Here is a 54,367-nt window from a genome sequence, read left to right on the forward strand (position 1 = left end):
TCTGCCTGATCGGCCTGCATCACCAAGCCGACGCGGAGCTCAAAGCTTTCGCCGAGCGCACTCGCGGCTGGCCGATCGTGCGCGACGCCTGGATGGTCTCGGGCGAATCCGACTTCCTGCTGCATTGCGTGGCGAGTGATCTCGGCACCTTCCAGACCTTCGTCATCGAAGAACTGGCTTCGGCGCCGAATGTCGACACGGTGCGCACCGCGCTGACCATCCGCCGCGTCAAGGACGAAGGGCTGGTGGCGTTCAGCGCCTGATAAGCGAGATTAACTTCGAAAAAGCATGTGCGACGCCGACCAAGACATACCCCAACAGACACACTGCTACCTCTCCGACAACTGGCAAAAGAATGAAGCCGTCCCCAGGGCCGGGGCTCTCACCAGGGGACATCTCCGGCAAAGCTAAAAAGGCTAGCAAAATAGGTGAGCAAGCAAGCCAGACGAATGTGATGACATGCGGCAACCATTTGAGACGGAAAATGTTTTTTGACGCGAGAACGCCGCGCCGATCACAATCATGTTGACGACGAATATGAGCCAGAAAGCGAATTCTGGCGCCGAAATCGTAGGGTATTCCGGGTCAGATTGCGTGAACATGAGCGGCCAAGGTTGAATATGCCATCCGGTTTCAGCTACGGAATCGGGAGTACTTTGACCCACCCTGCCAAGGGCAGGATCTGCTACCTGCGCTCCACCGTGAGAACAACAGGCAATCCCCAGGGCACATCTAGCGGTGCTTGAAGCAGTGAGACGTCGCCATCCGCGACCTGGGCTTCCCACTTGGCATAGTGTTTCAACCGGTAGTTCCCGGAGCGGACGCTGAGGCAGGCAACAGGCCCGCCATCGAGGTTTAGCGCCGTCTTGAGATCGAGGTCGGTCTGCAACAGGAAGTTTGCTAGCCGGTCCAGCGAGAAGAAAGCGTCCTTGGTCGAACCGACGATGATCCAGCCCTGACGATCTTCCGCGATAAAGGTGCGGTTGGCCAACCAGTTGCTCTTGGCGCGTACATTGTTGCGGCCGTCCTCACCGACAAGCAATGGATAGGAAACCATAGCGTTTTCGGCATTCTCCGTGACTGCGCGCCAGTCACGTGAATTGAGATCGACCACATGCGTGCCGGAGGCATTCACGAACCAGGCGCCGGCCTTCGCATCGTATTCATCCGGCCCGAGCCTCGCACCCATGCTGACAAAGGGCGTGTCGGCTTCGCCCTTCAGTCCGAAATAACTGCCATTGACGATCAGAACGGTGCCGCCTGTGCCTTGTGGATTGAGTGCCGCTTCCCACTGGTCGATGTCCTTGGCACCACTGGGCTCGTTACGGGCAACGAAACGGAATTTGGCTGGATCGAAACGGTTGAGATAGAGCCGGTCAATTTCACGGTCGCCCGCCATGACAGGGATTTCTCTGACCTGGAATCCAGGCTCGGTTTCATTCCATGAGCTGGCTCCAGCGGTCACATCAGGAATTTCCGATTTCAACGCAAGCTGCATGGCAGGCGAGAGACGCGCATCGTCGGGTGCAACGGCGATCCAGTAGCTTCCGCCGCGGCGAAGAAGTGCATTGAGCCCATACACGCCGTGTTTTTGCCAGACATACCCCACGGCTGAAAGCACAGCCAATATCAACAAGACAACGGCAACAGAGATTGCTTTCTTCAATGAATTCCCCTCGTTCTTCGATGGAATGACATCTGCAAATTTCTTGCTTGAATGATGTCTGATCTCTGCAGTTTTTCCGCAAAAGAGCGTGGTGCTTTCCTGGGGAATAGCGTCAAAGCAAAGAAATGGATCGGCTCGCCGTTTCTGCGAAACGGTGAAACGCTCAAGCTAACCCATTGAGATTGCGTCGCAACAGATCCGGAAAGCTAAATCAGTCTCGATCCGAGCGACTCGACAGCTCTCAAAAGCCGTTCCAGATCATCGGGGTTGCGCAGCGGCAGAACCTCGAAGCCCGGCTCATTACTTCCCTCGCCATCCACCAGCCAGCCGCGCGGCAGGCCGGCACGTTGTCCGGCCTGCATATCCGCGGCCTTGTCGCCGACTATCAGCGAGCGCTTGAGATCGAGGCCGAGACGCTGCCGGGCCTGTAGCAGCATGCCCGGATTGGGCTTGCGCATTGGATGGTCGGCGACCGCCAGTGGCCCGCTGCCCGCCTCGTGGTAGGCGCAGGCCAGAACCATGTCGACGAAGGCATCGCCGGCGGCAAGCAGCTTGAGAACCCGGCCGTTGACCGCGGCAAATTCCTTCCAGCCGAAATAGCCGCGCGCGATGCCGGACTGGTTGGTGACGATGACCACCGGGATGTTGCCCCGGTTGGCCGCCGCGATGACCGGCACGATGCCGTCGCGCAGCGCCATTTTGGCTGGATCGTCGGGATAGCCGGTGTCGACATTGATGGTGCCGTCGCGGTCGAGGAACAGCGCCGGCGCGTTGGCTGGAAACACCCGCGAACCCACCCGCTCAACCCACAGGCCGGGCTCAGCCAGCGGGTATGGACCGTAGGCCCCGGTGTCAGCCATTCGACAGACGGTCTTCCACCACCTCGCAGAGATAGTGGTAGAGGCAGAGATGTCCCTGCTGGATGATCGGCGTCGAGGTCGAGGGCACGTTGAGCAGTATGTCGGTGAGCGGCTTGAGTTTGCCACCGCTGTCGCCGGTGAGGCTGACCACCGTCATGCCCATCATCCGAGCCTGTTCGGCGGCAGCCAGAATGCTCGGCGAATTGCCGCTGGTCGAGATGGCAAGCAGCACGCCGCCGGGCGCGCCATGCGCCTCGACCTGGCGCGAAAACACGGTGTCGAAGCCATAGTCATTGCCCCAGGCGGTCAGCATGCCCGCGTTGGCCGGCAGCGCAATCACATTGTAGGCCTTGCGCTCCTTAAGGAAGCGGCCGACCAGTTCGGTGGCAATGTGGATGGCGTCGCTGGCCGAGCCGCCATTGCCGCAGACCAGCAGCGCCTTGCCCGAGGAAAGCGCGGCGACGACCGCACTCACAGCACGTTCCATCTCGGCGGTCAGGTCACGCTCGACTGTCGCGGTGATCGCGGCCGCCGAGCGGACCAGATAGTCATTCAGTCCGGACATGAAATCCCTCAGTTGGTACCGCCGCCGGCGCGCAATTTGCCGATCGTGCCGGTGGTGCTCTTGCCGGCGACAAGGTCGACCAGGACGACGCGCCCGCCCGCCTTCTGCACCACATCGGCGCCGACAACGGTTTCGACCGTGTAGTCGGCGCCCTTGACCAGAATGTCGGGCAGAAGCGCCTCGATCAGCGCCAGCGGCGTATCCTCTTCGAACACCACGACCGCATCGACCGAGGCCAGGGCGGCGAGCACGCAGGCACGATCATGCTGATCGTTGACCGGGCGCCCTGCGCCTTTCAGCCGACGCACCGAGGCATCGCTGTTGAGGCCGAGCACCAGCCGGTCGCACTGGCTGCGCGCCGCGTGGAGAAGACTGACATGGCCGGCATGCAATATATCGAAGCAGCCATTGGTGAAGCCGACGCTCAGGCCCTCGTCCTTCCACGCCGCCACCATGCGCGCGGCCGATGCGGCATCGAGGATGGCGTCCTTATGGGCGGTGGGGCCGTGCGAGCGGAACAGCGCGCCGGTGAGTTCCTCCACGGTCAGCCGCGCGGTGCCGCGTTTGCCCACCACCACACCGCCGGCGGCATTGGCGATGGAGGCGGCCATGACGCGATCGGCGCCCGCGGCCAGAGCCAGCGCGAAGCTCGCGATTACCGTATCGCCGGCGCCCGAAACGTCGAACACTTCGCGCGCCTGGGTGGCGATGTGGCGCGCCTCATCCGCGCCGACGACGCTCATGCCCTTTTCGCTGCGGGTGGCGACGACGAAGTCGAAGCCATGTGCCGAAATCAGCTGGCGTGCCGCCGCGACGATCTCGTCGTCGGCGAAAACCGGGCGACCGACAGCTTCGCCAAGCTCCTTGCGGTTGGGCGTGATGGCGGTCGCGCCGGCATAGCGCGCATAGTCGCGGCCCTTGGGATCGACCAGCACCGGTTTTCCCGCCTCGCGGCAGATGGCGATCAGGTCGGCGGCGACGCCGTCGAGCAAGATGCCCTTGCCATAGTCGGACAGAATGACGATGTCGGCGCGCGTGAGTGCGGCGCGAAAATGCCGGACCAGGTCCGCCCGTTCCTTGTCGTCGAGCGGCTTGATCTCTTCCTCATCGAAGCGCAGCACCTGCTGATTGAGCGCGCTGAAGCGGCTCTTCGACGACGTCATGCGACCGCGCTCCTGCGCCAAGCCCACGGTGTCGGCGCCGAACTCGCCAAGCATCCGCACCAGATTGTCGCCGGCCACATCGGTGCCGATCACCGATATGGGAATAGCGCTGGCACCCAGCGAGACGATGTTGGCGACAACGTTGCCTGCGCCGCCCATCGTCGAGGTCTCGCCGCGCCCGTGCAGCACCGGGATCGGCGCTTCCGGCGAGATGCGCTCGATGACGCCGTTGACGAAACGGTCGAGGATGAAGTCGCCGACCACCAGCACGGCAACGTCGCCAAAGCGGGCAATGGCGCGGTGCAAAGGTTCGGGCGAAGGCGGATTGTGCTTGATCATGTCACTGGCAATGCGAGGGAAAGGCCGATCTCAATCACCCTGAAAATTGTCAATTTACGGGCCGGATCGTTCATGGCGAAGCCGATATACCGCAAATCCGCGCAGCGCAACGCCAGGGCGGCCGTCAGCTCTTCTGCAGCGCGACGTGGACGCCCAGTCCGACCAGCACCGCCCCGCCCGCCCGCTGCATGATGCGCTGCGCACGGCTGGAGCGCTTCAGCCGGGCGATCACCATGCCTGCCAGCAACACGCAGACGATATCTGCCGAAGAGAACATTAAATTGACGATGGTGCCCAGCACGACGAATTGCAGCCACACCGGGAACCCCGCCGAGGCATCGATGAACTGTGGCAGGAACGCCATGAAGAAGATCGCCGTCTTCGGATTGAGCACTTCGACGGTGATGCTCTCGAAAAATGCGCGGCGCGCCGATTTGCGCTCGATCGCCGGCAGCGCCCTGTCACCGTCCCCGCGCTTGCGGAACAAGGACACGCCAAGCCAGATCAGATAGAGCGCGCCGATGAGCTTGACCGCCATGTAGAGCGGCGGCACCGCATGGAAGAGCACCGACAGCCCGGCGGCAGCCGCAAAGACATGGAAATAACCGCCAAGATGGATGCCAAGTGCCGCCGTCAGCCCCGACCAGCGCCCGCGCGCCATGGTCTGCGCGGCGGCATAGAGCATGGCCGGTCCTGGAATATAGGCAAAGATCGCCGTGGTGGCGAAAAACGCAATGAGCAGTTCGGTCGACGGCATTTTTTGTCCCCTAGCTTGCGGGCCTCGATAAAGCGGGCGCTTCGCGGTCTCACTATGTCGTCGTGGTGCTTCATCGACAGCCCGGCTGCCCTCCCTTATAAGGACCGGAATCGCAAGCAACCAGAGGCCTTCATGATCATCGTCACGGGCGGGGCCGGCATGATCGGCTCCAACATCGTCGCCGCACTCAATGCCGAAGGCCATGATGACATCCTCGTCGTCGACGACCTCACCGACGGCCACAAGATCGCCAACCTGGCCGATTTGCAGATAGCCGACTATCTCGACAAGGACGAATTCTTGGCCACCTTGGAAGCCGGCGACCTAGGCCGCGTCGAGGCCGTCTTCCACCAGGGCGCCTGCTCGACCACCACGGAATGGAACGGCAAGTTCATGATGGACGTGAACTACGCCTTCTCAAAGCGCTTGCTGCATGGCTGTCTTTCGCTGCGCATACCGTTCCTCTATGCCTCCTCGGCTTCCGTCTACGGCGGCGGTTCGGAGTTTCGCGAGGACTCCGCACTTGAGCGGCCGCTCAACGTCTACGCCTATTCGAAGAAACTATTCGACGACTATGTCAGGCGCACTGTGTTCGACACCGATCATTCGCAGGTCGCCGGCCTGCGCTACTTCAACGTCTATGGCCCGCGCGAGGCGCACAAGGGCGCCATGGCCTCGGTCGCCTTCCATCTGTTCAACCAGGTCGGGCGCGGCGAAAACCCAAAGCTGTTCGGCGCCCATGACGGCTTCGGGCCTGGCGAACAGAGCCGCGACTTCATTCATGTCGGCGATGTCGCCGACGTCAATCTGTGGCTGTGGAAGCGCGGCTCGAGCGGCATCTTCAACTGCGGCACCGGCCGCGCCCAGCCGTTCCGCGCCATTGCCGAGACCGTGATCGATACGCTGGGCAAGGGCGAGATCGAGTTCATTGAATTCCCCGATCACCTCAAGGGCAGCTACCAGAGTTTTACCCAGGCTGATATGTCCCGTTTGCGTGCAGCCGGCTATAATGGGCAATTCCGCAGCGTGGAAACCGGCGTCAGAGACTATGTCGAATGGCTGAAAGCCCAACGATCCTCGTGATCGGCCCACGCTGGGTGGGCGATATGGTCATGGCTCAGTGCCTGTTCTCGGCGTTGAAGGAGCTCCATCCCAACGCCGCCATCGACGTGCTTGCCCCGGCCTGGGCGGCCCCGCTGGTCAAGCGCATGCCCGAGATTCGCCAGCAGATCGATTTCCCGCTGCAACCCGGCGCGCTCGAATTCATCATTCGCCGCCGCTTCGGCCGCCTGCTGCGCGGCCGCTACGATATGGCCTACGTCCTGCCGGGCAGTTGGAAATCGGCGCTGATCCCGTTCTTTGCCCGCATTCCGCGCCGTTTCGGCAATCTCCGGGAAATGCGCTACGGCCTGCTGACCGACATCGTGCCGCTGCCCGATGCCGTCAAACGGCTCACCGCGCAGGCCTATTTCGGTCTTGCCCAGGGTGGCCATTTCCGGGCGCCGCACCTGACCGTCGATGGCGGCAATCAGAAAGAGTTGCTCGCCCGCTTCGACCTGCAGCCGGGAAAATTCGTCGCCATGATGCCCGGCGCCGAATTCGGTCCGGCCAAACGCTGGCCTAGCGAAAGCTATGCCGGCCTCGCCGGAGAGATGATGGCGAAAGGATTCGAGGTCGCGTTGTTCGGCTCGAAGAACGATCGCGACGTCACTGCCGAGATCGCAGCACTCGCGCCCGGTGTCGTCGATCTGGCAGGAAAGACGCGACTGGAGGACGCCATCGACCTGATCGCCGCGGCCAGGCTGGCGGTGTCCAACGACAGCGGGCTGATGCATGTCGCGGCCGCCGTCGGCACGCCGGTCGTTGCCGTCTACGGTTCGACCTCGCCGGAAAACACGCCGCCGTTGGCTGAACAGCGCGAACTGATCTGGTTGCATCTGTCCTGTTCGCCCTGCCACCGGAAGATCTGCCCGCTCGGCCACCTCAACTGCCTGAAGACGCTGGACGTTGCCCGAGTGGCAGCGGCGGCGGACAGGTTGCTGGAACTCCCGGCCGCCGCATGAAGGTGTTGATCGTCAAGACCTCCTCGATGGGCGACGTCATCCACACCTTCCCCGCCGTCGAAGATGCACGCCGCAAGCGCCCCGATATCGCCTTCGACTGGTGCGTCGAAGAGGCCTTTGCCGGCATCGTCGCGCTGCATCCGGCGATAGCAAAGATCCATACCGTCGCCATCCGGCGCTGGCGCAAGCATCTGTTCAACGCCGGCACATGGCGGGAGGCGACAAGCTTGCGCCGCGCTCTGCAAGCAGGCGAGTACGACCTCGTCATCGATGCGCAGGGGCTGCTGAAATCGGCCCTGGTGGCGAAACAGGCAGCGGCACCAATCGCAGGTTTCGACCGCGCAAGCGCGCGGGAGCCCTCGGCAACGTTGTTTTACCAGCGCAAATACGCCGTGCCGCGCAACCTGCACGCCATCGAACGCACGCGCCGGCTGTTCGGGCTGGCGCTGGGCTACGAGCCCGATCTTTCGGCGCTCGCATCCGGGATTGTGCCGCCTCCCGGCGGCCTGGCCGGCATTGACGGCAAGACGGCCTTCCTGCTGCACGGCACCAGCCGCGAGGACAAGAAATGGCCCGCCGAAGACTGGATCGAAACGGCTCGCCTGCTGGTTGGTAGCGGAATGACGCCGGTCACCACCTGGTCGAACGAGCGTGAGAAGGCGGTGGCCAATGCGATCGCAAAAGCCGTGCCGTCAACGATCGTGGTGCCGAGATCGCCGCTGGCAGACATTGCCGCGATCCTTGGCCGCTCGACGCTGGTTATCGGCGCCGACACCGGTCTGACCCACCTCGCCAGCGCCTTTGGCCTGCCGACGGTCGCGGTGTTCCTTGCGACCGAGCCGGGTTTGACCGGCCCGCGCGGGCAGTATGCCTCAACGCTGCTGGCCGCATCGGGGGAGCACCTAACGCCGGCGAAGGTGGTGGCGGAAGCTGAGAAGCAGCTGGCGCTCAAATCACGAGCACCAGCCTAGAGCCTTTCAGAAGGATCTGAGGTGCTAGATAAATTGCACCTGGACGATCTCATAACCCCTGGCGCCGCCGGGGGCGTTGACCTCGATGGCGTCGCCGACTTCCTTGCCGATCAGCGCGCGCGCGATCGGCGAGGAGATCGAAATACGGCCCGATTTCACATCCGCTTCCTGGTCGCCGACAATCTGGTAGGTCTTCTTTTCCTCGGTGTCCTCGTCGACCAGCACCACCGTGGCGCCGAACTTGACCTTGTCGCCGCTAAGCTTGGTGACGTCGATCACCTCGGCCCGAGCAATATAGTCTTCCAGTTCGTTGACACGGCCCTCATTGAGGCTCTGCGCCTCTTTGGCGGCATGATATTCGGCATTTTCGGACAGGTCGCCATGCGAGCGCGCTTCGGAGATCGCCTCGATGATACGCGGCCGCTCTTGCTGCTGGCGCCAGCGCAGCTCTTCCTTCAATGACGCGAACCCCTCGCCTGTCATCGGGACCTTGTTCATGATGCCTGACCTTTCCTGCCGCCACCCCCGCATTTCGGGGAAAGCCTTGTCGATGGGTATAAAAAGAAAACGGGTCCGGCAGCCTCGGGCTAACGGAACCGTTTCACCGCAATTTTCCCCAATATAGCGATCCTCGCGCGTTTTTCACGCTGAAAAAGCAGGCTTTTTGAAAAATCATGAGCCGACTTGCGCAATTGCCGTCACGGCATGTGCAGCGTGTTGCAGTTGCGACAACAAAAACCGGCTGCGATTGCTCGCAGCCGGCCCAGAGAAGCCGTTGGGGTGGGGTCAGCTTCTCATGAAATGGTAGATCTGTTCGGCCAGCATGCCGTATTCGCGCGAATCTTTGCCCGTCCGCTTCTCGATCTCGGCCAGCTGCGCCTGGGCGCCGACCAGATCGCCGATCTGCAGATGGGCCTCGCCGAGATATTCGCGCACCAGCGTGTAATCCGGGTTGATGCGGAGCGCTTCCTCGTAATAGCCGAGGCCGACGGTGACACGGCCGGAATGGCGATGCGAATAGCCGAGATAGTTGAGGATGCGTGGATCCTGCTTGTTGGCGGCAAGGCTGAGCACGGCGATCGCCTCGTCATAACGCCCGGCCATGGCCAGGTCGTGACCAGCATCATAGATGTTGTCGTCGTCCAGCATGCCGTACTTCGGCGCGACGCATTTCTGCTTTTTCTTGTCCCAGACCTGCCCCTTCTTGCACTGGGTGGTGGTCTCGGTACCACCGCCACCGCCGCCGGCCGCAAACACCGGAACCGCAAAGAACTGCAGCGCCACAAGCGCCGCAGCCGCCTGGATCAACACTCTTTTATGCATCGAAGCCTCCTTGAGGGATAATGACGATCTTGAGGGAAAATGACGATAATGAAAAGCTAACGCCGGGATGCAGACTTTTCATCCCGGAAACCCGCAGCCGCCGAAACTATTTGTGCGGCCGTGCCTAACCTGAATTCGGTCAAAGGCGGGAGCCAGGGATCAGAACATGACGTGACGCGCGCTGCAAATCCGCTATCATTCGGGAAATGATCAGCGGGGGTGCCCGAGAGTGCAACAGCGCCGTGAGCGGGAATGGGAGCTATCGATCGGCCCGGACACCGTGCGCCTGTTCATTCTCAAGGCAAAGGGACTGAGTGCTGCCGTCAACGAAGACTATGCCGACGGTGCCGAGCATGAGGTCGAGCTCGATGGTGAATCACATGCCAATCACCACCATGACGGTCTGGCGGAGGAAAGCGCGGAAGACCTCACCGAGGAAGAGCTGCGCGAGCTGATCAACGACCTCAACGTCGACGAAGCGGCCGAGTTGATCGCGCTGGCCTGGGTCGGCCGCGGCGACTATGACGCAGCGGAATGGTCCGATGCGGTTGCCGCCGCGCGCGACCGCGCCAACAAGCGCACGGCGAAATACCTGCTCGGCATGCCGCTTTTGGCCGACTGGCTGGAAGAAGGGCTGGAAGCGATTGGCGCGTAACGACGTCGTTACCGTTCGTGATGGGCCGCAGGCAACCTCCAGGCGTTCGCGCCGTTGAGGACGATGGGGTCGCTTGTACTTTCCCGAACATCCAGGGTTGCACTGGTCATGGTCGTCACGGCTCTGCTGCTGACGCCCCTGCTGACGCAAGCCGACGCCAAACAGCGCAAAAAGCATTACACGCCGCTGTCACAGCGGTTGGAGCAGCTGTTTTCACCGCAGGTCGACTCGCATCCTAAGCCGCGCAGCAAGCACCGCCAGAAGCCCAGTCCAAAGCGGCACATCACGCCAAAGCAGGTGGAACAAAAGACCCCGGATAAAAAGCCCTCGCCCGCCGATGTTCCGGTGCAGCCCTCGCGCGTTGTCCCGCTGCCCGAGGCGCGTCCTTCAGAGGCGCCGAAGACCGGCGCGGCACCGATCGAAAAGCAAAAGGCCGAAGGTCCGAACCCCCTTGGCGCGCCCAACCGGTCCAATGACGATCGATTCAACGAAGAAAAATCCGGTTTTAAAAAGCAGGCGCGGCCCGGACCGTCAGCCCCGAAGCCATCGACCGATAGGCAAAGCGAGCCCGAGCCGCCGGCCGCGGCGCCGATTCCGACACAAAAGCCAGACACTTCGGAACCTGAAGCTCAGCCGCCGGCCGTTGCTCCGCAACCACCTGAAAAACCCGATGCCGGCGACAAGAAGATGCTGCCCGATGCGCGCTCGGCCGATGTGCCCGATGCAAAAATGCCGGCGGCGGAAGTCGCCTGTCGCGAGCGGCTGACGGCCCTTGGTGTCGAATTCGAGGAGCATAAGGCGGAAAGCAATCCCGACATCGGCTGCTCGATCCCCTATCCCCTGGTGCTGAAGTCGCTCGGAAAATCCATCGCCATCGGCCCCGCGACCGAACTCAACTGCCCAATGGCCGAGGCTGCAGCCCGCTTTGCCGCCGAAATCATACAGCCGGCGGCGAAAGCCGAGTTCGGAGCCGACCTGAAATCGATCAACCAGGCATCGGCCTTTGTCTGCCGGCCGCGCAACGGCACGCGCCATCTGTCGGAACATGCCTTCGGCAACGCGCTCGATATTGCCAGCTTCACGTTGTCAGATGGCAGAAAGGTCGAAGTCGGTCCAACGCCGCCCGAGAAGGACGGCAAATTCCTCAATGCGGTGCGCAAGGCCGCCTGCGGACCGTTCAAGACCGTGCTTGGACCGGGCGCGGACCCGGACCATTCCCTGCATTTCCATCTCGATCTCGAACCGCGCCGGAATGGTGGCACTTTCTGCCAGTGATGGCCCTTCAGTGATCGTCATGCCGGTGATGGTCTGGCTGCCGCATTTCGGCCGCAGGCATGAACGGGAACGCTGAGTTTTCCTTTACCCTTGATCGTTAAAATCCCACCGATCAAGGACAGGATTCCGCCCATGGCCGCAATATTTCGCGCCGCGAAGGCAAAAAGCGCAGCGATACTGGCCGCCGGTCTTGCGCTGGCCGCCGTTTCGGCTTGCAACACTGGCAGCGTGCTGTCGCTGCAGCCGGCCGTCGATGTCGGCTCGCAGACCGCGGCCGTGCCGCAATATGAAGGCATGCAGAAGCTCGTCCCGTCCAATCCCTATATGACTGCCGCCTATCCGCACATGGACGAGCCGATGTCGGAGTCGGAGCCGCAGCAGATGCCGGCCAGCGAAACCGATTGCCGTGGCGAGCTGAAGCGGCTTCGCGTCGTCTACACCGATGTCCAGCCGATCCACGAGGGACAGTGCGGCATAGACTGGCCGGTCAAGGTCTCCGCCATCGGCGGCATCCAGATGAAGCCCGCCGCAACATTGACCTGCGACATGGCCGCAAGTTTCGCCGCCTGGACCAGCAACGAACTGGTTCCCTCCGCCCGCTGGCGCTATTTCTCGGGCGTCAAGACCATCCACCAGGGCTCAAGCTATTCCTGCCGCAACATCGCCGGCGAAGGTGTCCTGTCCGAGCACGGCAAGGGCAACGCCCTCGACGTCATGAGCATCGAGCTCAACAACGGCGACGACATCGACGTGCGCAAGCCCGGCCTGTTTGCCTTCCGCACCCGCGGCTTCCTCAACAATGTGCGCGCCGACGGCTGCCAGTATTTCACCACCGTGCTCGGTCCCGGCTACAATTACGATCACCGCAACCATTTCCATTTCGACATCAAGAACCGCAAAAGCGGCTACCGCGCCTGCCGCTAAGGCGTTTCACCGTTCAGAAATCAGTCGGATTGGCGTTCCCTATGGAAGCGATGATTTGCTGGGCCACCAGATCCTGGATGCGCCAAAGGTTCCTGTCGCGGATACCGCTCTCTTCCAACTTGCTGACGGTTCGGAACAGGTATTGAGCCGACGAGCCCCAATGCCCGGCAGCCCGCGCCAGCGTGTCGGCAACCTGCTCCAATGGCAGCCGGCCCGCATAGGCCCTGCCGTCTGGCGCGGCGACGAAAGCCAAGGCCCGCAACGGCCCATCCTTGGTCTTGACCTTGATCCAGCATGGCACGTTAGTCGGCGGATTGGCATCGATCTCGCGGCGCATCAACTGGCCAAGTTGCCCGACATGGTCTTCCGCGGGCAGCCGATAGACGATGCCGTTGCAGCTGCCGCCTCGATCGAGCGCCAGCATCAGCGCCGGCAAATCACGGGTTCCGCGCCAACGGGTCAGCGTCAGGCAGAACGAGCGGTGCCATCCTGGCGCCGTGGCCGGGCGCTGCTCGACATGGGCAAATTCGGGGTTCCAGATCAGCGACCCGTAGGCAAAGACCCATAGCGCTTCAGGCCGATGCTCCGACAGAAGTTGCTCGACAAGACTATCGAACTCCGCGTCTGTATGCTCGGTTGTTCCGGGCTCGGGACCCGGATCCGGTTCGACACGCTCGACCCTTGCGACAAGGTCCGCGGTCAATGCCATCGAGCTGCGACCCACCGGCTTCTTATCCATTCCTGCTCACCCCCCGCAAAAACGATGGCCGACGATAGAACGGCTGCTCGCCGCTGGCCATTGATTTCCAGGGTCCGTCAGGCACAGATACCGCACGGATCGAGCCGCTTTCATGAGCCGACGAAGCCTGCAACGACGCGCATTGACCTGGCTCGCCGCTCTTCTGGCGGTCTGGCTGGCCCTCGCCTATGTCGCTGCGCCGGAATTCTGGACGGTTCGCGACCGCGGCTTTCGCACGCAGACTTTCGAGATGGTGACACACACGCCGCAAGGCATTCCCGGCGACCCGATCAATATCGGCCTTGTCGGTACCGAAAAAGAGATGGTCCATGCCTTCGCCATGACCGGATGGGATACGGCCGATGGCGTGACGCTAAAGACCGCGATCGAAATCGGTGAGAGCGTGCTGTTCGACCATCCCTATCCTGACGCCCCGGTCAGCCGGCTGCTGTTCGAAGGCCGCGCCCAGGATCTCGCCTTCGAAAAGCCGGTCGGCGGCAGCGCCGACCGGCGCCATCATGTCCGCTTCTGGCGCAGCGATGCGACCGGCGACGACGGCCGAACGCTCTGGATGGGCTCGGCCAGCTTCGACCGCGGCGTTGGTCTCAGCCACGATACCGGCGCCATCACCCACCATATCGCCCCTGACATCGACGCCGAGCGCGATCTCGTGATCCACGACCTGTCGGCGGCCGGCATGGTGACCTCGGCGAGCGACATCCCGGGCATCGGCGCCACCAGGACCGGACGCAACGGCGGCGGCGATCCCTATTTCACCGACGGCAAGACTCTTGTCGGGGTGCTCAGGCAATTCCCCTGAACCACCGTCATTTCCCAAAAATCATCGCGGACTATTTTCCTGCGGCCCGCCGCAATGCTATTGAGCCCTGATGCTATACGTCGAAATCACCACCGTGGTCGTCCTCATCTGTGTGAACGGCCTTCTGTCGATGTCCGAGCTCGCCATCGTGTCGTCGCGCCCGGCGCGGCTCAAGGCGATGATCGACCGCGGCGTCAATGGCGCCGGGCGTGCGCTGACGCTCGGCTCCAATCCCGGCAAATTCCTGTCGTCGGTGCAGATCGGCATCACTCTGGTCGGCGTGCTGTCGGGCGCCTTCTCCGGCGCCACGCTGGGCGACAGGCTTTCGGTGTACCTGGCCACGACCGGCATGCGCGAAAACATCGCCGACCCGCTCGGCGTCGGCATTGTCGTTGCGATCATTACCTATTTCTCGCTGATCGTCGGCGAGCTGGTGCCCAAGCAGATCGCGCTGCGCGATCCCGAGCGTGTTGCGGCCCGCGCGGCGCCTGCGATGACCATCCTAGCCACCGTCTCGGCGCCGCTGGTGTTCCTGCTCGACATTTCCGGCCGCGCCATATTGTGGCTGCTTGGCCAGCGCGGCGAGAGCGAGGAGAAAGTCACCGACGAAGAGATCAAGATGCTGGTCGCCGAGGCCGAGCACCACGGCACCATCGAATCCGACGAGCGGCGCATGATCGCCGGCGTCATGCGGCTCGGCGATCGCGCCGTGCGCGCCGTGATGACGCCGCGCACCGAGGTCGACTGGATCAATTTGCAGTCCGATGAGGGTGCCATCCGCAAGCTCTTGATGGAGACCCAGCATTCGCGCCTGCCGGCCGGCGATGGCGGCGTCGACGTCATGGTTGGCGTTGTTCAGACGCGCGACGTGCTGGCCGCCCTGCTCGCCGGCCGCGCACTCGATCCGCGCAAGCATGTGCGCGCCGCCCCCATCGTCTACGATCAGGCCGACGCGCTGGATGTGCTGCAGAAGCTGAAGGAATCCGACGTGCCGATGGCGCTGGTGCATGACGAATACGGCCATTTCGAAGGGATCGTCACACCTGCCGACATTCTCGAGGCCATCACCGGCGTCTTCCGCGCCGACCTTGATGCCGGCGACGAGGAAAACGCCGTCAAGCGCGAGGACGGCTCATGGCTGCTCGCGGGATACATGCAAGCCGACGAGATGGCTGACGTTCTCGGTATCGACCTGCCGGAAAATCGCGATTACGAGACCGTCGCCGGTTATGTGCTGTCGCACATGCACCATCTGCCGGCGACCGGCGAATGCGTCGACGCGCAAGGCTGGCGTTTCGAGGTCGTCGACCTCGACGGCCGCCGCATCGACAAGCTGATCGCCACCCGGCTGCCCAGCGGCCATCGCGAAGTGGTGCGTTGACGCTCTGCCGTCAAAGCGAATAGCGCGCTCAGACCGCGGCTTCGATCGGTTCGGCAAGCTTCGGATTGGAGCGCGAGGCGATCAGGCAACTGGCCACGATCAGGGCCGCTCCAGCCAGCGTGGTCCAGGTCGCCGCCTCGTCGAAGAACAGCCAGCCAAACACGATCGCCCAGATGAAGGCAGAATACTCCGTCGGGATCAGATATTGCGCTTCGGCCCGCGCGTAGGACCAGCTCATCAGGAACTGGCCGGAGAGCGACAGCGCCGTCACCCCGGCCAGCGGAAGCCAGAGATTGCCCGGCAGGGCAACCGCGAGCCAGGGAGCGGCGGGGAGAAGGACGGCGGCAACGCACAGGTTCTGGAACAGCATGATCTCGACTGGCTTGGCCACCAGCGCCTGCCGCCGCGAGAGGATCAGATTGTAGGCGTAGAACACCGTCGATGCGAGCACCGCCACCGTGCCAAGCAGGGCATCCCCGGTATAATTCCCTTGCCCGAACTGTCCGGCCATGATGATGACGACGCCGGCGATGCCCGCCAGCGACGCCCAGATCGCCTGGCGCTGTATGCGTTCGCCCAAAAGCAGCGCCGCCAGCAGGAGAGCGAACAGCGGCGCGACGAAACTAAGCCCGATCCCATCCGCCAGCGGCAATCTGGCAAGGCCCCAGAAGAACGACAGCAGAACGATGCCCACGATCACGGCGCGCAGCGCGTGTAGCCGCAGCACGGAAGGCGTGGGAAGGGAACGCGGCCCCGCCGCCCAGGCCGTGCCCGCGACCACGCTCGCAAGCATGCTTCGCCACAGCACCGTGTTGTAGACACCGACGGCGATGACCAGGATTTTCATCGCCGCATCCATGGCGGACAGAAGGAAGATCGCAAGTGCACAGACCAGCACCGGGGTCATGGGGGAAACGACGCCTGACAGGCTGGGTGACTTCACGGGGCATGCTCATGTGATGGATCGCAGCCGGATATATCAGGGGAGGACGGCCAGGCCAGATGGCAGGGCCGTGCATATGGCGGTCCAACCGATCTTCGCAGCCCCTCGATTTGAATTCGGTGCGTCGGCAGCGCCTTTCGCTATCGGCCCCAGCCTGCCCTCACCCATGATTGATCCGCTGGACGAATGGCAAAAGCAGCCAAAGCCTCTATATCGATTGTCATGGATGCATCGAACGAACACGCGCTAAACGACGAGCTTCTCCAAGATATCCAGCGCCTGTCCTTCGAGTATTTTCTCAACGAGGCCAACCCTGCCAACGGCCTAGTCGCCGACCGCAACACGCAGGCGTCGCCTGCCAGCATAGCCGCCGTCGGGCTCGCTTTGTCGTCCTATCCCGTCGGTGTCGAGCGCGGTTTCATGACGCGCGATGCCGCAATCGAGCGGACGCTCGCCACGCTTCGCTTCTTCTGGAACGCCCCGCACGGGCCGGAGCCCGATGCCACCGGCTACAAAGGTTTCTACTATCATTTCCTCGACATGAAGACCGGCCGCCGCGTCTGGAATTGCGAACTGTCCACGATCGATACCGCCCTTTTGCTTGCCGGTGTTCTGGCCGCCGGCGCTTATTTCGACGAGGACGATGAGCTCGAACTGGAAATCCGCCAGCTTGCCGATGCGCTCTACCGCCGTGCCGACTGGCGCTGGGCGCAGAACGGCGGCGCCACCGTCACCCATGGCTGGCGGCCTGGAAAAGGCTTTCTCCGCTACCGCTGGGAAGGATTTGACGAGGCGCTGATCCTGTACGTCCTGGGTCTCGGTTCGCCGACCCACTCGCTAACTCCCGAGAGCTACGCGGCCTGGCTGTCCACTTACAAATGGAAGACCATCTACGGCCGCGAGGTGGTCTATGCCGGCCCGCTTTTCATCCACCAGTTCTCGCATATCTGGATCGATTTTCGCGACATCCGCGATGCCTTCATGCGCGATCACGACCGGGACTATTTCGAAAACAGCCGCCAGGCGACGTATCTGCAGCGCGATTACGCAATCCGCAATCCGAGGGGGTTCGCGGGCTATGGCGAGAATTGCTGGGGCGTCACCGCCAGCGACGGCCCAGGTCCGATCGCGCGGCGAGCCGATGGACGCCGCTTCTTCGGTTATCTCGCCCGCGGCGCACCGTTTGGCCCCGATGACGGCACGCTGTCGCCATGGGCGGCAATCGCCTCCTTGCCTTTTGCGCCGGAAATCGTGCTGCCGGCGCTGCGCCATTTCCACGAGATGGACCTGCGCGACGGCAACCCTTACGGCTTCACCGCGAGCTTCAACCCGACGATCGCTGCCGACGACGGCCGCGCCTGCGGTTGGGTATCGCCGGACCATGTCGGCATCAACCAGGGGCCGATCGCCCTGATGATCGAGAACTACCGGTCCGACTTCCTGTGGCGATTGATGCGCCGCGTGCCGGCCATCACCACAGGACTGCGCCGGGCCGGGTTTTCCGGCGGTTGGCTGTGACAGGCGGCGATCCTTCGCGCGGGATCGTCAAGGCATCAGCGCGACCTTGCCGGTCCGACTCCACCATCCGGCCAAGGGAGCCGAGAGCGCCTCTTCACGTGAATGAAAAAGGGCGGCGCAAACGCCGCCCTTTGGAAAAATCATCGGTCCTTGGGAGGATAAGGCTCAGGCCGCCTGGGCTTCGCCGGCAATCGCGTCGGCCTGACGCGCTGCCTTGAGCACGCGGGCCCACCAGGCAACGTCGTTGACCAGCGCCGTGGCAGCCTGGTTCAGATGCTCGATCTCCTCGAGCTTCTTCTCGCCCTGGCGCACCGCCAGGAAATCGCTCCAGGCAATGTGAACGGCGGATTTGACCGGCGCCATCTGCAATTCGACCGCGGCAAGACGCAAATGTTCGACAGCGCGCGAGCCGCCGACGCTGCCATAGCCGACGAAACCGGCCGGCTTCTTGTTCCATTCATTGGCGGCGTAATCGATGGCGTTCTTCAGCACGGCCGTCGGGCCATGATTGTATTCGGCGGCGGTGAAGATGAAGCCGTCGAATTCGGCGACCTTCTTTTGCCAGCGCTGGGCAACTTCGTTCTGCGACGGCGCCCAGGCGGACGAGGCGACCTCGTCGAAGAAGGGCAGCGGCCAGTCGCGCAGGTCGACGGTCTCGACGTCGATGTCGGCATGAGATTTCGCGATCTTGGCGATCCACTGGGCGGGCACATCGGCGAAACGCGCGGCGCGTGTCGAACCGACGACGATGGCGATTTTGGGCTTGGACATGGGGCTCTCCATATATGCAAAAAGCTGGTATCGTTTGGATACCGGCGCTATATGAGATACTGACAAATGGCAGCGCAAGGAGGCACCGTTATGTTACTGAGGCACCCGCACAACACCGAAGACTGCCGCGCCGTCTCGGAAATCCTGCAGCGCGTCGGCGACAAATGGACCGTTCTGGTCGTCGGCAAGCTGGGCGGCGGACCGCTGCGTTTCAATGAGTTGCGCGCCGCTGTCGGCGGCATTTCGCAGAAGATGCTGACCACCACCTTGCGCGGTCTTGAGCGCGACGGCTTCGTCACCCGAACCGTGTTCCCGACCATCCCGCCACGCGTCGACTATGAGCTGACGGAGCTCGGCCATGAGCTGCTGGTGCCGGTCGGCGCGCTCGGCGAATGGGCGCGGAAGAACACCTCGCGGGTCCAGGCGGCGCGTGAAAGATTCGATGGCGTGCACGCCTGAAAACCGTTGCCCAGCAATAGTTTACGGATTTTGCCGTCGACGACGCGTACCCGGGTTTAACTGGATCCGCCCTGGCATCGTTGGTCGCGCCATCGCGACATAGCTGCAGCGTTTCGTTCGCCGGCGCATGATCATTTTGAGGCTGACGAGGTCTTCCGCTGACGGGCCCTCAGGCCTTTGACGCAGGGTTGCTGCAACACACTGCGCCGCACGTCTCTACCCTTGCAGACCGCTGGGCAGTCCGCTCGTTGCCAACGGTCCGGTCGTGCGTGCAGGCAACGCTTGGAAGCTCTTTCCTGATCTCGGTATAAGCGGTCGTGCCAAGCAGGCAGATCACCGCGACGAGGGCCGCCACGAGCCAGCCGTTCAGCATGTGTTGACGCATTGTCTTCCCTCCGCCGCCCGCAGAATCGGATGTGAAGGCAACCATTGGATGTCGCGCAGCGCATCGCCCGCGCGGGGGATGTTACATAAGCGCAAGCTTGGCAGAATCGACGATGTCAACTTTCGGTTGGAATCGGCTTCGGCTTGCCGTCGCTATCCAGCGCCACCATGACGAAATCGGCGTGGGTGACCTTCTCCATCAGGTCGGAGAGGTAGCGTTGCGCCCAGGCCTCGACCTTGAGCGTCATGGAGGTGCGGCCGACGCGCTCGACATGGGTGTAGATGCACAGCGTGTCGCCGATCTTCATCGCCTTGGCGAAGGACATTTCCTTGACCGCCGCCGTCACCACGCGGCCCTTGGCCCGCTCGGCCGCACGGATGCCGCAGGCAAGATCCATCTGCGCCATCACCCAGCCGCCAAAGATGTCGCCGGCCGCATTTGCATCGGCCGGCATGGCGAGCGTACGCAAGGTCAGATCGCCGATCGGCCGTCCGTCCGCGTAATGCACCATCCGAGATTCCCCTAAAGCGATAGCCCTTGATCCCGTAGCGTCACGGGCCCAAGAGGTCAACGCGACGGGCGAGGCTCCCGGCGCAATGTCGGTTCCATGGTGGCTTTTCCGACCAGGCGTCTCACGGTCGCTTTTTTCACAAGCCATGCCGGAAGCCGCAGGGGCGCGGCCAAGCCGTCGCGGATAGGCTGCGCTCAGTTTTGCGGAGCCGCCAACACCAATCATGCAGACTTATGACTTCATCATCGTCGGCTCCGGCTCGGCCGGCTCGGTTCTGGCCGACAGGCTGTCGATTTCGGGCCGCTTCTCCGTGCTGGTGCTGGAGGCCGGCGGCAGCGACCGCCGCTTTTATGTCCAGATGCCGCTCGGCTACGGCAAGACCTTCTTCGATCCGGCGGTCAACTGGAACTACAAGCCCGAGCCGGACCCCGGCCTTGCCGGCAATGTCGACCATTGGCCGCGCGGCAAGCTGCTTGGCGGCTCCAGCTCGATCAACGCCATGGTCTGGATCCGTGGCGCGCGCGAGGACTTTGACGACTGGCGCGATGCCGGAAATCCCGGTTGGGGCTATGACGATCTGTTGCCGGGCTTCAAGGCGCTTGAGGACAATGAGGCCGGCGCCGACAGATGGCGCGGCACCGGCGGGCCGCTGCATATCACCGACACGACGAACGCCGTCCATCCGCTGACCAGGCGCTACCTCGCAGCCGGCCAGCAGGCTGGGCTGCCGCTCAACCCTGACTTCAACGGCGCCGCCCAGGAAGGCGTCGGCGTCTACCAGATCTCGACCAGGAATGGCCGCCGCATGTCGGCCGCGCGCGCCTTCCTGCGCCCGGCGATGAAGCGCGCGAATGTGCGCGTCGAAGCCAATGCGCTGGCGACCAGAATCCTGTTCGAGGGCAAGCGAGCCGTCGGCATCGAATATCTGCAGAACGGCGAGACCAAGACGGCGCGGGCCGGCCGCGAGGTGATCCTGTCCGCCGGTTCGATCAACTCGCCGCAGCTGCTGCAACTGTCCGGCGTCGGCCCCTCGTCACTGCTCAAGGGGCTTGGCATCCCGGTCGTCCACGGCAACGAAAATGTCGGCGCGCATCTGCAGGACCATGTCGGCATCAACTATACCTTCAAGGGAAACGTGCCGACGCTCAACCAAATCCTGCGGCCCTGGTGGGGCAAGCTGCTGGTCGGCATGCGGTACATCCTCACCCGCTCCGGCCCGCTGTCGCTGTCGATGAACCATGGCGGCGGCTTCTTCCGAACCGACCTGGCGTTTTCGCGCCCCAACATGCAGCTTTATTTCCAGGCTTTCTCGACCGTCATTCCGAAGAGCGGCGAGCGGCCGATCCTGACGCCGGATCCGTGGCCGGGCTTTTCCATCGGCCTCTCCAACTGCCGCCCGTCCAGCCGCGGCGAGATCATGATCCGCTCCAGCAATCCGCTGGACTATCCCAGGATCGTCGCCAACGCCTATTCCACCAACGCCGATGTCGACGAGATGCTGGCGGCGGTGAAATTCGTGCGCAAGATAGCCTCGATGCCCGCCATGGCCGAGATCATCACTGAGGAGGTTTTGCCGGGCCCATCGATCCAATCGGATGCCGATCTGATCCAGGATTTCAGGAAGCGCTCAGGCACCGTCTATCACCCGGTCTCGACGTGCCGCATGGGGCCGGGCGCCGGGGCCGCCGTCGTCGACCCGCGCCTGAAAGTGCACGGGCTCGCAGGTCTGCGTGTCATCGACGCCTCGATCTTTCCCGCCAACATCACCGGCAACACCAACGCCGCCTCGGTCATGACCGGATGGAAGGGCGCCGAACTGGTTCTGGAGGACCAAAAATGAAGATCACCGACGTCAAGACCTGGGTAGTCGGCAACCCGCCGCCCGGCATCGGCGGCAAGTATTTCATCTTCGTCAAGCTGACCACCGATGGCGGCGTCGTCGGTTACGGCGAGGCCTACAACGCCACCTTCTCGGCTCACATAACAGCGAAGCTGGTCGAGGACATGGCCGAGCGTTACCTGATCGGCCACGATCCGCATGACATCGAGACCTTCTTCCGCCGCGCCTATTCCTCAGGATTTACCCAGCGCCCCGACGTTACCGGCATGGGCTGTTTCTCGGCGCTGGAAATGGCCTGCTGGGACATTGTCGGCAAGGAAGCCGACAAGCCGGTCTACAAACTGCTCGGCGGCCAGGTGCACGAGACGCTGCGCTCCTACACCTATCTCTATCCGCACACCGGCAGCGTCCATTCGGAGGACGCGCCGGACGGCCGGAACGTCTACAATGACCCCGAATTGGCGGCCGCCTGCGCGCTCGAATATGTCGAGCAGGGGTTCAACGCCGTCAAGCTCGACCCGGCAGGCCCCTACACCGCCTTCGACGGCCACCAGCCGCGCCTGATCGACATCGATGTCTCCACCCGCATGGTCAAGGCGATCCGCGAAGCCGTCGGCACCCGCGCCGATATTCTGTTCGGCACGCATGGCCAGTTCACCGCATCGGGTGCGCTGCGCATGGCACGCGCCATCGAGCCCTACGATCCCTTGTGGTTCGAAGAGCCGGTGCCGCCCGACATGCCCGAAGTGATGGCTCAGGTGGCGCGAGGCACGTCGATCCCGATCGCCACCGGCGAGCGGTTGACGACCAAGTTCGAATTCGCCCGAATCATCGAGAACCGCGCCGCCACCATCCTGCAACCGGACCTTGGCCGTTCCGGCGGCATTCTCGAAACCAAGAAGATCGCCGCCATGGCCGAGGCATACCACATCCAGATCGCGCCGCACTGCTATTGTGGGCCGATCGTTGGGGCCGCCAACATCCAGCTGGCGGTGACGCTGCCCAATTTCCTCATCCTGGAATCGCTGAAGCAGTGGGACGGCTTCCACGCGACACTGCTCAAGAAGAAGATCGAATGGCAGGACGGCAATGTCATTCCATCGAAGGAGCCGGGCCTCGGCGTCGAGCTGGACGAAGCGGTCTGCGACGCGCATCCCTACACCGGCAAGGACCTGCATTTGCAGATGATGCAAACGCCGCTGATGCCGTGAGCGAACGCTACGCCTTCATCGGCCTTGGCCATCTCGGCGGCAACCTTGCCGCCAGCCTGTTGCGCAACGGTTTTGTCGTCATCGTCTTCGACCGCGACCCCGCCGCCGTCGAGCGCCTCGTGGCGCTCGGCGCCACGGCCGCGACCAGCCCGGCCGAAGCGGCGGCACAGGCCGGCAATGCCATTACTTGCCTGCCCTCGCCCAAGGTCAGCGAAGCGGTGCTGGCTAATGCCGGCGGCCTGCTCGAGGGTCTGCCCAGGGGCGGCTCCTGGATCGAGATGTCGACCAACGGCCGCGACGAGATCCTGCGCCTCGCCGCCCTCGCCGCGGCCAAAGGCATCGAGACGCTGGAGTGCCCGGTCACCGGCGGCGTGCATCTGGCCGCGGTCGGAAAGATCACCGCGCTTGTCGGCGGCGATGCTGCGCTTTACGAGCGCCATCGTCCGGCCATCGAAGCGATGTGCGCAAAGTCGTTCCTGATGGGTCCGGTCGGCTCCGCGGCGGTGATCAAGGTGATCACCAACATGCTGGCCTTCATCCATCTCGTCGCCGCCGGCGAGGCGCTGATGTTGGCCAAGCAAGGCGGCCTCGACCTCGCGCAATCCTACCACGCCATCGTCGCCTCCTCCGGCAACAGCTTCGTCCATGAGACCGAAAGCCAGCTCATCCTCAACGGCTCCTACGACATTGGCTTCACCATGGACCTGGCACTGAAGGACCTCGGCTTTGCGCTTGCGATGGGCAGAGAGTTCAGACTGCCACTCCAACTGGCGCCGCTTGTGAGTGAGATTTTCCTGATGGGCAAACAGGAATATGGCGGCGGCGCCTGGTCGACCCAGATCGTCAAACTGCTCGAGGATGCCGTCGACATGGATCTGCGCGCGCCCGGTTTCCCAGCCAAGCTGGAAAGCTAAGCCGGGTAAATATGTCCTGCGATTTCAGGCCTTTGGCCGGTTCGCCGGAATCGCCGCTCAAACCACCTGAATCAATCCCTCAACGCCTTGATTCAATATCTCAGCGTCAGCGCTCCGGGCAGGATCTCAAACGTCGCGGGTATACGCCCCGGCGACTCGCCATCTATGTCGACCAGCGCGCCGTTCTTCTCGACATCGCCGATAGGTTCGACCACCACTTTCCGGCCACGCAATATGGTGATGGCCGGATGGTTGCGGTGCCGGCCGCCATAGAGCAGCCGAATATCCCAGATCAGCTTCAGCTTGCCGGCCGCGCGCAGGATGACGATGTCGAACTGGCCGTCGGCGAGTTCGGCGTCCGGGGCGATCATCATGCCGCCGCCGAAGAACTTTCCGTTGGCGACCGCCACCAGCGCCATGCGCGCCTCGACCGGGGTGCCATCGTCGACGGTGATCCTGACGTCCTGGAAGCGGTAGCGGATGAACTCGACCACGGTGCGCCAGAAAAACAGCGCCTTGGCCGACATCCTGCCCTTGCGCTTGTCGGCATTGACCGCACGGTCCGTGGCGCCGGATAGGCCGAGGCTGGCGATATTGATGAAGTGCCGGCTGGCCAGCGCGCCATGGTCGTCGATGTAGCAGATGCGCCCTGCATCGACCTTGCGCGCCTTGGCTTCGGCGATCCGCTTCAGCACCGCATCCACCTCTTTCGGCAGCCCGAGCCCGCGCGCGAAATCGATGCCGGTGCCGCAAGGCAGCAAGGCAAGTTCGGTTGTCCGGCCGCTCTCATCGAAAGCCTGCAGCAATCCGTCGGCCACTTCGCTGGCGGTGCCGTCGCCGCCGGCCGCGATCACCAGCTCGAAGCCGCTTGCCGCGAGGTCGAGCGCCAGCCTTTCGGCGTCGCCCTCGGCCTGCGTCTCGCGCAGCTCGAATTCGCCGAAATGCTTTTTCAGCGAAGCAGCCACCTCCGGCCAATGCCGTTTCAGCCGGCCGCCGCCGGCAATCGGATTGAGCACCACCCCGACTTTCAATGCGCACCCTCCCCGCACCGAGCCGATAGGCTCGATGCTTTGCCTGCATTGAAGCCCGCGCCAGCCGGCGGAGCAAGGGGCACAGCCGATCAGGCGCCAAAAAGCGGGCGGGCTGTCTAATGCAGCTGGAGTCGAAATTCCGAGCTTTGTGGCAAACCGTCCCCGATAATCCCGTTATCCACAGGCTCACGCCCATTCCCCAAAACCCTTACCCGGCGTAAGTTTAACTCATCTCAGGCGGCTACCGATCGCCACGCCGAAAGGCAAAGCGAAAAGGCGGATTTCCTGAGGCCCGTACGGCCCGAAGCGAGAGCAGGCTTGCTTGTTCGAGGGACGGATGCCGAGACCTACGGGGCCGCGGAAAGCGTGCGAACGCCAACGGCGGACCGATGCTGCCATGAAGGACGGCGAAAACCTTCGATGGCGCGCCGAACGAAGCTCGCAAGGGTGGAGAACGGCGTGGTCTGGAACGGGCACTGCCCTCGGGCGGTGACTGGCAGGACCGTCAAAATCAAGGCCGGCATGGCGCGACGACTTTACGGAAGTTGCTGCCGCGACCGTGTCCTGATCTGACAGGGAGGCGCTGGGAGAAATCCCGGCGCCGACTGTCTTTTGGGCCAAGGGTCCGGTCGGCGAAGCGACGCGTAAGAAGCCGATACTTTGCTGGAACGCGATTTCGGCGCTGACGGCACCACTTCATCACCAGGCGCGGTCAGCAATTCACCGACATGATCCCGCGCCTGATCGACAGAGGCGTGTCCTTCGTCGAGATCGGTGGCAACGACGCGATCATCCTCACCGTGTTTCGGCGGCGGACTTCGCTCCGCCCAAAGGCTCCCGCACGCCGTTCAGCCAACCGGTTCCGATCGATCCGGCCACCCGTCGCACCGGCTGATCGTCGCCGTGCGCAAGCTGCACATCGTGCTGCCGGCGCTGTTCGAAGCAGGCGCGAGGCTTGAGCGCGTCTACAACTGAAGACGCGCCCTGCACGCGGCCTGCCCGGCGGGCCGAGCTACTTCTTCGGGCCGATGCCCGGGATCAAATTGAGGCCAGCGTTTATATATTCCGGCCGTATGGCGCCGCTGATGAGCGTGAAGGTGGCGAGCATGATGCTGGCCAGCGCACCGTCATGCCATGGCCTGAGGGCCAGCGCGTTGACGGCATAGGCCCAGAATGGGAAGGCGAGCATCGACATGACGATGTTGGCTCCCGGAGCCTCCGCATTGTCGGCTGAATCGCTGACCGATTTCAGATACACCGGCGTCATCGCCAGCGCGACGATCAACATGATCCATGAAATGGTCCAGACGCTGATACCGGCCATTTCAATCTTATAGATGGCTGCCTGCACCTTACCCGGAATGTCCCCCGGATCGCCTTTGGTCTCTTCCGCCACCGCATCGGTCAACGCCTTGGCAACCGGCTGCTCAGTGGCATTGACCAGGATGGAGTTGACGAAGATGAAAAATGCCACGACTTCGGCAGGCACGTACTTCGCAACCCGGTCGAGATAGCCGTCGCCGCCTTTCGATCCTTGATCTTCTTGCTTGTCATCGTCGACGCCGAGCGGAGCATCGCCTGGAATGCCCTCGAGCGTTGAATCCCTTTTCGGCACAGGCTCGGCGGACCGGACAATTCTTCCCATGACAAACCCCTCCTATATTGTTGTATCGCCCCGTGAGTATCGTAGTAGAAAACCGGGCCAAGAAACAGTTGTCGCGGCCATAGCCGACAAGATTTATTCAGGCTTCTTCCTGCAAATGCATCACGCTCCCGCCCTATCTGCTACCGGGTGTCTCGAAATCCACCTATAGTGAGCCGTACCCGAAAAACGCATCCCCCGGCTCATCGCGTGATCGCGGCCAAAATCCCGCCTTGTTCGCGCGCGATGGAAGGACTGGCTGCCGGGGGGCAATCCGAAGGACAAGACCGTGATCAAGACCGCCCTTGTCGCCATGACCATTGTCGGCTGCGACTGCGACGCCAAGCTTTGCGAATATATCGGCGAGACGCCGGCGAAGTGGGCGACTATCGCCGACTGCGAAGCGGCGATGAAAAGCCAGATGCTGCACCAGAAGAACTTCGACTATCCGCTGGTCTCTGGCATCTGCCGCAGCAAGGGGTCGGCGTCTTCTTCGCAACTGGCGGCGGCCGCATCCCGCCCGGAACTGAAGCCGGCCAGCCGGAATGTCCAAACCCCGTTGCCGCCGGAACTGAGCCATCGGCCGAGCGTTCCCGTCGGCTCCCCGACGACGGCCATGGAGGCAGCAGCGGTACGGCCCGTCGCCTACGAGCAAGTGGTCGATGGCGGAACAGGCGTGCTCTACCGCACCAGGAACGGCTACGCCGTGGTCAAGACAGATCTCGGCCGCGTCGCGTCGGCAACGGTCGGCATTGCCAAGCGGTCCGCGAACTGGCTGGCGGGGCTGGTGCCGAGCGGGTTGTGAGCGGCCTGCCGTTCGGACCATACCACGCTGTCGCACTGCCGTTGAAAACTCCAGATAGATGCATGATGGTGTCAGGCATCGACACGCAGGAGCGCCATTTCATGAAGCATGCAGTTCGAACCGTGCTGTCCCTGGTGCTGGCCTTGGCGCCGATTCCGGCCGGTGCGCAGGATTCCGGCCAGGGCGGCGACAAGGTTGTAGGCGTCGCCAGGGACGATCCGGACATGGCGGCGGCCATTGCGCAGGCGCGCGCCAGCCTCCATGAATTCCTGTCCTTGTCGGATGCGCCGCCAGCCGGGACAACCAGCTACAAATTGAAAGTCGAGGTCAGGGACGGAGACGCCTCGGAGCATTTCTGGATCATCCCCTTCCACAAGACCGCGACCGGCTTTGCAGGAACATTGGCCAATGAGCCGCAAGCGGTGCACAATGTCGTGGCCGGCCAGGAACTCGAATTCAACCGGGACGATATTTCCGACTGGGGCTACACCAGAAACGGTCGCCAGGTAGGCAGCTTCACCGTCTGCGTGATGTTCAAGACGATGGCGCAAGAAGACGTCGAATATTACCGCCAGAACTACGGCTTCGACTGCTGAGGCGCGGCAGCCTGGCTAATGCATGCGCCCAAACAGGACCGCCGTTTTGGGGCAACGATATGCATGAAAACAAGACCTGAAGCGCGTCGCATGAATTCGTTTCGACGCGCGGCGCTTTAGGCCTCGCCATCCGTCGCGCCGATCTTGCGCACCAGCGCCGCGGTCGCCAAGATCGCGCCCATATCGGCGATCATCGGCGCGATGTGCTTGGTGTAATCGAGCGGCACGGAAATGGCGGGCAGTTCGAAGAAATTCTTCGGCTGCGGCAAGAGCAGGAAACCATCGCTGCCATTAAGTGCCACCCGCGCCGGATCATCGCGCCATGTCTCGTGCAGCCATTTCAGCGCCTGCGCCAGCCGGCCGCTCACCAGCGGCTGCGCGGCGGCGACATTGTCGGTGCGAAATTCGTAGTCGCCGTCGAGCAGCGGATCGCCGCTGGACAGTTCCTCCATCTTGCCGGCGAAGATGCCGCGGAAGAAACCGACCACCGCGTTGCTGCGGCGCGTCGCGACCAATATGCCGGGGAACGGCGCAATGGTCTCGAAGGCGACGACGACGCCCTTGAAGACCGTCGACGAGCCTTTGCCCGACCCTTGGCGCAACTCCGCCTCGTAGAGCTCGAACGGAAAATCCTCGTAGCGGCCTGATACGATGTCGTCGAAGCTCTGCCGGTTGAAGGCGCCGACCACGGCGCGCGGCAGCCGGTCGAAGGAATTCGGCGTCACGCTGTGCTGATAGCGCACATCCCTGATGAAGCCGAAGATGATCGGCAGCAGCGTGTCACGGAACGATTGCTGCAGCCGCGTCGCCGGCCTGATCGCCAGGAAGTACAGCAGCAGCGCCGCGAAGAAACCGCCGACATAGAGGAACACATGCGGCGTCGAGAACCATTGCTCGTTCAAGTCGGCGACCTTGTTGAACAGCCAGGCCACCAGCACGACAAAAACCAGCAGCAGCCCCAGAAACACCGGCACCCGCCAGCGCACCTGGCGGTAGGCCGAAGCCCGTCCAGCCTCATAGATCTCGATATTCTTCCTGATGCCGGCGACCACCGCTTCATCAGGCATGAACTCAGCTGCTTCCATCGCCCCCTCGCAAAGTCCGTTTATGCCTATAATAGCGGGAAAGTGGTCAGTCGCCAAAGATCGCCTTCAGCCTGGCTTCGACCTTGCCCTTCATCCGGCCAGTCAGCGCCTCGACCGGAACCAGCCGCTCATGCCCGCCTGCGCGCAACCGCATGAAGGCATGCATCCGGTAGCCGCCGATCGCGCCGCGCTTGCCGAGATCTGCGCTGACATCGACGACGAAAATGCCGGCGATGCGGCCGGGCCAGGGCTGCCGCGCCAGCGCCGTGCCGAGGAAGTCGCCAAGCCCGTAAGCCACGAGCGTCTTGCCGACCCATTGCACCGGCTGCACGACATGGGCGTGGTGCCCGGCAATCAGCCCCACGCCGTGACCGGCCAGCAACCTCGCCAGCGTTTGCGTTTGCGGCTGCGGAAAATGCCGGAACTCCCAGTCCCAGTGCGGCACCGCACAGGTGAGATCGATGTTCTTGTCGGCCGCGCCTCTCGGCCATGCCGCCGGATCGCCTTGCATCGAGACAAGCTCGGTGAATGGCCCGGCGTCACCATTGCGCCACAGTGTGAAGGCGGCAAAGCCGATCGTCAGCGGCCCGGCCTTGACCTGCTCGACCGGCCCTTTTTTCGCGGTGCCGATGGTGCGGATGCCAAGCCGCTTCAGCGCCGCAGCCGTCTCGTCGAAACCGGCGACGCCCTGGTCGAGCACATGGTTGTTGGCCAGCGACAGCACGAGCTTTTCACGCGCGATGCCTACGGCGGCAAGCGCCGCGGCAAGAAACCGCTCGCTCATCGCATGGTGAGTGCCAAGCCGCGTGCCAAACGCCACGCTCGGCCGCTCGACGACCGGACTTTCGCAATTGCCGATCACCAGATCGGCTGAGCCCAAGAGCTTTGCGATTTCCGGATCGCACTCCGGCGCACTACGGTTGGCCACCGCCGAAATATCGCCGACAAAGGCCAGCCGCACCTTCCGCCCCGGCGGCGGATCGATGATCGTCGTCGCCGCCCTCGGTGCGAAATCCCTGACATCGCCGCCGAGAGATGGTTTCAGGAAGCGCGGCAGCCATGACAGTTTGTAGGAAAGCGGATAATTCGACACGCGACGCCCAATCGTTTGCCCAATCGGTTAGCTTGTGTAGACGGTCTGCCCGGGAAGTGTCGACCGTCAGTCCTTGAAACACTGCCGCCGGCAGACACGGCGCCAAATGCGTGTAATGTCTGCGCATCGCATAGTGGAGGGATGAGATGACACGTTTTGCAGGCCTGCTGGCGTCCGCCCTCCTCCTGTTGGTGCCTTTATCTTCGGCCCGCGCCGCCGCGCCCGAAGCGGCAACCGCTTTGTTCGAGGCCAAAACGGTGACCGAGCGCAACGCCGCGCTTACCACGCTCGAGGCTGCAGCCCAGGGCGATCCGGCGTCAGCCTATGCCGCCGGCGCCGGCGAATTCTTCACCGCGCTGGAAATCCTCGCCGGCGGTCTGCACCGCCACGGGTTCGAAAGCCCGCAATCCTTCATGCTGCCGCTGATGCGGCTGCCGATTCCGGACAATCCCAATCCCGAACCGCTGACCTATGAGCAGTTCCGCGCCATCCTGGTCGCCTTCCGCGACCGGCTGGAGACATCCGCGGCCACTCTGGGCTCGGTACCCGCCGATGCCGATATCGGCATGGTCGTCGACCTCACCCATGCCGGCATCGATCTCAACGAAGACGGCGCCATCGCGCCGGATGAAAGCATGGCCGCCATCATGGCCTCGCTGTCGCGCGGCGGTATCTCGTCGGACGGCGCCGCTTCCTCGCTCACATTCCGCTTCGACCGCGCCGACGGTTTCTGGCTGCAGGGCTATGCCGAATTCCTGATGGCGCAGGCCGATTTCTGGCTGGCGCATGATTTCAGGACCATGTTCGACGGCTCGTTCCACATGCTGTTTCCGCGCGCCAAACTGCCGCTGCAGGACATTCTCGTGCCTCCCGCCGGCGACATGCGCAGCAGCATCTTCTCATCGGAATGGCGCATCGCGGATTTCATCTCCATGGTTCACCTCGTGAACTGGCCGGTGGTCGAGCCCGAGCGCCGTCAAGCGGCGCGCCGCCATCTGCTCGAAATGATCCGGCTGTCGCGCGAGGACTGGAAGGCGATCCGCGCCGAGAACGACAATGACCGCGAATGGCTGCCGGGACCGCAGCAGAAGGGCGAGAACCCGCTCACCGGGCTCGAAGTCGGCGAGGAGCAGGTCGAGGCCTGGCTCGCCACTCTGACCATGGCCGAAGACCTTTTGGAAGGCCGCAAGCTGCTGCCGCATTTCCGCATCACGGCCAGCACCGGCCAGGGCATCAACATGAAGCGTTTCTTCGAAGAACCGAAGCCTTTCGACCTCGTGCTGTCGATTACCGGCCCGGCCATCGCGCCCTACCTCGAGAGCGGTGAGATCTTGACCAGCGGCGAGTTCGACCAGATCCAGCGCCAGTTCGGTGGCGGTGGGTTTTTGACCTTCGCGCTGTGGTTCAATTGAGCAGGCGACCTGGCTTCGCGTAACACATCTCCTGACACCCTTGTGTCAGGAGCTTCGACCCGCTTAGCGCCCTTCGCCACTGCACTCTTTCCATTTTGGCGGACTCTGCCCATATTTGGGGCATGGCCAAACTCCCTGACAAAAAGACACCGTCTCCGGCGGGTGACAACGGCGCTTCGCCGCCGAAGCGGCGCAGCCCGCTGACCGATTTCCTCGATGCCTCGGAGCCTCTGCACAGAGGCGGCTTCGCCGAGGCGCCGCAGGCCGACTTCACCGGCACGCCGCTGAGCGGCTCGATTGCCGACTGGGCAGAGCAGATAGAGCAGGAGGCCGAGAAGGAAGGGCGTAGTTCCGGCGGCGCCAAGCCGCCGAAGGTGGCGAAGAAGATTCCGGAACGCTCAACCTCCCCCGGCCGCAGTTCGCGCGGCACCTCGATGGGCGGCGCGGCCACGGCCCGCGAGCGCACCGCCGCCGGCCTCAACCCGGTCGCCGGTCTCGACATCTCGCTGGAAGACGCCGAGACCATGGCCTCGGGCAGCGTCACCGCCACGGTCGCGGCGCTGTCGGCGCTGATCGAATCCGGCAACCCCTTGCACAAGGACGGCGTGCTGTGGACGCCGCACCGCCCTGCCCGCCCGGAAAAATCCGAAGGCGGCATCGCCATCAAGATGGTGTCGGATTTCGAGCCGGCCGGCGACCAGCCGACCGCCATCAAGGATCTTGTCGAGGGCGTCGACAACAATGACCGCACGCAGGTGCTGCTCGGCGTCACCGGCTCCGGCAAAACCTTCACCATGGCCAAGGTGATCGAGCAGACGCAGCGCCCTGCTTTGATCCTGGCGCCCAACAAAACGCTGGCCGCGCAGCTCTATTCCGAGTTCAAGAAATTCTTCCCCGACAATGCGGTCGAGTATTTCGTCTCCTACTACGACTACTACCAGCCGGAAGCCTACGTCCCGCGCACCGACACCTTCATCGAGAAGGAATCCTCGATCAACGAGCAGATCGACCGCATGCGCCATTCGGCCACGCGTTCGCTGCTCGAGCGCGACGACGTCATCATCGTCGCCTCGGTGTCCTGCATCTACGGTATCGGCTCGGTCGAGACCTACACGGCGATGACCTTCCAGATGCAGATCGGCGACCGGCTTGACCAGCGGGCTCTGCTCGCGGATCTCGTCGCCCAGCAATACAAACGCCAGGACATCAATTTCGTCCGCGGCTCGTTTCGCGTGCGCGGCGACACGATCGAAATCTTCCCGGCTCACCTTGAAGACCGCGCCTGGCGCATCTCGATGTTCGGCGACGAGATCGAGGCGATCACCGAATTCGATCCGCTCACCGGCCAGAAGACCGGCGAGCTGAAGAGCGTCAAGATCTACGCCAACTCGCACTACGTGACGCCGCGTCCAACGCTCAACCAGGCGATCAAGTCGATCAAGGAGGAGCTCAAGCACCGGCTGGTCGAGCTCGAGCGCGCCGGCCGCCTGCTGGAGGCACAGCGGCTCGAACAGCGCTGCCGCTTCGATCTTGAGATGCTGGAAGCCACCGGCTCCTGCGCCGGCATCGAGAACTATTCGCGCTATCTCACCGGCCGCCAGCCGGGCGATCCGCCGCCGACTTTGTTCGAATACATCCCCGACAACGCGCTGGTCTTCATCGACGAAAGCCACGTCACCGTGCCGCAGATCGGCGGCATGTATCGCGGCGACTTTCGCCGCAAGGCGACGCTGGCCGAGTATGGATTCCGCCTGCCCTCCTGCATGGACAACCGGCCGCTGCGCTTCGAGGAATGGGACGCCATGCGACCGCTCTCCGTCGCCGTTTCGGCAACGCCCGGCGCCTGGGAGATGGAACAGGCCGGCGGCGTGTTCGCCGAGCAGGTCATCCGCCCGACCGGCCTGATCGATCCACCGGTCGAAGTCCGCCCGGCGAAAAGCCAGGTCGACGATGTCGTCGGCGAAATCCGCGACACCACGGCCGCCGGCTACCGCACGCTGGTCACCGTTTTGACCAAGCGCATGGCCGAAGACCTGACCGAATATTTGCATGAGCAAGGCGTGCGCGTTCGCTACATGCACTCCGACATCGACACGCTGGAGCGCATCGAGATTCTGCGCGATCTCCGCCTCGGCGCTTTCGACGTGCTGGTCGGCATCAACCTGCTGCGCGAAGGCCTCGACATTCCCGAATGCGGTTTCGTCGCCATCCTCGACGCCGACAAGGAGGGTTTCCTGCGCTCCGAGACGTCGCTGATCCAGACCATCGGTCGCGCCGCCCGCAACGTCGACGGCAAGGTCATCCTCTATGCCGACCAGGTCACCGGCTCGATGGAGCGGGCGATGGCCGAGACCAACCGCCGCCGCGAAAAGCAGATGGAATGGAACGCGGCCAACGGCATCACCCCGGAATCGGTGAAGTCGCGCATCTCCGACATTCTGGATTCGGTCTACGAGAAGGACCATGTCCGCGCCGACATCTCGCAGTTCACCGACGGCGCCGGTGCGATGATGGGCAACAATCTCAAGGCTCATCTCGACGCCATGGAAAAGCAGATGCGCGACGCCGCCGCCAATCTCGACTTCGAGAAGGCCGCCCGCATCCGTGACGAGATCAAGCGGCTGCGCGAGATGGAACTGTCGATCTCGGAAGACCCTCTGGCCAAATACGCTGACATGGAGAGCCCGGTATCGGGCCGCGAGAAGGGCAAGCACAACAAGGGCGTGGCCAAGCACCGTACGGCTGAGGAACAGGAGCGTTTCCGCAAGTTCGACGACGCACGCGCGGCTGAAGAGGCGGCCAGGGCTGCCCGGTCCAACCTCTTCCGCAAACCGGCGCTCGACGAAATGGGTGCCGACGGCGCCGTGCCGGTGAAGAAGCCGTTATTTGCCAAGCCGTCGATCGACGATATGGGGCCTGGCACCGACATGCCGACACCGTCAGGGGCGGTGTCGCGCTCGCTGTTCAAGAAACAGTCGGCGCAGGAAGCGCACGGCTCCGACTTCGGCATCCCGGGCGACGCCACCAAGCCGCTGTTCAAGAAGAACTCACTGGACGAGATGACGGTTCGGCGGACCGAAAAGCCGATCGAAGGAAAAGTGCCGGCCAAGCCGCAGCCAATCTCCCCCCAGGTGGGGGAGATGTCCGGCGGGACAGGCGCGAAGGATCGCGACGCCAAGCCAATCATTCGCCAGCGCGCCGGCATCGGCTCCTATGAGGACCCAGGCGACGCGCGTCGCGAGAAACGACGGCCTGGCAAGACGGGCAGGCCGGGAAAGTAGCACCTCTTTCCTTCTCCCCTTGTGGGAGAAGGGAAGAGCGCTCCACCGCGGCCGCATCCGTCGCCCACTTGCCTCCACCCCCGCCTTTGGTGTAATCGCTCCACACACTCAAAGTTTTGTCTTGAAAGGAGGGCTGCGTGTCTATCGATCACCATCATCAGCGTGGCCCGATTTCTGCCCTGCGAGTTCGCTTGCAGGGTTGACCAGGGACATTACGGGTTTTTTCCCGTTTCGATTTTTTGGTCTGCCCTTCGTGGTGCGCAAAGCTGAGCCTGATGGCCGGCAAGCACACCGTCAAAGTGCATCCGGAGTTGTCTCCGGCGAGACCAGAGAAATCACAATGGCCCTGATCAGCCTCAAATCCTTCGGCGTCACCATGAGTGCGCCGCTGTTTTCCAACCTCGACCTCACCATCGGCACCGGCGACCGGCTCGGCATCGTTGCCGCCAATGGCCGCGGCAAGTCGACCTTGCTTAAATGCCTGACCGGCGCGCTGGAGCCGACCTCGGGCGACATTTCTCGCACGCGCGGCCTGCGTGTCGGCCATGTCGAGCAGTCGGTTCCACCTGCCCTTCTTAGCCGCACCTTCCATCAGGTGGTGGCCGATGCCTTGCCGGCCGAGCAGGCCGACAGCGAGATGTGGCGCGTCGACGTGGTGCTGGATTCGCTCGACGTGCCCGAGCCGATGCGCGAACGGCCGATGCAGGCGCTGAGCGGCGGATGGCAGCGGCTGGCGCTGATCGCCCGCGTCTGGGTCACCGATCCGGATGTGCTTTTGCTCGACGAGCCGACCAATCATCTCGACCTCGCCAAGATCAGCCAGCTGGAAAGCTGGCTGAACGCCCTGCCGCGCGAAGTGCCGGTGGTCATCGCCAGTCACGACCGCGCCTTTCTCGACGCCGTCACCAACCGCACGCTGTTCTTGCGCCCGGAGGACTCGCCGGTGTTTGCACTGCCCTATTCCAGGGCGCGGCAGGCCCTGGACGAATTGGACGCCTCGACGGCGCGCCGGTTCGAGCGCGACATGAAGGTGGCGCAGCAACTGCGCAAGCAGGCCGCCAAGCTCAACAACATCGGCATCAATTCCGGCAGCGACCTTTTGACGGTGAAGACCAAGCAACTCAGGGAACGGGCGGAGAAGCTGGAAGACGCCGCGGTATCGGCGCATCGCGAGAAATCGGCCGGCGCGATCCGGCTGGCCAACCGCGGCACCCATGCCAAGGTGCTGATTACGCTGGATGACGCCGCAGTGGAAACGCCGGACGGCACCCTGCTGTTCAAGACCGGCAAGCGCCACATCTGCCAGGGCGACCGCATCGTGCTGCTCGGCCGCAACGGCGTCGGCAAGTCGCGTTTCGTCGATCTGATCCGCAACGCCATCGCCGAGCCGGACACGGTGCCGAACGTCAAGGTGACGCCGTCGACGGTGCTTGGCTACAGCGACCAGGCGCTGGCCGGCATCAGTGGCGACGACACGCCGCTGGCCCTGGTCTCGCACCGCTACGATGTCGGCGAGCAACGCGCCCGCTCGCTGCTTGCCGGCGCCGGCGTTGTCATTGAGATGCAGGAGAAGAAGATCGGCGTGCTGTCCGGCGGCCAGAAGGCGCGGCTGATGATGCTGGCGCTGAGACTCGCCAACCCCAACTTCTACCTGCTCGACGAGCCGACCAACCATCTCGACATCGACGGCCAGGAAGCGCTGGAGGAGGAACTGCTCAAGCACCAGGCGAGCTGTGTGCTCGCCTCGCACGACCGTTCCTTCATCCGCGCCATCGGCAACCGCTTCTGGCTGATCGACAAGCGGAAGCTGACCGAAGTCGAAGACCCCGAGGATTTCTTCCGCTCAGTGGCTGAAACGGCGGGCTGAGGAACTACCACCATGGGCCGCACTGTGTTGCGGCCCATGGTTTCACATCTCCCAGAATATTTTCAGCGCTCTGTCGGATCGCCTGAACCTGCTGCGTCCTTGGGATGCCGACACGATGATGCCGGCTTCATCTGAGGAGAACGCATCATGTCCATCCTGTCATCCATAGGCCGCGTCGCCGCCCGTTACGCACAGAACCGCGCCCGCTATCGAAGCGAGCGCGAGCTTCTGGCCCTGCCGATCGAACTGCGCAAGGATATCGGCTGGCCGGAAATCCTCATCGACGCGCAAAACGGCCCGCGGATCTGCAGGGCGCCCTGACCATGCGGTCGGGAAAGATCGATGCAGGCCGCCGCGGGGCGACCGTTGCTCAGTCATGCGTATCGCCAGACAGCGGCGTCGCCTGCATCGATCGACGCTTTTCGAACGCCTCGAACCAGCGCGTCAGCCGCGCCCGCGCGCGAAAGGACGGCAGCTGGCGGAACGCCATCCAGGACAGCGTGGTGGCAAGCGCTATATGGCCGACATGGAGCGATGTCTCGGCGTCCAGCGCGCTTTCGATCCAGTCATAGCTGGCCTCGATTTTTTCCCGGTAGCCTTCGGCAAGCGCTGCATAGCGCAACTGTTCGGGCCGCCTTTCCGTCTCCCAGCGCAGGCCTATGCCCGTCTGCGCCAGGCCTTGGGCGACCGCCTGCAGCCGCAACGCCTGCCAGCGCGCTTCGCCGTCCTGCGGCAGCAATTTGCGGCCGTCATGCAGCGTATCCAGATAGGCGCAGATGACATCGGAATCGAAGAGCGGCGGCGCATCCGGCCGCAGCAGCACCGGCACCTTGCCGAGCGGGTTTTCGGCGTAGACACGGGCATTGCGCAAGGTCGGGCTGGTCTCGTGATGAATGACCTCGAGCCGGTCGGCAAGCCCGACCTCATGGGCGAAGACGAGCGCCTTGCGCGCAAAGGGCGAATGGGTCTGGTAATAGAGGATCATTGTCGTCTCAGCGGGTTGGAGAAGCAGTCCCCTTTTCTAGCCTGCTCATACCGAGGATTGCGCTCTGATTGGGCGCCGCCGACGCAAGTTCATTTCACCCCAAAAATCGCATCGGCCCAAAAAATCGCATCAGACATGTAGGATTGCCGCCGCCTCGTTCGTCCTGAGGTTCGCAAAGGCCAGACCAAGCGCCCAGACCAAACCCAAAGAGGAACAAGACATGACCGACCAGACCCCCATTCAGCCGGCCGCGAAAGTTCTCGGTGGATTGACCCCCTATCTGCAGCTGGACGGCGCCTTCAAGGCCGCCGAATTCTACAAGAAGGCCTTCGGCGCCGAGCAGGTGTTCTTCTATCCGCCCGATGAGCAGGGCCGCACCATGCACATCCATCTCCACATCAACGGCTCGACGCTGATGATTTCCGATTTCTACCCCGAAAACGGCATGCCTGCCGTCAAGCCGCAGGGCTATACCATGCAGCTCCATCTCGGCGCCGACGAGATCGATGACTGGTGGAAGCGCGCGGTCGATGCCGGCTGCGAAGTCGCAGTGCCGCTGCAGCTGATGTTCTGGGGCGACCAGTGGGGCAACATGCGCGATCCCTTCGGGGTCGAATGGGCGATGAACGCGCCGGCGAAGAAAGACTGACCACTGCTGACAAAGCTCCTCACCGGCTGACGCCGGTAAGGAGCCTTGTGAGATACTCCAAGGAGAACCTGATGTCCTATGTCGATGGTTTCGTGCTCGCCGTGCCGAAGGCAAATATCAATGACTACAAGAAGCTGGCCAACCTCGCAGGCCCGATATGGAAGGAACACGGAGCGCTCGCCTATGTCGAATGTATCGCCGACGACGTGCCCTATGGTGAGTTGACCTCGTTTCCGCGTGCCGTTCAGGCAAAAGACGACGAGATCGTCGTCTTTGCTTGGGCCGTCTATTCGTCCAGGCAAAGCCGCGACGCGGTAATGGCCAAGGTGATGGCCGATCCCCGTTTGACACCCGATTTGGGGCCCATGCCCTTCGATATGAAGCGCATGATCTTCGGCGGCTTCCAGCCCTTCATCGAGCTTTAGCCGCTGGTCAGTCCAGCTTGTCCAGCAGCGGCTTCAACCTGTCGCCATAGCGCTTCCAGAGATCGACCGAGCCCTGATACATCGGCTGGCGCACCTGCGCGGCCGAGGCCGTGCGCACCGGGCGGTCGGTCTCGTGGAACGACAGCGCCTTGTCGTCCCAGGACAGGCCGAGATGCCCGATCAGCGCCCGCGTCTGTCCCTCCTGGTCGGCCACGAAATCCTCGTAACGCACGTCATGGACGACGCCCGGCAGAACATCGTGCCAATGCGCCATGATGTCGGTGTAGATGTTGTGGAAATCGGCGAGCTCGCCCAGATCATAGCCGTAGCGGTGGTTGTCGCCGCGGAAATGCACCTTGTAGATAGAAAGGCAGGTCGCCGCCGCATCGCGCGCGCAATGGATGATCTTGGCTTTCGGCAGCATCATATGGATGAAGCCGATGAGCAGGAAGTTGCCGGGCATCTTGTCGGTGACATGCCTGAAGTTGGGATAGCGCTCATGCAGCATGTCGAGATAGGCTTGGCCCGCCTCCGCAAACTCCGCGTCGGATACATCGACCAGTCCCCAGGGGAAACCTCCCGGCATGGTCAGCGGAAATTGCTTGCCGACCGCGGTTTTCAACATGCTGAGCTCGCCCGCGCCATAGACTTGTGGATGGCTGGCGATGATCTGTTCGACCAGCGTGGTGCCGGAGCGCGGCATGCCGACGACGAAAATCGGCGTGTCGTCGGAGATTGCACTTGGCTTGTGCTTTTCGAAAAAGCCGGCGTTGAACACCGTCTTCATCGCCTCGAATTCGGCCCGCGTCCTGACCGGATCATAATCGATGCCCTTGCGGCGGATCGCATTGCCTTCAGCGAAATAGTCGAAGGCCCTGTTATAGTCCTTCAAATCGTCATTGGCCTTGCCGAGACCGAAGGACAGCTGCATGCGTGCCAGGCTGTCGGCCGGCGCCTTGGCATGCTGGGCCTCCATGCCGGCGAGTTCGGCGTCGCGCTCCTTCTGGCGCTTGACCTGCGTCAGCATCAGCCAGGCCTTTGCCATGCCTGGCGTGATCGCCAACGCCTGCCGAAACAGGTCTGCCGCTTCATCGAGCTTGCCTTTTTCCATCAGCCCGACGCCGAGCCCATGCAACATGTCGGCATCCTTGGGCCGGATCGTCAGCGCCTCGCGAAAGGTCGCCAGCGCCTCATCCAGACGACCGGCTTCCTGCAACGTTTCGGCAAGCCCGATGCGGGCGCGGACATGGAAGGGATTGCGCCCGATTGTGCCGCGATAGATGTCCTCCGCAGCCTCGAACTGGCCGAGCTGTTTCAACGCCGAACCCAGATTGTCGCGTGCCGCGAGCTGGTCGGGCTTGAGATCGACCGCGCCGCGGAAGAAATCGGCGGACGCGGCAACGCGGCCGAGATCGCGCATCACCGTGCCGAGATTGTTGAGGAAATCGGGATTCTTCGGCTGCAGACGCACAGACTGCTCGATCAGCTCCAGCCCTTCGGGGCTGCGCCCGGTCTGGTGCAGCAACAGGCCCAGGAAATGCGCCGCTGCCGGGTGATTGGCCTTGCGCGCCAGCACCTGCCGGTACAGCGTCTCGGCCTCCTGCCGGCGCCCGGCCTGATGCAGCTGCAGCGCCTGCTGCACATATTGGTCGAGGCCCAGCGGCGGCTGTCCGCCAGCTCCAGCACCCGCCGCTCTTCTCTGATCTCTGTTGATGGGAAACCTGCCGTGTTTTGTCCGCTTGCCGCGATCTAGGCCATCGGCGCTGCAGGTTCAAGGGAAGAGTGGGCTCGCCAAGGGCGCGGACCTCTTCGAAACTCTAGAGGAATTCCAGGAAAATGTAGCGTTCAAATCAGCCGGTTGCTCTCGGCGAGCCGGCGCTCCCGCCGTAGCGTGCCGTCGGTGTCGGCAATCTTGCGCCGTGCCGCTTCGTCGCTTCTTATCGTCAGGCGCACTGATATTGCCTTGGGGAAGAGGACGATTGGCTCGATTGTTGCGGTCGGACGATCCGGCGTTTTCATGAATCTCATATATTTTTGCCTTTCGTAAAAAACAATCTTAGGGGCACCGGAATAATTATTCCGATGCTCTCTAAATAAGAAATTGGCTGATATTGTTCCACGATAGCAGATTTATTAGGGGTTTATACGAGAAATTTTTTATACCGGTCGAGCCGTGGCGGAAATCAGCTTGAATAACCAACAATTTCGGATTATTGATCTGAGATCGTTTTTTGGGTCAAGCTTGGCATATAGCGGCGTCGGAGATACTCGACCCGCCAAACTCATTCCAATCGCCGATGGTTGAGTTCCCGGTTGATGCCGGAAAGCATCGACGAACCAGAGCCAAGCCAATGCCGGATCGCACCACCCGTTCCATCGCCCATTTCGCGGCACCCTTCGTGCTTAGCGGGCTGGAAGGGCAACTGCCGGCCGGCGACTATGACATCGATCACGACGAAGAGCTGATCGAGGGCATGTCGCGGCTTGCCTGGCGTCGCGTCGCCACCTTCATCCATTTGCCGGCAAGGGCGGTGAAGAACCCGGCCACCAGCCAGCTTGTCGCCATCGACTACCTCGAACTCGAAACAGCGCTGAGGCGCGACCAGGAGAACGCAGCATGATCCGCTTCCAGCAGAATGCGCGTCCGCGCACCGATACGCCCTCGCACCTCTTCGCCATCGGCCAGACCGTGCGCATGAAGAGCCGCAGCGGGCTCGCCCAGCAGACCGCCGAGCTGTTTCAGATCAAGAGCAGATTGCCGGTCAAGGATGGCTCGCCGCAATATCGCATCCGCAGCGAGGAGGAGACCTATGAGCGGGTCACCACGGAAGACAACCTCGAAGTGGCGGACGCCCCGGCTGTCCCCGACAGCCCGGCCGTCTGACACCGCACCCACCCAGCGCGTACGAAGGAGCAGACAGATGGCCAAGGGTCAGCAGCGCAGCAATCGCGAAACGCGCAAGCCCAGGAAAGACAAGGTGGTGGCCAAGGCCGCCTCCCCGTTCGGTTCCTCGGTCAAGCAAGCCGAGAGCAGCCTGAAGCCGAAGTCGAAGGGCTGACCAGCCAGGGGCGCGCCTGGCGCACCTGCCGGCAATGGACTGACGATCTCGGACTGACGATCTCGCGCAAAACTCTGCAACGGAGGCTTGCTTGACGTTCTTCGTCGAGCCGCTCGCGCGACGCCGACGAAGCCACGCTCGACAAGGTATCGCTGGACGCGCCGAACCTGCGCGCCGCCCTGCAGGGCGCCACCGCGCTGTTCCACAGCCTCGCCATGCCGCAGATCCCCGACCGTCTGCGCATTTGCGACGAGGACAGCGCAGAGCTTTATGCCGGCCCGGCCGACGGGGCGTATTCGGCGTAGGCAACCACTCCGATCCGCGACCTTGCCTTCTCCCTTGGGGGTGAGAAGCGGTCCGCGCAGCAGACGAAAAGCCAATTGTTGGCTTTTCGAGTTTCGAACGCCCTGAGCCTGCGAAGGACCAAGGGTGGTCCGGTCCACCCGCCCGGTCCCCGCTGCTTCGCAGGGTCCCGGCATTCGCCGCCTTTTTTATCGTGCCAGTGGGACGGTGAATTCGCCTCCGGCGGACTCACCCGACAGGGGAGAAGGAAAAATCAGCAGGGGCCGTCCTCGACGACGCGGTAGTCGGCGGCACGGGCCTCGCAGGCGTTGGGAAAGGTGCGCAGCTCGCCATGGCGGCGGGCGCAGACCGGGGCGTATTCGCGCGTGCAGAATGTCGGCTCTTCGCCGCCACCACCGCCACCACCGCCGCCGTCGCGGCAAGGGCCGTCGCGAACGATGCGGTAGCCTTCCCGTTCGGCAAGGCAGGCATTGGCGAAGGTCTGGCGGTCACCGCCGCGCCGCGCGCAGACCGGCTCGTATTGCCTGGTGCAGAATTCCGGTTCCGGCCGTGGCGGGCGCGGACGTGGTCCCGGCCCGTCATCGACGACGACGGTGCAGGCCGCAAGAAGCCCCGACAGGAAGAGAATGGTAAAACCCTGGCGCGAGAAGATCGTCGCAAGAAATCTCATGAATATGCCTCCCTCGAGCCGGCGCAAAACGCGCCTGTCGATCCTCGCCATTCCCTTGCCAAATGCAACCCCCGTTTGCGGCGCGGGAGCCATGCGATGCCCGGCCCGCGCATTGGTTTGGCCCTGGACCAGACCGCTGGACCATGCGTGGCCGGGCCCTGGCTGATGAACTCTTAAGAACCCAGGTTTATCGAAGCGCCTGCGTTGGGATGCGTCGATGGACGCGGCCCGCGGCGCTATCTTGCAACGATCACGTTTCCGTGCGATAAATTTTGTGTTCGGGCATTTGCGACCCGGAGAGCGGAACGTTTTGGACGACCTTTCCCCGATACTGTGAATCTCTGACGGCCCCGTTTTCGGCGGGGGGTTTTACCATGCGCAAATGCAGGACTGCCGAAGCAACCACCGGGACTTGCCCACGATGCCAGGCGGCGGGCAAACCACAAGACTGACACGGGTGAAGGAGTTTCCCCAATGGCCCAGACCGGCACCGTTAAATTCTTCAACGCGACCAAAGGCTTCGGCTTCATCACGCCCGACGGCGGCGCCAAGGATGTGTTCGTCCACATTTCTGCGATCGAGGCCTCGGGCCTGCGTACCCTCGTCGACGGCCAGAAGGTCACCTTCGACGTTGAACCCGACCGCATGGGCAAGGGTCCGAAGGCGGTCAACCTCCGCGCGGCCTGAACCGGCGGTGCCCGCGCGCCCGTCAGGGCGCTCGAAAAAGCACCTCAAGCGTGCTTGAACCGGCGTTGTCAGCCGTCCAGAGTTTCGAAGGCGCGACGTTTCCCGTTGCGCCTTTTTCATGTCCGCCGTCGCCGCAGGCAAAGGACGCTTTTCCGGTCAATGCCGTGGCTGATCGCCGGAGCAATCGTCTGGCGCGAATTGCCTTCGGTGCCACGATCTATTTGAGCAGCCTTCAGCGTTGCCGCCGTCGCCAAAACTTTCTCTTGCCGATAGCGCTAAAATAAAGGACAAATTTCCCTTCGGGCATTTGCCGGCCCGAAACTGGACTTTGTGGGATCAAAGGGAGCTTCCCATGCCGCAGACCGGCACCGTCAAATTCTTCAATCATGCCAAAGGCTTCGGCTTCATTACGCCCGACGACGGGCAGAAGGATGTCTTCGTTCATATTTCGGCCGTGCAGGCTTCGGGTCTTTCCGGTCTGGAGGATGGACAGAAAGTGACATTCGACACCGAGCCGGACAAGCGCGGCAAGGGTCCGAAGGCCGTCAACCTGTCGGTCGGCTAAGCCGGCTCAAGACAGTCCGGACGGAGATTGACGAGGCGGAGCGCCTTGCGTACGCGCTTGGTTTTGCCGCAAGAACTGGATCGTATCAGCCAATTCCGTTCAGCCCCCGTTCAGCCACGGTCTTCTATTAATCGTCCCCTAGGCTGGACCGCATCCCCGAAAACTGTCCGGGCCGGCACGAAGGAGACCAAAATGAATCGCATTTTCAAGACCGCCATCCTGGGCGCCGCTCTCGCCGCGACCACCCTCGCCACCTTGCCTGCCGCCAATGCCAAGGACTGGAGCCGCTGGCATCATGGCCATGGTCGTCATCATAATGGCGACGCGCTTGCGGCCGGTGTCGTCGGCCTTGCGGCCGGCGCTCTGATCGCCGGTGCGCTGAGCAACCCGCAGCCGCGCTACAGCAGCTATGACGACGACTATGACTATCGCGAAGTGCGGCCGGCGCCGGTGCGCCGTTACTATGCCGAACCGCGGGTCGTCTATGCCGACCGCTATGCCGAGCCGTGGACCCGCGACTGGTACGAATACTGCTCGGACCGCTACCGGAGCTTCAATGCCCGCAGCGGCACGTTCACCGGCAATGACGGTGAGCAGCATTTCTGCGTCGCGAATTGAGGCTTCCCTGCCCCAAAAAAAAGCGCTGACCGCAAGGCCAGCGCTTTTTTCGTTGGCAGAAAGACATCGCTAAGTCAGGAAGGGATTGGTCCGCCTTTCCTCGCCAAAGCGGCCACCCGGGCCGTGGCCGCAGATGAAGCCGATCTCGTCACCGAGCGGCAAAAGCTTGTTCTTAATCGAGGCGATCAGCGCCGCATGGTCGCCGCCCGGCAGGTCGGTGCGCCCGACCGAGCCGCGAAACAGCACGTCGCCGACATGAGCGAACTTCGCCGCGCGATTGTAGTATACGACATGGCCGGGCGCATGGCCGGGGCAGTGCAGCACCTCGAACATATGTGAGCCGAACGAAACCGTCTCGTCCTCTGCGAGAAACCGGTCGGGCACGCAGTTGCGCGCCCCGGCAATGCCGTAGCGCTGGCCCTGGTTCTCGAGATTGTCGAGCAATAGCTTGTCGGCTTCGTGCGGGCCGATGATCTCGATGCCGAGTGCCTCCTTCAGCTCCATGGCGCCGCCGGCGTGATCGATGTGGCCATGGGTGATCCAGATCGCAGCGGCGGTGATCGCATTGTCCTTCAGCACCGCCAGCACCTTGTCGATGTCGCCGCCCGGATCGATGACGACGCCATGCTTGTCATCCATGTCGAACAGGATGGTGCAGTTCTGCTGGAAAGGCGTGACCGGCACGATGCCGGCATTGAGCTGACCCATGATTGTCCTTTCGCTGTTCAAGCGTGATGTAGAGGCGCGGGCGAAGGCCGTCCACTGCTGAAAGGCAAACAGTCCGTCCCAAAACAGAAAATGGGCGGCCCAACGGCCGCCCATTTGACGAAGCCTGAGTCTCGAGCAATTCCAGGAAAACTGTAAAGCGGTTTTCCGTCCGGAATTGCGTAAAACAACAAACTAGATCATTCGCCGTGAAACGGTGAATGATCTAGAGGCTTACTTCTTCATCGCGCCCATGACCGCACCGATGATGCCGGTCAGGATGGCGCCGCCGCCGGCGCCGCCGAGCAGGTTTTTGAGGTTCAGCGTATCACCCAATCCGCCCGCTGCCGTGGCAGCCGCTGCCGGGTCGGCCGTGCCGCCGAGCAGGCTGCCGAGGATCGCCGCGCCGCCGACGCCGCCAACGGCGCCACCGATGATTTTGGTCAGCTGGCCCATCGCCGCATTCTTCAGCGCAACGCCGACCGCCTGACCACCGACAACACCTGCAATTACCTGTACAACGAGCGCAATGAGCGTATTCGTATCCATGTACCTAGTCCCTCCATAGCTGCCAGCCTCCCGGGCCGACACCATCATGAGACGCTGAATTGTACGAAAGTCAAATGCACAGATGCTGAAATAAAGAGGCCGGCCTCAAAACCGCCCCTGCTTGCGAAAAAAGCTGTGACTTTCGTTATTCTGCGGCTATCGCATGCTTAGGTTGCACCGCAGCAGAATAGTCGTTCATCAAAGTCTTGGCGATCTCGCCGACCTCGAATCGGTACGGACCGATCTCGGAGACCGGCGTCACTTCCGCTGCCGTTCCGGTGAGGAAGCACTGTTCGAAGCCTGCGAGTTCCTCAGGCATGATGGCGCGCTCGACGACTTCAAGGCCGCGGTCTTTCGCGAGGCCGATGACGGTGCGGCGGGTGATGCCGTCGAGGAAGCAATCGGCCTTCGGCGTGTGGATCTTGCCATCCTTGACGAAGAAGATGTTGGCGCCCGTTGCTTCGGCGACCTGGCCGCGCCAGTCGAGCATCATGGCATCGGCATAGCCCTTGGCCTCGGCGGCATGCTTGGACATGGTGCAGATCATGTAGAGGCCGGCGGCCTTCGACTTCGACGGCGCGGTGCGCGGATCGGGCCGGCGCCATTCCGCCAGATCGAGACGGATGCCCTTGAGCTTCTGCGCCGGGTCGAAATAGCTCGGCCATTGCCAGATGGCGATGGCGCAGTTGATGCGGCTGTTCTGCGCCGACACCCCCATCTGTTCGCTGCCGCGCCAGGCGATCGGCCTGACATAGGCGTCCTGGAAACCCTGCTTCTTCAGAAGCGTGGTCGAGGCGTCATTGAGCTCGGCCACGGAATAGGGAATATTGAAGCCGAGCAGGCGCGCCGATTCATGCAGACGCTCGGTGTGCTCGTTGAGCTTGAAGATGGCGCCGCCATAGGCGCGCTCGCCCTCGAAGACGGCGCTGGCATAGTGCAGGCCGTGGGTCAGCACGTGGATCTTGGCGTCGGCCCATTTGACGAACTCGCCGTTGATCCAGATGAAGCCGTCCAGTTGGTCGAAGGGAACGGATGCCATGGAAACCTCCCGCGGGCGGCGACCCGCACATCATTAGTGTTGTTTTTTGTTGCGCGACAGCCGCGTCGGGCGGCCCTTGAAGCGTAAGCGGAGAATCGAACTCTGGCAAACTCAGGAAGTTCCGGAAAAACCGCACTCCCTTGCCTTTTCGTTCGCATTCACCCGAAAAGCTTGTCAAAAATTACCATTGCGGGGAAATTACGTCAATAGTACTGACATAATTTCCCTCTATGGACGGAGAAATGATGACGGATCGAAGCCCAGCTGCCGGAAAACCGATCAAGACGCCGATCACCGACGAGGACGGCATCGACTTCGCCATCATCGAACTGTTCTTCTTTGCGTATCGCGATTTCACTTCCGATCCGGACCAAATCCTGGCCGATTACGGCTTTGGCCGCGCCCATCACCGTGTGCTGCATTTCGTCAACCGCCGGCCGGGACTGACGGTCGCCGAACTGCTCGACGTGCTCAAGATCACCAAGCAGAGCCTGGCGCGGGTGCTCAAGCAGCTGATCGACACCGACCATGTCGTCCAATTGCAGGGTCCGCGCGACCGCCGCCAGCGGGAGCTCTATCCGACAGCCAAGGGCCGCGCCTTGGCGCTGGCCCTGGCGCGGCCACAGTCACGCCGCATCCGTGCTGCATTGGAAGATTCCGGAGCCAGCGAGCGTCCCTTGATCGAACGATTCCTGGAAGCCATGGTCAATCCGGAACTAAGGGCGCAGATCGACATTGTGCCTGCAAACATGTCAGGGAAAAGCCATGGAGACCATTGAGAGGGTGGACCAGCCGACGGCGCCGGACGATGACGCGCCGCATCTGCTTGTGGTCGACGACGACACCCGCATCCGCAATTTGCTCAAGCAGTATCTGACCGAAAATGGCTTTCGCGTCACTGTCGCCGGAAATGCCGGCGAGGCCAGGCGCAAGCTCGCCGGGCTCGACTTCGACCTCCTTGTCCTCGACGTCATGATGCCCGGAGAGACCGGCGTCGACCTCACCAAGGCGCTGCGGGCGGAGAAGAACGTGCCGATCCTGATGCTCACCGCGCTATCGGAAACCGACAGCCGCATCACCGGGCTCGAGGCCGGCGCCGACGACTATCTGCCCAAGCCCTTCGACCCGCGCGAACTGATCCTGCGCATCAACAACATCCTGCGCCGCGGCGGCCCGGCGACGACGCCCAAGGTCGAGCAGCTGGTCTTCGGCCCCTACACCTTCCAGATCGCCAGGCGCGAGCTGAAGCGGGGCGGCGAGGCGCTGAAGCTGACCGACCGCGAGCAGGAGATCCTGGCGATCTTTGCCGCGCGGGCCGGCGAAACCATCCCGCGCCATGAGCTTGTCGGCGACGATTCGGAAGTCGGCGAGCGCACCATCGACGTTCAGATCAACCGGCTGCGCCGCAAGATCGAGCGCGATCCGTCCAATCCGGTCTGGCTGCAGACGGTGCGCGGTATTGGGTATCGGCTCAGCGTGGAATAGAATGCCGCTGACGGCCGTCCTTTGGCCATAGATATGTGGCCATCGACCAGCGGCCATTGACCCAGCGGAAGGATAAATGGCGACCACGCAACTGGAACGGCCGGAACAAGGCGGCTTTGGCGCGCGCGTATCACGCGCGCTGAAAGCAATGCCGCGTGCCTGGAAGCGGTTCTGGCGGCTGGTTGCGTTCTATATGCCCAAGCGGCTTTATGCCCGCTCGCTGATCATCGTCATCGCGCCGATGATCCTTCTGCAGTCGGTCGTCGCCTTCGACTTCATGGAACGCCACTGGGCAACCGTGACGCAGCGCCTGTCGCAGGCCACCGTGCGCGACATCGCCGCGATCATCGACATGATCGAGACCTATCCGCATGATGGCGACTACGCCAACATCATCCGCATCGCCCAGGACCGCATGCAGTTGAAGGTCGACCTCTTGCCGCCCGACCCGTTGCCGGCGCCTGGACCCAAGCCCTTCTTCTCGATCCTTGACGACGTCCTTTCCACCGAGATCACCCGCCAGATCAACCGCCCGTTCTGGATCGACACGGTCGGCAATTCCAACATCGTCGAGGTCCGCATCCAGCTCGAGGGCAAGGTGCTGCGCGTCTTCGTGCGCCGCAGCCAGGCCTATGCCTCCAACACCCACATCTTCCTGATCTGGATGGTCGGGACGTCGCTGGTGCTGCTGACGATCGCCATCCCCTTCCTTCGCAACCAGATCCGGCCGATCCTGTCTCTGGCCGAGGCCGCCGAAAGCTTCGGCAAGGGCCGGCCGATGCCGCGCGATTTCCGCCCACGCGGCGCCGAGGAGGTCCGCCGGGCCGGCTTTGCCTTCATCCAGATGCGCGAGCGCATCGAACGCCAGCTGGAACAGCGCACCGCCATGCTGACCGGCGTCAGCCACGATCTCAGAACCATCCTCACCCGCTTCAAGCTGCAGCTGGCGCTGGCCGGCGGCAAGCCCGAGACCAAGGCCGCGCTCAACCAGGACATCGACGACATGCAGTCGATGCTGGAAGGCTATATCGCCTTTGCCCGCGGCGAAGCGTCGGAAGATGCCGGCCATTTCGATCTCGAGGCTTATTTCCAAAAGCTCGGCGAGGAGGCGTCGCTGCACAAGCGCAAGCTATCGACCGTGCTTGCCGGTGATCCGGACGTGCATGTGCGCCCGCACGCTTTCGCCCGGCTGTTGTCCAATGTCGCCGGCAATGCCTTGCGCTATGCCAAGACGGTGGAGATCAGCGCCGATCACGGCCGCGGCTCACTCGTCGTTACCATCGACGATGACGGTCCGGGCATCCCGCCGGAAAAGCGCGAAGACGTGTTCAAACCGTTCGTGCGGCTCGACGAGGCGCGCAACCTAGACGCCAGCGGCACCGGCCTTGGTCTCTCTATCGCCCGCGATATTGCCCGCAGCCATGGCGGCGACATCATGCTGGAAGACAGCCCGCTCGGCGGCCTGCGGGCGGTAATCAAGGTGCCCGCCTGACCAAAGCATGATCTGGAAGGCGGGGCTCGGCCAAAAACCACCTTCATCCGCCCGTCATGAAACCATGGTCAAGAGCGCGCATGAAGCGCGCGACCTCAGTTGATTCGGCTCAGCCGCCTTACTTCGACCTCGTGCCTGCCCGGGTGCGGTGGAGCGAAGCGAGGGCAGCCGGGCCGTACCGCTATCGCATCAAGGCAACCGTTGATCCGAGCAAAGGACCGCCATGCGCATCCTGATGGTCACCGACGCCTGGCGGCCGCAAGTCAACGGCGTCGTCCACACGCTGGAGCGGCTCACCGAAACGCTGAAAACCTTCGACGTTGCGGTCGACTTCCTGACCCCGAACATCTTTCGCACCTTGCCGTTGCCGACCTACCCCGACATCAGGCTGGCGCTGACCACGCCCGGTCATGTCGCGCGGCTGATCGAGGCTCGCAAGGCCGACCATATCCATATCGTCACCGAAGGCCCGCTCGGCATCATGGCGCGGCGCTATTGCCGCAATGCCGGCCGTCCCTTTACCACCAGCTATCACACCCGCTTTCCCGAATATCTGAGCGCCCGCCTGCCAGTGCCGGAGAGCTGGGCCTATCGCTGGCTGCGTGATTTCCACAATTCCGGACAAGGCACGCTGGTCGCCACCCAGTCGCTGGCGGAGGACCTTGCGTCGCGAGGCTTCACCAAGCTCAGGCCGTGGACGCGGGGCGTCGACACCGATCACTTCCGCCCGGACAAGAAGAAGGACCTCGGCTTTCCCGGCCCGGTATTCCTGTGCGTCGGCCGCGTCGCCATCGAGAAGAACCTGAGCGCCTTCCTCGATCTCGACCTGCCCGGCAGCAAGGTGATCGTTGGCGAAGGACCGGAACTGGCCAGGCTCAGGGCGAAATACCCGCAGGCGCATTTTCTCGGCCATCGCCCGAACGATGAGCTGGCCGAGATCTACGCCTCGGCTGATGTTTTCGTTTTCCCCAGCCGCACCGACACGTTCGGCAACGTCATCATCGAGGCGCTGGCCAGCGGGACGCCGGTGGCCGCCTATCCGGTCACCGGACCGATCGACATTGTCGGCGACGGCATCGGCGGCGCGGTGTCGACCGATCTGCGCAAGGCCTCGCTCGCCGCGCTCAATGTCGACCGCGCCGAGGCGCGCGAACGCGCCATGCGCTACAGCTGGAAAGCCTGCGCCGAGATGTTCATGGACACGGTCGAAGAGGCGCTCGGCACCACGCGCAAGCTGGCCGCCTGACGCAATCTTCCTAAAATAGTCGCCCGCCGTCCGGCACCTTGCGCTCGATGGCGCCAAGCACCACGGCGCCTTCTTCATCAGGGAAGCCGAGCGTGAGCACTTCCGACATGAACGGACCGATCTGGCGCGGCGGGAAATTCACCACCGCAAACACCTGCCGTCCCACCAGCGTTTCCGGCGCATAGTATTTCGTGATCTGTGCCGAGGATTTCTTCACGCCGATCTCAGGGCCGAAATCGATCTTCAGCTTGAAGGCGGGTTTGCGCGCCTCGGGGAAAGGCTCGGCCTCGACGATCGTGCCGGCACGGATGTCAACACGATCAAAATCGGCAAAGCTGATCTCGGGCTTGCGCGCGCTGCTCGAACTCATGGAAGCTCAAGCGTTGCCATAGGTCTCGAACAGGACGCCGGCCAGCGCATCCTTGGCCGAGGTTCCCGACCAGACAACGAACTGGAAGGCCTGGAAATAGCACTCGCAGGCTTCAAGCGCCGACGACAAAAGCACCTCGACCTGCTGGCTCGACGGTTCGACCCCGCCGGCGAGCAGCAGCGACTGGCGAAACATGATCGCGCCCTCCTGCTCCCAGAGATCGAAATGGCCAAACAGCATCTGCTCGTTGATCAGCGACAAAAGCCGCATCACTTCCAGCGCGCGGGCTTCCGGCACCTTGATGTCGAAAGCACAGGCCAGATGCAGCGCCTCGAAATCCTCCATCCATGAGAAGGAGACGTGATAGTCGGTCCAGCTGCCGGCAACCGAGATCGAGATTTCGTCATCGCCGGCCCTTTCGAAGGACCAGTCATTGTTATGGGCGACCTGCTCGATGACATCCACCGGATGGATTTCGCGGGAGAATTCGAGTTCGAGAAGTTCCATGGAATGCTTCCTGTGTTCAGGGGAGCGCCACACGCTCCGCGGGGCACACACGACGAACAATCTTGTCTTGAACTCGGACGGCCAGGACTTCACGACACAAAGACCCCGGACCGGACCCCACCGCCCGGCCGCATGACCCTGCTCCGAATCATGCAACAAATTCAGTCTATTGATCGGGAGTCGCGTGAACAGCCTAATTTTTCGCACTGCGTCATCAGCATGTGGAAAGGCGCTGTCACAAAGATTCATGCATTGCCGGTAAACGATTCACGGCAAAGCATTTTTTCGGATTGTGCTTTGTGGAAAAGTTCAAATTTTATTTTTTTGCTTTGGGCTTTGCCGCAGCCACAGGTGCGGCCTGTCCGGTCAATTCGGCAAGCCTGGCCTCGAGCGCATCGATGCGGGCGGCCAGCCTGGTGTTTTCTTCGCGGGCCTTGGCAGCCATGTCGCGGGCAGCCTCGAACTCCTCGCGCTGCACCACATCCATGGTGTTGAGGATGCGCTCGGCCTGCCCCTTGAAGGCAGTCTCCACCTCGCGGCGCACGCCTTGTGCGGCACCCGCGGCATCGGTCATCAGCTTGGCGAATTCATCGAGAATGCGGTTCGGTCCGGTCGACATGGCAAATCCTCGCTTGCTGGAATTGACGTAGTGGCACTGCCTGCGGAATGCAAGAACGTTGAAGCTGGTGCGGCTTCATGTCGGACGCGATTTGGCTCACGGTCCGGCCGACAGATTGCTATTATCGCAAATGGATTCTTGGAACGACGGTTGCCGTGACGGACAGTGCGGACTTGGAGAAGCGCTTTGCAGCACTCGATGCAGCACTCGCAAAGGGCATTTCGGATGCCAGTGCGGGCCGGGTCTAGCCTGGCGACGAGGTGCTGGACAGGCTTGAAGCCAAATACAGGGCAATGGCAGAGAGAACCAAGTGAAGTTACTGGTCTTCACAGACCAGCGGCCTAGTTTTCCTCACGACTTGCTCCAGGCAAGAGTCACTCTCATTCAGGATCAACCAATGGCAACGCCCCCGCGCCGACCGACCAATCCGATGGAAGCCGCTGAAGCGGCCTTCAAGCCGGTCAAGAAACCCGCGCCTCCCATTCGCGAACCCTCCGCCGCACCAAACGTTCGCGAGCTTGTCTCGATCAGGATCGATCGCGCCGTGCTCGACCATTTCCAGGAAGATGGCCCCGGCTGGCAAGACAGGATCAACGATGCGCTCAGGCAATTGATCGCCGGCAAGCCGCAGGGTTGAGCCCATTATCTCTGACGATCAGGCTGTCGTCACCTTGCCTTGACCCCGCCAAAACCCTGCCGCATGGTCCGCGCCCTAACGCGAGCCCTCCCAGGAGATCCTGTTGAACGACTATTTCCCGCTGCCGATGGCGTCGCTGTCCTTCCCCAACATCGACCCGATCCTGGTTCAGATCGGCCCGCTGGCTGTGCACTGGTACGGCATCGGCTATATCGTCGGCATCCTGTTCGCCTGGTGGTACGCCAAGCGGCTCGTCACCAACACAAGGCTGTGGCCTGATGGCGTCTTGCCGATGAAGCCGATCGACCTCGAGGATTTCATCGTCTGGGCCGCCGTCGGCGTCGTGCTCGGCGGACGCACCGGCTATGTGCTGTTCTACGATTTAAAGCGCTATATCGACCACCCGCTCGACATCTTCGCCGTCTGGCAGGGCGGCATGTCGTTCCATGGCGGCCTGCTTGGGGTCATCCTCGCCATCACGCTGTTTTCCCTCAAGCGCGGCATCCGCACCTGGACACTGTTCGACGTGGTGGCAGCCGGCGTGCCGGTCGGGCTCGGCCTCGTCCGCATCGCGAACTTCGTCAATGCCGAACTCTGGGGTCGCGTGACCGACGTGTCGTGGGGCGTCGTCTTCTGCAACGAGCGTCTCCAGCAGACCGTGGCGGGTTGTGTCGCGGGCCTGGAGCCTCGCCATCCGAGCCAGCTCTACGAAGCGCTGCTCGAGGGCGCGGTGCTGTTCCTGGTCCTGCGCTTCCTCACCCATTCGCGGCTGAAGCTGAAGACGCCGCGCTTTGTCGGCGGCGCCTTCATTTGCGGCTACGGCCTGTCACGCATCTTCGTCGAGTTCTTCCGCGAGCCCGACCAGCAGCTCGGCTACCTCCTCGGCGGCTGG

At 62.9% G+C, this 54,367-nt stretch carries 59 protein-coding genes and 1 pseudogene (2 of these 60 only partly in view); 34 read left to right on the forward strand and 26 right to left on the reverse strand.

All coding sequences use genetic code 11. The annotated features are described in order from the left end of the window. On the forward strand, nucleotides 1-263 hold the 3' portion of the coding sequence (locus NKJ64_RS02705; RefSeq protein WP_023689719.1) for an Lrp/AsnC family transcriptional regulator. The gene continues 214 nt to the left of window position 1, outside the view; only the last 263 of its 477 coding nucleotides appear in the window; its start codon lies beyond the left edge, outside the window; its stop codon occupies nucleotides 261-263. Nucleotides 264-685: 422 nt separating this feature from the next. Here NKJ64_RS02705 and NKJ64_RS02710 read toward each other — a convergent pair whose 3' ends face one another. From NKJ64_RS02710 to NKJ64_RS02730, 5 genes are all read right to left on the reverse strand, one after another. Then, nucleotides 686-1,666: a phosphodiester glycosidase family protein gene (locus NKJ64_RS02710; RefSeq protein ID WP_245260033.1), complete on the reverse strand. Its 981-nt coding sequence runs from the start codon at nucleotides 1,664-1,666 to the stop codon at nucleotides 686-688. Between the two features lie 206 nt (nucleotides 1,667-1,872). Further along, the gene (locus NKJ64_RS02715; RefSeq protein ID WP_023671974.1) at nucleotides 1,873-2,526 is read right to left on the reverse strand and encodes a D-glycero-alpha-D-manno-heptose-1,7-bisphosphate 7-phosphatase; all 654 of its coding nucleotides are present in this window, start codon (nucleotides 2,524-2,526) and stop codon (nucleotides 1,873-1,875) included. Beyond that, entirely contained in the window at nucleotides 2,519-3,091 is a 573-nt protein-coding gene (locus tag NKJ64_RS02720; RefSeq protein WP_023671975.1) for a D-sedoheptulose-7-phosphate isomerase, read from the reverse strand. Before NKJ64_RS02720 ends, NKJ64_RS02715 begins: the two co-directional genes overlap by 8 nt. Before the next feature lie 8 nt (nucleotides 3,092-3,099). Next, nucleotides 3,100-4,593 carry a D-glycero-beta-D-manno-heptose-7-phosphate kinase gene (rfaE1, locus tag NKJ64_RS02725; protein ID WP_352461928.1) on the reverse strand — a complete coding sequence of 498 codons (1,494 nt, stop codon included), beginning with the start codon at nucleotides 4,591-4,593 and terminating at the stop codon, nucleotides 3,100-3,102. A gap of 124 nt (nucleotides 4,594-4,717) precedes the next feature. Beyond that, nucleotides 4,718-5,350, reverse strand: a complete 633-nt coding sequence (locus tag NKJ64_RS02730) for a LysE family translocator (protein WP_023689716.1) — start codon at nucleotides 5,348-5,350, stop codon at nucleotides 4,718-4,720. 132 nt (nucleotides 5,351-5,482) lie between these two features. Between NKJ64_RS02730 and rfaD the strand changes: the two genes are divergently transcribed. Genes rfaD through waaC form a run of 3 tightly spaced genes read left to right on the forward strand, consistent with a single transcriptional unit; the run spans nucleotide 5,483 to nucleotide 8,384 of the window. Beyond that, nucleotides 5,483-6,433: an ADP-glyceromanno-heptose 6-epimerase gene (gene rfaD, locus NKJ64_RS02735; protein WP_352461929.1), complete on the forward strand. Its 951-nt coding sequence runs from the start codon at nucleotides 5,483-5,485 to the stop codon at nucleotides 6,431-6,433. Continuing rightward, complete coding sequence (gene waaF, locus NKJ64_RS02740) at nucleotides 6,406-7,413, forward strand: lipopolysaccharide heptosyltransferase II (RefSeq protein WP_023821652.1); 1,008 nt, start codon at nucleotides 6,406-6,408, stop codon at nucleotides 7,411-7,413. The genes rfaD and waaF overlap by 28 nt, the downstream gene beginning before the upstream one ends. Further along, a complete protein-coding gene (gene waaC, locus NKJ64_RS02745; RefSeq protein WP_352461932.1) occupies nucleotides 7,410-8,384 on the forward strand; it encodes a lipopolysaccharide heptosyltransferase I in 975 nt (324 codons plus the stop codon). Before waaF ends, waaC begins: the two co-directional genes overlap by 4 nt. A 24-nt stretch (nucleotides 8,385-8,408) precedes the next feature. Here waaC and greA read toward each other — a convergent pair whose 3' ends face one another. Together greA and NKJ64_RS02755 are read right to left on the reverse strand one after the other, a co-directional pair. Further along, on the reverse strand, nucleotides 8,409-8,882 hold the full coding sequence (gene greA / locus NKJ64_RS02750) for a transcription elongation factor GreA (RefSeq protein WP_023683753.1): 474 nt from the start codon (nucleotides 8,880-8,882) through the stop codon (nucleotides 8,409-8,411). A 288-nt stretch (nucleotides 8,883-9,170) separates the two neighbouring features. Next, nucleotides 9,171-9,707 carry a tetratricopeptide repeat protein gene (locus NKJ64_RS02755; protein ID WP_023705872.1) on the reverse strand — a complete coding sequence of 179 codons (537 nt, stop codon included), beginning with the start codon at nucleotides 9,705-9,707 and terminating at the stop codon, nucleotides 9,171-9,173. A gap of 229 nt (nucleotides 9,708-9,936) precedes the next feature. Between NKJ64_RS02755 and NKJ64_RS02760 the strand changes: the two genes are divergently transcribed. From NKJ64_RS02760 to NKJ64_RS02770, 3 genes are all read left to right on the forward strand, one after another. Next, the gene (locus NKJ64_RS02760; RefSeq protein WP_023683751.1) at nucleotides 9,937-10,362 is read left to right on the forward strand and encodes a DUF3775 domain-containing protein; all 426 of its coding nucleotides are present in this window, start codon (nucleotides 9,937-9,939) and stop codon (nucleotides 10,360-10,362) included. Between the two features lie 198 nt (nucleotides 10,363-10,560). Further along, nucleotides 10,561-11,637 carry an extensin-like domain-containing protein gene (locus NKJ64_RS02765; RefSeq protein WP_352462034.1) on the forward strand — a complete coding sequence of 359 codons (1,077 nt, stop codon included), beginning with the start codon at nucleotides 10,561-10,563 and terminating at the stop codon, nucleotides 11,635-11,637. 132 nt (nucleotides 11,638-11,769) lie between these two features. Further along, complete coding sequence (locus tag NKJ64_RS02770) at nucleotides 11,770-12,561, forward strand: extensin-like domain-containing protein (protein ID WP_023695766.1); 792 nt, start codon at nucleotides 11,770-11,772, stop codon at nucleotides 12,559-12,561. A 13-nt stretch (nucleotides 12,562-12,574) separates the two neighbouring features. Here NKJ64_RS02770 and NKJ64_RS02775 read toward each other — a convergent pair whose 3' ends face one another. Beyond that, nucleotides 12,575-13,300: a gamma-glutamylcyclotransferase gene (locus NKJ64_RS02775; protein WP_023728211.1), complete on the reverse strand. Its 726-nt coding sequence runs from the start codon at nucleotides 13,298-13,300 to the stop codon at nucleotides 12,575-12,577. A 112-nt stretch (nucleotides 13,301-13,412) separates the two neighbouring features. On the opposite strand from NKJ64_RS02775, the gene NKJ64_RS02780 reads away from it, so the two are divergent. Both NKJ64_RS02780 and NKJ64_RS02785 read left to right on the forward strand, forming a co-directional pair. Next, a complete protein-coding gene (locus tag NKJ64_RS02780) occupies nucleotides 13,413-14,120 on the forward strand; it encodes an LssY C-terminal domain-containing protein (RefSeq protein ID WP_352443337.1) in 708 nt (235 codons plus the stop codon). 70 nt (nucleotides 14,121-14,190) lie between these two features. Beyond that, the gene (locus NKJ64_RS02785) at nucleotides 14,191-15,501 is read left to right on the forward strand and encodes a hemolysin family protein (protein ID WP_352461934.1); all 1,311 of its coding nucleotides are present in this window, start codon (nucleotides 14,191-14,193) and stop codon (nucleotides 15,499-15,501) included. Nucleotides 15,502-15,529: 28 nt separating this feature from the next. Here NKJ64_RS02785 and NKJ64_RS02790 read toward each other — a convergent pair whose 3' ends face one another. Next, a complete protein-coding gene (locus tag NKJ64_RS02790; protein WP_023701605.1) occupies nucleotides 15,530-16,408 on the reverse strand; it encodes a DMT family transporter in 879 nt (292 codons plus the stop codon). A gap of 258 nt (nucleotides 16,409-16,666) precedes the next feature. On the opposite strand from NKJ64_RS02790, the gene NKJ64_RS02795 reads away from it, so the two are divergent. Then, nucleotides 16,667-17,962 (forward strand): glucoamylase family protein, encoded by a 1,296-nt coding sequence (locus NKJ64_RS02795; protein ID WP_023733329.1) that lies wholly within the window; start codon nucleotides 16,667-16,669, stop codon nucleotides 17,960-17,962. A gap of 165 nt (nucleotides 17,963-18,127) precedes the next feature. Here NKJ64_RS02795 and NKJ64_RS02800 read toward each other — a convergent pair whose 3' ends face one another. Next, complete coding sequence (locus NKJ64_RS02800; protein ID WP_023671992.1) at nucleotides 18,128-18,733, reverse strand: NADPH-dependent FMN reductase; 606 nt, start codon at nucleotides 18,731-18,733, stop codon at nucleotides 18,128-18,130. Nucleotides 18,734-18,823: 90 nt separating this feature from the next. Here NKJ64_RS02800 and NKJ64_RS02805 point away from each other — a divergent pair, with 90 nt between their 5' ends. Beyond that, nucleotides 18,824-19,192: a winged helix-turn-helix transcriptional regulator gene (locus NKJ64_RS02805; RefSeq protein ID WP_023683744.1), complete on the forward strand. Its 369-nt coding sequence runs from the start codon at nucleotides 18,824-18,826 to the stop codon at nucleotides 19,190-19,192. A 500-nt stretch (nucleotides 19,193-19,692) separates the two neighbouring features. Here the strand turns inward: NKJ64_RS02805 and NKJ64_RS02810 are convergent, their stop codons facing one another. Beyond that, nucleotides 19,693-20,088 (reverse strand): acyl-CoA thioesterase, encoded by a 396-nt coding sequence (locus NKJ64_RS02810; protein ID WP_023671995.1) that lies wholly within the window; start codon nucleotides 20,086-20,088, stop codon nucleotides 19,693-19,695. Between the two features lie 223 nt (nucleotides 20,089-20,311). Here NKJ64_RS02810 and NKJ64_RS02815 point away from each other — a divergent pair, with 223 nt between their 5' ends. Genes NKJ64_RS02815 through NKJ64_RS02825 form a run of 3 tightly spaced genes read left to right on the forward strand, consistent with a single transcriptional unit; the run spans nucleotide 20,312 to nucleotide 24,053 of the window. After that, entirely contained in the window at nucleotides 20,312-21,928 is a 1,617-nt protein-coding gene (locus NKJ64_RS02815; protein ID WP_023701603.1) for a GMC family oxidoreductase, read from the forward strand. Further along, nucleotides 21,925-23,139 (forward strand): mandelate racemase/muconate lactonizing enzyme family protein, encoded by a 1,215-nt coding sequence (locus tag NKJ64_RS02820; protein ID WP_023671997.1) that lies wholly within the window; start codon nucleotides 21,925-21,927, stop codon nucleotides 23,137-23,139. The genes NKJ64_RS02815 and NKJ64_RS02820 overlap by 4 nt, the downstream gene beginning before the upstream one ends. Further along, a complete protein-coding gene (locus NKJ64_RS02825; protein ID WP_023683741.1) occupies nucleotides 23,136-24,053 on the forward strand; it encodes an NAD(P)-dependent oxidoreductase in 918 nt (305 codons plus the stop codon). The genes NKJ64_RS02820 and NKJ64_RS02825 overlap by 4 nt, the downstream gene beginning before the upstream one ends. Before the next feature lie 92 nt (nucleotides 24,054-24,145). Here the strand turns inward: NKJ64_RS02825 and NKJ64_RS02830 are convergent, their stop codons facing one another. Then, entirely contained in the window at nucleotides 24,146-25,084 is a 939-nt protein-coding gene (locus tag NKJ64_RS02830; protein ID WP_023683740.1) for a diacylglycerol/lipid kinase family protein, read from the reverse strand. A 1,012-nt stretch (nucleotides 25,085-26,096) separates the two neighbouring features. Beyond that, nucleotides 26,097-26,729, reverse strand: a complete 633-nt coding sequence (locus tag NKJ64_RS02835; RefSeq protein ID WP_023807272.1) for a hypothetical protein — start codon at nucleotides 26,727-26,729, stop codon at nucleotides 26,097-26,099. A 286-nt stretch (nucleotides 26,730-27,015) separates the two neighbouring features. Between NKJ64_RS02835 and NKJ64_RS02840 the strand changes: the two genes are divergently transcribed. Then, nucleotides 27,016-27,531 carry a hypothetical protein gene (locus NKJ64_RS02840; RefSeq protein ID WP_023672002.1) on the forward strand — a complete coding sequence of 172 codons (516 nt, stop codon included), beginning with the start codon at nucleotides 27,016-27,018 and terminating at the stop codon, nucleotides 27,529-27,531. Nucleotides 27,532-27,632: 101 nt separating this feature from the next. Further along, nucleotides 27,633-28,127 (forward strand): YegJ family protein, encoded by a 495-nt coding sequence (locus NKJ64_RS02845; protein ID WP_352461936.1) that lies wholly within the window; start codon nucleotides 27,633-27,635, stop codon nucleotides 28,125-28,127. A 116-nt stretch (nucleotides 28,128-28,243) separates the two neighbouring features. On the opposite strand, the gene NKJ64_RS02850 is transcribed toward NKJ64_RS02845, so the two are convergent. Together NKJ64_RS02850 and NKJ64_RS02855 are read right to left on the reverse strand one after the other, a co-directional pair. Further along, nucleotides 28,244-29,212, reverse strand: a complete 969-nt coding sequence (locus NKJ64_RS02850) for a DUF3137 domain-containing protein (RefSeq protein WP_023672004.1) — start codon at nucleotides 29,210-29,212, stop codon at nucleotides 28,244-28,246. A gap of 46 nt (nucleotides 29,213-29,258) precedes the next feature. Beyond that, nucleotides 29,259-30,305, reverse strand: coding sequence for a CapA family protein (locus NKJ64_RS02855; protein ID WP_352461938.1), 1,047 nt, complete (start codon nucleotides 30,303-30,305; stop codon nucleotides 29,259-29,261). Between the two features lie 146 nt (nucleotides 30,306-30,451). Between NKJ64_RS02855 and NKJ64_RS02860 the strand changes: the two genes are divergently transcribed. The 4 genes from NKJ64_RS02860 (at nucleotide 30,452) to NKJ64_RS02875 (ending at nucleotide 37,186) form a co-directional block, all read left to right on the forward strand. After that, a complete protein-coding gene (locus NKJ64_RS02860) occupies nucleotides 30,452-31,717 on the forward strand; it encodes a hypothetical protein (RefSeq protein WP_023724942.1) in 1,266 nt (421 codons plus the stop codon). Between the two features lie 122 nt (nucleotides 31,718-31,839). Further along, complete coding sequence (uvrB, locus tag NKJ64_RS02865) at nucleotides 31,840-34,998, forward strand: excinuclease ABC subunit UvrB (RefSeq protein ID WP_352461940.1); 3,159 nt, start codon at nucleotides 31,840-31,842, stop codon at nucleotides 34,996-34,998. 340 nt (nucleotides 34,999-35,338) lie between these two features. Next, nucleotides 35,339-36,865: an ABC-F family ATP-binding cassette domain-containing protein gene (locus NKJ64_RS02870; protein WP_352461942.1), complete on the forward strand. Its 1,527-nt coding sequence runs from the start codon at nucleotides 35,339-35,341 to the stop codon at nucleotides 36,863-36,865. A gap of 147 nt (nucleotides 36,866-37,012) precedes the next feature. Further along, on the forward strand, nucleotides 37,013-37,186 hold the full coding sequence (locus NKJ64_RS02875) for a hypothetical protein (RefSeq protein ID WP_023672009.1): 174 nt from the start codon (nucleotides 37,013-37,015) through the stop codon (nucleotides 37,184-37,186). A gap of 49 nt (nucleotides 37,187-37,235) precedes the next feature. Here the strand turns inward: NKJ64_RS02875 and NKJ64_RS02880 are convergent, their stop codons facing one another. Then, nucleotides 37,236-37,850, reverse strand: coding sequence for a glutathione S-transferase family protein (locus NKJ64_RS02880; RefSeq protein ID WP_023691562.1), 615 nt, complete (start codon nucleotides 37,848-37,850; stop codon nucleotides 37,236-37,238). 220 nt (nucleotides 37,851-38,070) lie between these two features. On the opposite strand from NKJ64_RS02880, the pseudogene NKJ64_RS02885 reads away from it, so the two are divergent. Next, nucleotides 38,071-38,412, forward strand: a pseudogene (locus tag NKJ64_RS02885) (VOC family protein); the annotation flags it as partial. Here the strand turns inward: NKJ64_RS02885 and NKJ64_RS02890 are convergent. After that, nucleotides 38,319-38,684, reverse strand: coding sequence for a hypothetical protein (locus NKJ64_RS02890; RefSeq protein ID WP_352460608.1), 366 nt, complete (start codon nucleotides 38,682-38,684; stop codon nucleotides 38,319-38,321). The pseudogene NKJ64_RS02885 and the gene NKJ64_RS02890 sit on opposite strands and share 94 nt — an antisense overlap. On the opposite strand from NKJ64_RS02890, the gene NKJ64_RS02895 reads away from it, so the two are divergent. After that, on the forward strand, nucleotides 38,571-38,924 hold the full coding sequence (locus NKJ64_RS02895) for a DUF1428 domain-containing protein (RefSeq protein ID WP_352462035.1): 354 nt from the start codon (nucleotides 38,571-38,573) through the stop codon (nucleotides 38,922-38,924). The genes NKJ64_RS02890 and NKJ64_RS02895 overlap by 114 nt on opposite strands. Before the next feature lie 7 nt (nucleotides 38,925-38,931). On the opposite strand, the gene NKJ64_RS02900 is transcribed toward NKJ64_RS02895, so the two are convergent. Both NKJ64_RS02900 and NKJ64_RS02905 read right to left on the reverse strand, forming a co-directional pair. Beyond that, nucleotides 38,932-40,566 (reverse strand): tetratricopeptide repeat-containing sulfotransferase family protein, encoded by a 1,635-nt coding sequence (locus tag NKJ64_RS02900; RefSeq protein WP_352461943.1) that lies wholly within the window; start codon nucleotides 40,564-40,566, stop codon nucleotides 38,932-38,934. 203 nt (nucleotides 40,567-40,769) lie between these two features. After that, a complete protein-coding gene (locus NKJ64_RS02905) occupies nucleotides 40,770-40,952 on the reverse strand; it encodes a hypothetical protein (RefSeq protein WP_023689691.1) in 183 nt (60 codons plus the stop codon). Nucleotides 40,953-41,275: 323 nt separating this feature from the next. On the opposite strand from NKJ64_RS02905, the gene NKJ64_RS02910 reads away from it, so the two are divergent. Genes NKJ64_RS02910 through NKJ64_RS02920 form a run of 3 tightly spaced genes read left to right on the forward strand, consistent with a single transcriptional unit; the run spans nucleotide 41,276 to nucleotide 41,983 of the window. Then, nucleotides 41,276-41,545: a hypothetical protein gene (locus tag NKJ64_RS02910; protein ID WP_023701590.1), complete on the forward strand. Its 270-nt coding sequence runs from the start codon at nucleotides 41,276-41,278 to the stop codon at nucleotides 41,543-41,545. Then, on the forward strand, nucleotides 41,542-41,808 hold the full coding sequence (locus NKJ64_RS02915; RefSeq protein ID WP_023814998.1) for a hypothetical protein: 267 nt from the start codon (nucleotides 41,542-41,544) through the stop codon (nucleotides 41,806-41,808). The genes NKJ64_RS02910 and NKJ64_RS02915 overlap by 4 nt, the downstream gene beginning before the upstream one ends. Nucleotides 41,809-41,845: 37 nt before the next feature. Then, nucleotides 41,846-41,983, forward strand: coding sequence for a hypothetical protein (locus tag NKJ64_RS02920; protein WP_023695786.1), 138 nt, complete (start codon nucleotides 41,846-41,848; stop codon nucleotides 41,981-41,983). Nucleotides 41,984-42,539: 556 nt separating this feature from the next. Here NKJ64_RS02920 and NKJ64_RS02925 read toward each other — a convergent pair. Continuing rightward, the gene (locus tag NKJ64_RS02925) at nucleotides 42,540-42,956 is read right to left on the reverse strand and encodes a Kazal-type serine protease inhibitor domain-containing protein (protein WP_023711155.1); all 417 of its coding nucleotides are present in this window, start codon (nucleotides 42,954-42,956) and stop codon (nucleotides 42,540-42,542) included. A 474-nt stretch (nucleotides 42,957-43,430) separates the two neighbouring features. Between NKJ64_RS02925 and NKJ64_RS02930 the strand changes: the two genes are divergently transcribed. The 3 genes from NKJ64_RS02930 to NKJ64_RS02940 all read left to right on the forward strand — a co-directional run bounded on the left by NKJ64_RS02930 (nucleotide 43,431) and on the right by NKJ64_RS02940 (nucleotide 44,826). After that, entirely contained in the window at nucleotides 43,431-43,643 is a 213-nt protein-coding gene (locus tag NKJ64_RS02930) for a cold-shock protein (RefSeq protein WP_006202520.1), read from the forward strand. A 352-nt stretch (nucleotides 43,644-43,995) separates the two neighbouring features. Next, the gene (locus NKJ64_RS02935; protein ID WP_023672019.1) at nucleotides 43,996-44,208 is read left to right on the forward strand and encodes a cold-shock protein; all 213 of its coding nucleotides are present in this window, start codon (nucleotides 43,996-43,998) and stop codon (nucleotides 44,206-44,208) included. 192 nt (nucleotides 44,209-44,400) lie between these two features. Next, entirely contained in the window at nucleotides 44,401-44,826 is a 426-nt protein-coding gene (locus NKJ64_RS02940; protein WP_352461944.1) for a BA14K family protein, read from the forward strand. Nucleotides 44,827-44,895: 69 nt separating this feature from the next. Here the strand turns inward: NKJ64_RS02940 and NKJ64_RS02945 are convergent, their stop codons facing one another. The 3 genes from NKJ64_RS02945 to NKJ64_RS02955 form a co-directional block, all read right to left on the reverse strand. Continuing rightward, nucleotides 44,896-45,534: an MBL fold metallo-hydrolase gene (locus tag NKJ64_RS02945; RefSeq protein WP_352461946.1), complete on the reverse strand. Its 639-nt coding sequence runs from the start codon at nucleotides 45,532-45,534 to the stop codon at nucleotides 44,896-44,898. A gap of 231 nt (nucleotides 45,535-45,765) precedes the next feature. Continuing rightward, nucleotides 45,766-46,080, reverse strand: a complete 315-nt coding sequence (locus NKJ64_RS02950; protein ID WP_023686110.1) for a hypothetical protein — start codon at nucleotides 46,078-46,080, stop codon at nucleotides 45,766-45,768. Between the two features lie 145 nt (nucleotides 46,081-46,225). Next, entirely contained in the window at nucleotides 46,226-47,119 is an 894-nt protein-coding gene (locus tag NKJ64_RS02955; RefSeq protein WP_352461948.1) for a branched-chain amino acid aminotransferase, read from the reverse strand. Nucleotides 47,120-47,364: 245 nt separating this feature from the next. Here NKJ64_RS02955 and NKJ64_RS02960 point away from each other — a divergent pair, with 245 nt between their 5' ends. The 4 genes from NKJ64_RS02960 (at nucleotide 47,365) to NKJ64_RS02975 (ending at nucleotide 51,342) form a co-directional block, all read left to right on the forward strand. Further along, entirely contained in the window at nucleotides 47,365-47,898 is a 534-nt protein-coding gene (locus NKJ64_RS02960; RefSeq protein ID WP_023734975.1) for a MarR family winged helix-turn-helix transcriptional regulator, read from the forward strand. Continuing rightward, nucleotides 47,885-48,604, forward strand: coding sequence for a response regulator (locus NKJ64_RS02965; RefSeq protein WP_023672025.1), 720 nt, complete (start codon nucleotides 47,885-47,887; stop codon nucleotides 48,602-48,604). The genes NKJ64_RS02960 and NKJ64_RS02965 overlap by 14 nt, the downstream gene beginning before the upstream one ends. Nucleotides 48,605-48,680: 76 nt before the next feature. After that, nucleotides 48,681-50,096: an ATP-binding protein gene (locus tag NKJ64_RS02970; RefSeq protein ID WP_023672026.1), complete on the forward strand. Its 1,416-nt coding sequence runs from the start codon at nucleotides 48,681-48,683 to the stop codon at nucleotides 50,094-50,096. A gap of 223 nt (nucleotides 50,097-50,319) precedes the next feature. Then, on the forward strand, nucleotides 50,320-51,342 hold the full coding sequence (locus tag NKJ64_RS02975; protein ID WP_023701587.1) for a glycosyltransferase family 4 protein: 1,023 nt from the start codon (nucleotides 50,320-50,322) through the stop codon (nucleotides 51,340-51,342). Between the two features lie 10 nt (nucleotides 51,343-51,352). On the opposite strand, the gene NKJ64_RS02980 is transcribed toward NKJ64_RS02975, so the two are convergent. The 3 genes from NKJ64_RS02980 to NKJ64_RS02990 all read right to left on the reverse strand — a co-directional run bounded on the left by NKJ64_RS02980 (nucleotide 51,353) and on the right by NKJ64_RS02990 (nucleotide 52,838). Continuing rightward, nucleotides 51,353-51,712, reverse strand: coding sequence for a tRNA-binding protein (locus NKJ64_RS02980; RefSeq protein WP_023672028.1), 360 nt, complete (start codon nucleotides 51,710-51,712; stop codon nucleotides 51,353-51,355). A 6-nt stretch (nucleotides 51,713-51,718) separates the two neighbouring features. After that, nucleotides 51,719-52,219 (reverse strand): type III secretion system chaperone family protein, encoded by a 501-nt coding sequence (locus NKJ64_RS02985; protein ID WP_006202532.1) that lies wholly within the window; start codon nucleotides 52,217-52,219, stop codon nucleotides 51,719-51,721. 316 nt (nucleotides 52,220-52,535) lie between these two features. Next, nucleotides 52,536-52,838 carry an accessory factor UbiK family protein gene (locus NKJ64_RS02990; protein WP_023672029.1) on the reverse strand — a complete coding sequence of 101 codons (303 nt, stop codon included), beginning with the start codon at nucleotides 52,836-52,838 and terminating at the stop codon, nucleotides 52,536-52,538. A 397-nt stretch (nucleotides 52,839-53,235) separates the two neighbouring features. Here NKJ64_RS02990 and NKJ64_RS02995 point away from each other — a divergent pair, with 397 nt between their 5' ends. Next, the gene (locus NKJ64_RS02995) at nucleotides 53,236-53,475 is read left to right on the forward strand and encodes a BrnA antitoxin family protein (protein ID WP_023828113.1); all 240 of its coding nucleotides are present in this window, start codon (nucleotides 53,236-53,238) and stop codon (nucleotides 53,473-53,475) included. Between the two features lie 103 nt (nucleotides 53,476-53,578). Then, nucleotides 53,579-54,367, forward strand: the 5' portion of a protein-coding gene (lgt, locus tag NKJ64_RS03000) for a prolipoprotein diacylglyceryl transferase (RefSeq protein WP_352461949.1). The gene runs 96 nt beyond the window's last position; the window shows 789 of its 885 coding nt (coding positions 1-789); it begins with the start codon at nucleotides 53,579-53,581; its stop codon lies off the right edge, out of view.

The sequence above is a fragment of the Mesorhizobium sp. M0062 genome (assembly GCF_040323125.1).
Classification (GTDB): domain Bacteria; phylum Pseudomonadota; class Alphaproteobacteria; order Rhizobiales; family Rhizobiaceae; genus Mesorhizobium.

Coding starts and splice junctions, on each gene's coding strand:
- NKJ64_RS02975 (WP_023701587.1), top strand. CDS start 50,320: ATGCGCATCCTGATGGTCACCGACGCCTGGCGGCCGCAAGTCAACGGC.
- NKJ64_RS02955 (WP_352461948.1), bottom strand. CDS start 47,119: ATGGCATCCGTTCCCTTCGACCAACTGGACGGCTTCATCTGGATCAAC.
- NKJ64_RS02870 (WP_352461942.1), top strand. CDS start 35,339: ATGGCCCTGATCAGCCTCAAATCCTTCGGCGTCACCATGAGTGCGCCG.
- NKJ64_RS02785 (WP_352461934.1), top strand. CDS start 14,191: ATGCTATACGTCGAAATCACCACCGTGGTCGTCCTCATCTGTGTGAAC.
- NKJ64_RS02795 (WP_023733329.1), top strand. CDS start 16,667: ATGGATGCATCGAACGAACACGCGCTAAACGACGAGCTTCTCCAAGAT.
- NKJ64_RS02995 (WP_023828113.1), top strand. CDS start 53,236: ATGGCAACGCCCCCGCGCCGACCGACCAATCCGATGGAAGCCGCTGAA.
- NKJ64_RS02930 (WP_006202520.1), top strand. CDS start 43,431: ATGGCCCAGACCGGCACCGTTAAATTCTTCAACGCGACCAAAGGCTTC.
- NKJ64_RS02800 (WP_023671992.1), bottom strand. CDS start 18,733: ATGTCCAAGCCCAAAATCGCCATCGTCGTCGGTTCGACACGCGCCGCG.
- NKJ64_RS02985 (WP_006202532.1), bottom strand. CDS start 52,219: ATGGAACTTCTCGAACTCGAATTCTCCCGCGAAATCCATCCGGTGGAT.
- NKJ64_RS02965 (WP_023672025.1), top strand. CDS start 47,885: ATGGAGACCATTGAGAGGGTGGACCAGCCGACGGCGCCGGACGATGAC.
- NKJ64_RS02910 (WP_023701590.1), top strand. CDS start 41,276: ATGCCGGATCGCACCACCCGTTCCATCGCCCATTTCGCGGCACCCTTC.
- NKJ64_RS02730 (WP_023689716.1), bottom strand. CDS start 5,350: ATGCCGTCGACCGAACTGCTCATTGCGTTTTTCGCCACCACGGCGATC.
- NKJ64_RS02935 (WP_023672019.1), top strand. CDS start 43,996: ATGCCGCAGACCGGCACCGTCAAATTCTTCAATCATGCCAAAGGCTTC.
- NKJ64_RS02970 (WP_023672026.1), top strand. CDS start 48,681: ATGGCGACCACGCAACTGGAACGGCCGGAACAAGGCGGCTTTGGCGCG.
- NKJ64_RS02815 (WP_023701603.1), top strand. CDS start 20,312: ATGCAGACTTATGACTTCATCATCGTCGGCTCCGGCTCGGCCGGCTCG.
- rfaD (WP_352461929.1), top strand. CDS start 5,483: ATGATCATCGTCACGGGCGGGGCCGGCATGATCGGCTCCAACATCGTC.
- NKJ64_RS02950 (WP_023686110.1), bottom strand. CDS start 46,080: ATGGATACGAATACGCTCATTGCGCTCGTTGTACAGGTAATTGCAGGT.
- NKJ64_RS02755 (WP_023705872.1), bottom strand. CDS start 9,707: ATGCATAAAAGAGTGTTGATCCAGGCGGCTGCGGCGCTTGTGGCGCTG.
- NKJ64_RS02920 (WP_023695786.1), top strand. CDS start 41,846: ATGGCCAAGGGTCAGCAGCGCAGCAATCGCGAAACGCGCAAGCCCAGG.
- NKJ64_RS02720 (WP_023671975.1), bottom strand. CDS start 3,091: ATGTCCGGACTGAATGACTATCTGGTCCGCTCGGCGGCCGCGATCACC.
- NKJ64_RS02990 (WP_023672029.1), bottom strand. CDS start 52,838: ATGTCGACCGGACCGAACCGCATTCTCGATGAATTCGCCAAGCTGATG.
- NKJ64_RS02790 (WP_023701605.1), bottom strand. CDS start 16,408: ATGACCCCGGTGCTGGTCTGTGCACTTGCGATCTTCCTTCTGTCCGCC.
- NKJ64_RS02895 (WP_352462035.1), top strand. CDS start 38,571: ATGTCCTATGTCGATGGTTTCGTGCTCGCCGTGCCGAAGGCAAATATC.
- NKJ64_RS02875 (WP_023672009.1), top strand. CDS start 37,013: ATGTCCATCCTGTCATCCATAGGCCGCGTCGCCGCCCGTTACGCACAG.
- NKJ64_RS02715 (WP_023671974.1), bottom strand. CDS start 2,526: ATGGCTGACACCGGGGCCTACGGTCCATACCCGCTGGCTGAGCCCGGC.
- uvrB (WP_352461940.1), top strand. CDS start 31,840: ATGGCCAAACTCCCTGACAAAAAGACACCGTCTCCGGCGGGTGACAAC.
- NKJ64_RS02775 (WP_023728211.1), bottom strand. CDS start 13,300: ATGGATAAGAAGCCGGTGGGTCGCAGCTCGATGGCATTGACCGCGGAC.
- waaF (WP_023821652.1), top strand. CDS start 6,406: ATGGCTGAAAGCCCAACGATCCTCGTGATCGGCCCACGCTGGGTGGGC.
- NKJ64_RS02940 (WP_352461944.1), top strand. CDS start 44,401: ATGAATCGCATTTTCAAGACCGCCATCCTGGGCGCCGCTCTCGCCGCG.
- greA (WP_023683753.1), bottom strand. CDS start 8,882: ATGAACAAGGTCCCGATGACAGGCGAGGGGTTCGCGTCATTGAAGGAA.
- NKJ64_RS02835 (WP_023807272.1), bottom strand. CDS start 26,729: ATGGGAAGAATTGTCCGGTCCGCCGAGCCTGTGCCGAAAAGGGATTCA.
- NKJ64_RS02770 (WP_023695766.1), top strand. CDS start 11,770: ATGGCCGCAATATTTCGCGCCGCGAAGGCAAAAAGCGCAGCGATACTG.
- NKJ64_RS02880 (WP_023691562.1), bottom strand. CDS start 37,850: ATGATCCTCTATTACCAGACCCATTCGCCCTTTGCGCGCAAGGCGCTC.
- NKJ64_RS02845 (WP_352461936.1), top strand. CDS start 27,633: ATGAAGCATGCAGTTCGAACCGTGCTGTCCCTGGTGCTGGCCTTGGCG.
- NKJ64_RS02810 (WP_023671995.1), bottom strand. CDS start 20,088: ATGGTGCATTACGCGGACGGACGGCCGATCGGCGATCTGACCTTGCGT.
- NKJ64_RS02905 (WP_023689691.1), bottom strand. CDS start 40,952: ATGAGATTCATGAAAACGCCGGATCGTCCGACCGCAACAATCGAGCCA.
- waaC (WP_352461932.1), top strand. CDS start 7,410: ATGAAGGTGTTGATCGTCAAGACCTCCTCGATGGGCGACGTCATCCAC.
- NKJ64_RS02915 (WP_023814998.1), top strand. CDS start 41,542: ATGATCCGCTTCCAGCAGAATGCGCGTCCGCGCACCGATACGCCCTCG.
- rfaE1 (WP_352461928.1), bottom strand. CDS start 4,593: ATGATCAAGCACAATCCGCCTTCGCCCGAACCTTTGCACCGCGCCATT.
- NKJ64_RS02945 (WP_352461946.1), bottom strand. CDS start 45,534: ATGGGTCAGCTCAATGCCGGCATCGTGCCGGTCACGCCTTTCCAGCAG.
- NKJ64_RS02820 (WP_023671997.1), top strand. CDS start 21,925: ATGAAGATCACCGACGTCAAGACCTGGGTAGTCGGCAACCCGCCGCCC.
- NKJ64_RS02925 (WP_023711155.1), bottom strand. CDS start 42,956: ATGAGATTTCTTGCGACGATCTTCTCGCGCCAGGGTTTTACCATTCTC.
- NKJ64_RS02850 (WP_023672004.1), bottom strand. CDS start 29,212: ATGGAAGCAGCTGAGTTCATGCCTGATGAAGCGGTGGTCGCCGGCATC.
- NKJ64_RS02780 (WP_352443337.1), top strand. CDS start 13,413: ATGAGCCGACGAAGCCTGCAACGACGCGCATTGACCTGGCTCGCCGCT.
- NKJ64_RS02805 (WP_023683744.1), top strand. CDS start 18,824: ATGTTACTGAGGCACCCGCACAACACCGAAGACTGCCGCGCCGTCTCG.
- NKJ64_RS02860 (WP_023724942.1), top strand. CDS start 30,452: ATGACACGTTTTGCAGGCCTGCTGGCGTCCGCCCTCCTCCTGTTGGTG.
- NKJ64_RS02960 (WP_023734975.1), top strand. CDS start 47,365: ATGACGGATCGAAGCCCAGCTGCCGGAAAACCGATCAAGACGCCGATC.
- NKJ64_RS02980 (WP_023672028.1), bottom strand. CDS start 51,712: ATGAGTTCGAGCAGCGCGCGCAAGCCCGAGATCAGCTTTGCCGATTTT.